This window comes from Streptomyces sp. NPDC057287 (genome assembly GCF_042667905.1).
Classification (GTDB): domain Bacteria; phylum Actinomycetota; class Actinomycetes; order Streptomycetales; family Streptomycetaceae; genus Streptomyces.
This window is the reverse complement of the sequence record NZ_JBHUYV010000002.1, coordinates 1-57,671: the sequence shown is the minus strand read 5'-3', so window position 1 is coordinate 57,671 and position 57,671 is coordinate 1. Positions and strand designations below refer to the sequence as shown.

Here is a 57,671-nt window from a genome sequence, read left to right as displayed (position 1 = left end):
CATCGACGGCGGCAACGCGCACTTCGCGGACACGCGCCGCCGTGAGCACGAGCTGCGCGAGCAGGGCATCCACTTCGTCGGCGCCGGCATCTCCGGGGGCGAGGAAGGAGCGCTCAACGGGCCGAGCATCATGCCGGGCGGCAGCACGGAGTCCTACGACTCGCTCGGGCCGATGCTGGAGAAGATCTCGGCGAAGGCCAAGGACGGCGCTCCGTGCGTCACGCACATCGGCCCGGACGGTGCCGGGCACTTCGTGAAAATGGCCCATAACGGCATCGAGTACGCGGACATGCAGCTCATCGGCGAGGCGTACCAGCTGCTCCGCGACGTGGGCGGGTACTCCCCCGCGCAGATCGCGGACATCTTCCGCACGTGGAACACCGGACGTCTGGACTCGTACCTCATCGAGATCACCGCGGAGGTCCTCTCGCAGGTCGACGCCGCGACCGGCAAACCCTTCGTGGACGTGGTGCTCGACCAGGCGGAGCAGAAGGGTACCGGGCGCTGGACGGTGCAGATCGCCCTCGATCTGGGCGTCCCCGTCTCCGGTATCGCCGAGGCGGTCTTCGCCCGCTCCGTCTCCGGTCACACCGCTCTCCGAGAGGCCTCACGCCACCTCGCCGGGCCGTCGGCCCGCAAGCTCGGCAAGGACGAGGCCGCGGTCTTCGCCGACCAGGTCGAACAGGCCCTGTACGCCTCGAAGATCGTCTCCTACACCCAGGGCTTCCACGAACTCGCGGCCGGCAGCGACGAGTACGACTGGGACATCGACCTCGGCAAGGTCGCCGCGATCTGGCGCGGCGGATGCATCATCCGGGCCGCGTTCCTCGACAGGATCACCAGCGCCTACGAGGCGCAGCCCCATCTGCCCAGCCTCCTCGCCGACAAGAGCTTCGCCGAAGAGATCGCCGCCGCACAGGACGACTGGCGCACCGTGATCGCCACCGCCGTCACCCAGGGCGTACCCACCCCGGCCTTCGCCGCCACCCTCGCCTACTACGACTCCCTGCGCGCCGAACGCCTCCCTGCCGCGCTGACCCAGGGTCAGCGCGACTACTTCGGCGCACACACCTACCGCCGCACCGACCGCGACGGCGTCTTCCACACGCTCTGGGGCGGCGACAAGACCGAGGTGGAAAGCTGACCGACGCCCGACGAGCACCGATGCCGGAAGGAATCGCCTCCGAGGCGATCGGAGGCTGAAGAGATCAGAGGAGATGGATGGGGCCACGCTCCCCTCCATCTCACCGCAGCGCACAAGGACGCAAGCGAGAGGAAGACCCCGACCACGACCGCCGCAACTGCTGCCCGCTTGCACGCGGAGTACAGGGAGCCGCTGTACGCGGCTCCCCCGCTGCTCCAGCGCACGGTCGACGCGGGCCGGCTCGGCCGCAAGACGGGCTCGGGCCTCTACCCGTACGACTGACCGCCCGCCCGGCGCGCCCCGTGCTCACGCCGCCGGGTACGTCACCCGCGGTCAGACCCATGTGCGGCCCGCAGCGCGCCTCGTCTCCTGCTGCCGGTCCGGTGCCGCGTCGGAGCGGTGCACAGCAGTGGCGTGGGTGGTCGTGGCCGAGATCTTGAACCTTTCAGCGCTGTCGCAGCCTTGCGTGCTCGCACCGCGGAAAGTCCCTCGGATATCCCTCCGCCAGAGCTGAAAAGTCTCTGGCAACTAAGCCCCGAACCTCGGAAGTCGTTGCTCCATCGATCATGGTATGCATCGGTTCGAGTGCGACTACCCCACAGGGTGATCTTTGGTCTGGCGCGCATGATCGATGCGATCCGGTACCTATGACCTGGTTCTGAGCGTGGACGCTCAGAACCAGACACCCGAAGCCACCCTCGCCATTGCGGTCGACGTCCTTTTCGCAGCCGCCCGTGACCGGCACGGCGATCAGGCCGTGCTACATGCGCTCGCCAGGCGTGAACGCGACGCCGACCAGTCTTTGCGCGTGCTGTAGGCAGAGGTCCACGAACGCACCGGCGTCCTCGACCGGTTGCACGCAGTCCTTCGCGATCTTCCTGCCCGGCGGAGCAGCCACCGGCCTGTCGGCCGACAATGGCGCCGCCGTGATGAAGGGCGTCCGACCGGTCACTGCCGCCGGGACATACCCCGTGACTTGCTGCAAGTCCCGGCGGCCGGGCAGAACAGCAGCAGGACAGCCCGGCAGCGCGTCGCTCAGACCCTGAGCCACGACCACCGGAACCCGCTACGGGTATATCACCTCAGACACGCTCGAACGGCTCCGCGTAGGTGAAGACGCCTCGCAGCGCGGGACTATGGGCAGTCAGGGTGCGGACCTGGAAGTACTCGCCCCATGAGGGGTCCGGTGCGGTGATGCCGTGGTCCGTGCTTGTGCGGAATCCGAAGCGGCCGTAGTACGCAGGGCTGCCGAGGAGAGCGACAAGGGGCTCGCCCAGGGCGTCCGCCGCGCCGAGCAGGGCGTGGACGAGGGCAAGGCCGACACCGCGGCTCTGGTGGTCGGGGTGCACGCTGAGCGGGCCGAGGCCCAGGACAGGGACGGTTCCGACATGGCCATGAGTGCAGACCACGTGGCCTACGACCTCATCCTTTTCACTGACTGCCACGAGAGACAGTTCCGGTAGCCAGCCCGCGCAGGTGCGCAGCTGGTCGAGGAGGGTCACCTCCACCGGAACCGGAGTCTCCGGCTTGGCGAAGGCCAACGCGGTGACGGCGGTCACGGCGAGGGTGTCATCGGGTGTTTCGCGTCGGATCAGCACCGGAGCAGTCTGAGTCCCGAGCTCGCGCGCCGCAAAGCATTTCTCGGGAACGACCGCCTGGCCGACGCGATCACCCGGTGCCCGGCTGATCTCTCTCGTGAGTGAGCGCGTTGGCGGCATGGACGAGTGCCGACGGGACAAGGTGCTGGGTGCCTGGTCCTGGGGTTGGTTGCGCGCAGGTGGGCCTGCCCCTGAGTGGCTGTCGTGTTCCGATCTTGAGGGGTGTGCGTCGAACGGGAGCCTCGTTCGGGTGATCGCGGTGGGTTCCGGGCGTGAGAACAGGGCCTCTTGTTGGCTGGGGAGGTGTCTACGCCAACGAGAGATCCGGGACGCCCTGTTGTCGCAGTTCTACGCCCACCGACTTGACCAACGCGCGCGGTGATCTCCACGGCGGGCAATGTGCTGCTCGCGTACCGAGGCGCTCGTCATCGCAAGAGGTCGGGCCGTAGACGGAGTCAGCCGTCGGAGACGCAGGTGGCCGGGTCGGGTCTCGCTTTGCCCTTGGGCGCGCACCTCGACGGAGTGCCGGAGTCCGCAGTGATCGATGTCAGCCTGGTCTCGACAGGGGTGCATTGAGCCTGGCTACGCACGTGGCCGACTTCAGCAGCAACGTGCCCGAAGGCCTGTCGAGCTCAGAAGGGATGCGCGCTGCCGCCCGGGGCCCCGGGGACGTCTTCGGCGGGTGGGGCGGTATCGCCGCGGCAAGTACCCTAGCCGCGGTGCTGGGCCGCTCCGTGGGGGCGGATGGTCTCCTACGGTAATCGCTGCTGTGACCGCGCCTGCCGCGGGTGCCATCCTGGCGATGATCGCCGACACCAGATCACGGAGGCGTTCGAGAACGCGCAACGTCAGCGGCTTTCTCGCTTATTCAGCCTCTCCCACCTGTAAGGATGGACGGAGAGGCCTACGGCGGCGTCTGCTGCGTCACCGGAACTAAGCCATGACTCGAATGCATGAGGGCCAGCGTCCTTTTACGCTCTTTCGCCGGCGCAGGTCAGCTCGATCTGAAGTAAGCCGGTGGCTGGGGCGCGCCCGTGGGGCTCACTCCGAAGGGGTCCTTCCTCGGATTTCAAATATTCGGCGTAGCGCAGCGCCTTCGTCGTCGATGAGGCCGCCTTCAGCCCGGGGGAACACCGAACTGCAGCGTGCGCACAGCTTCGCTGCTCCTGCGGGTGTACCACATGCTCTGCAGAACCATTGCTTACCGTCAGCTTCTGTTACGTCAGTCATCGTCTTCCTTCGGTGATTGTGTTCGTCTCGTACCCATATAAGGAGCGACAATTCAAGGCGGGATACTGGCGGGGGTATACGGGTCACCCAAGGTGTCGACTCACAAAGCCTCGTGCCCGAAAGCTGTGGCCAGTCGGACCTCGAGTTCGGTGAGCCGGGTGCGAGTGGGAGCCAGGGCCGTGTACCGCCAGTTCCGGCCGTCGAGGGGGCGGTCGGCATAGAGGAGGACGCCCTCGGAGTCGCCGGGCTGGAAGTCCAGGCCTGCTTCGGTCAGATGTCCGACCGCCTCGTCGAAGGACAGGGGCGCGGTGGCTGCGGCCGTGCCGGTCGACCAGACGGATGCGCCGGCCAGGCGGCGCACCATCGCGTGGGCTGTGGTGGTCGCGGTGCGTCGCACGTTGCACTCCAGTGCGTACAGCGTGCCGTCGTGTGTGCACACCAGGTCGAGGCTGTACGGCCCGCGGTAGCCTTCGGCGGCCAGCTGACCGCCCAGTGCCCGGGTCCAGTTGGTCAGCTCCCGGCGCGCTCTCGCGGACAGGTCGTTCAGGGGGGAGCAGTATCCGGCGAAGGACCCGCTGACCATGCGCATCTCGCCGTCGTACGCCACCTCCACCGTGGTGGCCGTGGCGTGTCCCTGGGCGCTTACGGCCCGGGTGTGTTCCACGTATTCCTCCACCACCCAACGGCTGTCAGGAGGCGGCGGCTTTGGCGGCTGGTCTCCGCGGCTGACGAAGTGCAGGCCGTGGCCGCCGGCGGACCTATCTGGCTTGACGACCACTCGAGGGTGCGAGGCCAGTAACGCGGTGGTCACGTGGCCGAGCTCCGCGCCGGTACAGGTCCGGCCGTGTGGCATCCGCAGCCCGAGGGTCCGGGCGGCCGCGCGGAACCCCGACTTCGTGTTCATGTCGGCAACCGCCCGTAGAGTGCCGGGATTCGGGACGCCCGTTTCGTAGGGGACGATGGGAATACGGAGGTGTGCGGCCAGTTCGGCGGCGGCTTCGTCCAGCGCGGTCGGGAGCAGTCGCGCGGTCGGCCGCTCGGCGATGAGTGTGCGCAGAGGTTCCAGCAGACCGTGCTCGGCCAGCGCGTGAGCCATCGGCAGGTGCGGGGTGTCGGGCACGGTGATGACCTGCACCGAGTTCTCCGGTACGCCGAGGCGGTGGAAGGCATAGCGTCGGAAGGGTGCGCTGAGAGGGAGCGGGGTGATCAGCACGTCACCGGGCCGGGTGAGCCACAGCTTGCGGGGCGCCTGCTCCGCCCATCGGCGCAGGACCGATTCCTCAGCGAGGTCGACTGCCAGCGGGGACACGAAGTTCGCGAGGATGACGAGGGTGCCCGGGCCTTCGTGCTCGCTGATCATGGTGTATCACCTTCCGTGTCGTGGTCCATGGCTGCGTTCCCTTTCGGCCCCTGCAGGGGCCGAAAGGGAACGGGATCAGACAGCTGGGGTGAAACGGTCCCAGGCTCGGTGGTGGGCCAGCATCCCGGTCAGTCCCTCCAGGACTGCGCTCGAATCGTCGGCGGTCACCACGCCGGGAGCGTCGGTGGCGATGCCGGCGGTCTCCAAGGCGTCGCGGCCATCGGCCCAGGCGCCGATGGCCTTGCCGTGGCGGAATGCTTCGGTGATCAGCAACAGGACCCGTGGGTCGATCCCGGCGGTCACGGCCGCGTCGTCGTCGACTTTGGCGTCGCGGGCGCCGCGCGCATCGGGGCCGGGTGCCGGTGCACCGGCGAGCACGAGGGCGTCGAACTCGACGGACCGTGCGGTGGTGAAGGTGCGCTGCACGGTGACGGGCTCACCGTCCTGGTCGAGCTGCCCCCCGGTAGGAGCGATGACCAGCGGGACCATGCCGGCGTCAAGCACCGCTTGGCGGGTCGCCCGGACGCCGGAAAGCTCTTGGTCGCCCGCGGTCACGATGCCGATGATCCGGCCGTCCCCCGGCCACCTGCCACCCAGCTGTGACAGTGCGGGGCTGGGCTGCGGCTCGGCCTGGGGCACGCTTGCCTGCGGTGCGGGCAGTCCGAGCCCGGAAGCGACCTGTGTGCACAGCTCGCTGTCGATGTTGGCCAGGACGAGCAGGGCACGTTCCTTGATCGCCTGTTCGTAGCACTTGCCGAGCTCGAAGGTGTAGGCGGCGATGATGTGCTCGCGCTCGGTGGGGGTCATGCTGAGCCAGAACAGGCGGGGCTGGCTGAAGTGGTCATCGAACGAAGAGGCCGCCTCGCGGACCTTGCGGGTCGCGGAGATCTTTGCAGGAACCTCGATGTAGGCACCGGTGTCTTCGCCTGCGAGGAACGGGCAGCCGCCGTCGAGGCTGTTGGGCCGGTAGGGGGCGACGCCGCGGTGGACTGCGGTCTGGTGCATGCCGTCGCGCAGCATGTCGTTGACCGGGGCGTGGGTGCGGTTGATCGGCAGCTGACCGAAATTGGGGCCGCCGAGCCGGGTGAGCTGGGTGTCGAGGTAGGAGAACAGGCGGCCCTGGAGCAGCGGGTCGTCCGTGACGTCGATACCGGGGACGAGGTGGCCCAGGTGGAAGGCGACCTGCTCGGTCTCGGCGAAGTAGTTCGACGGGTTGGCGTTCAGGGTCATCAGCCCGATCGGCTGGACCGGGGCCAGTTCCTCGGGAACGATCTTCGTCGGATCCAGCAGGTCGATGCCCTCGAACATTTGCTCCTCGGTGTCCGGGAAGGTCTGCACGCCCAGCTCCCACTGCGGGAAGGCACCCGCCTCGATCGCGTCCGCGAGATCCCGGCGGTGGAAGTCCGGATCGACGCCGGCAGTGATCTGCGCCTCCTCCCACACCAGGGAGTGCACGCCGAGTTTCGGCTTCCAGTGGAACTTCACCAGCGTCGTGTCACCCGCCGTGTTGACGAGTCGGAACGTGTGGACGCCGAAGCCCTCCATCATCCGATAGGAGCGCGGGATACCCCGGTCGGACATGTTCCACAGCGTGTGGTGGGTCGCCTCCGTGTGCAGGGTGACGAAGTCCCAGAACGTGTCGTGGGCACTCTGCGCCTGCGGGATCTCCCGGTCGGGGTGCGGCTTGCCTGCGTGGATGATGTCGGGGAACTTGATCGCGTCCTGGATGAAGAAGACCGGGATGTTGTTTCCGACCAGGTCGAAGACGCCTTCCTCGGTGTAGAACTTCGTCGCGAAGCCCCGGGTGTCGCGCACCGTGTCGGCCGATCCCCGTGAGCCGAGGACAGTGGAGAAGCGGACGAACACCGGTGTCTCGACGCCCTTGGCCAGGAATGCAGCCTTGCTGATCCGTCCGGCCGTGCCGTAGCCCTGGAAGACTCCGTGCGCGGCTGCGCCGCGGGCGTGCACGACGCGCTCGGGGATGCGCTCGTGGTCGAAATGGGTGATCTTCTCCCGCAGGTGATGGTCCTGCAGCAGCACTGGCCCGCGGGGGCCGGCCTTGAGCGAGTGGTCGGTGTCGTACAGCCGGGCGCCTTGTGCGGTCGTCAGGCGGTCCCCGCCCTGCGCCACTTTCTTCTGCGGGACCCCGGTCTTCTGGCCGGTCGGGCTGTATGTGTCCGGGCCCCGCTGATCAGGCTTGGGCGGCAGCGGACCGGTCGGCTCGGTCGGCTCGTCCACCGTAGGCGGGAGCGGCCCCGGCGCACCGGGGATCTCGTTCGCGGGCCCAGCGGCGTCCTGGACCTTCTCGACCACCTTGTCGGCGGCGGCCTTCACGGGATTCTTCTTCTCACTCATGAGTTTCCATCCTTGCGACGGGTGCCACGTGTCATCGAGGTTCGGACAGGCAGTGAGGAGACGGCTGAGGGAGCTGCTCCGGACCGGAGCGCGACGAGGAAGCGCTCCGGGAGAGAGCGATGTCTTGAGCGTCGGCATCCCGCTGTCCCTTCCGGTGCTTTCAGGGCATGCCGGCGTGCTGTGCAGTTGCCTCCAGGGGTATGCGCAGCGCGGAGCGGCCGGTTCGCCAGGCTGCGAGCAGGAACTCGCCGAGCCTGTCTTCGAGCAGGCCCGTGGCATGGATACCGAACGCCACATCAACGTCGAGTCCGGGTTGTGCGGCGAGAAGCGGCTCGATCACCTCATGCCGGACGAGCTGCTCATGCACGGCGTCGGCCTCGACGTGCTCCTCGTAGAAGCGTGCGGCAGCCGGCCCGGCGCCTGTGCGCCGCATCGCCTTCGCCAGTCGCCGGGAACCGGGAGGGGAGGTCACCTCGACCGCGGCGAAATGGCCGATGAGCGCACCGCGCAACGCTTGGTGAAGACCGAACAGGGACATCACGTTGACGGTGCACAGCACCTGTGCCGACGCCGCGTCGAGGTAGCGGCCGTATGTGTGGTCCAGGCCGAGCTCGTCCATCAGGTTCGCGAACAGCCGGGCATGGATCTCCTCGGCACGCCCCGCTCCGAATTCGTCGTACTCAACCGCCACCATCGCTGCCTTCGCACGACCGTGCAGCCGGGGAATGACCCAAGCATGCGGGTCCGCCTCCTTCAGGTGGTAGAGGGAACGCAGCACCGCGTACTCCCGGAGCTGCCACAGCTGACCCTCGCTCTGCAGGAAATGGCTCACGCCAGTGCCGTCGTCGCCAACCGGTTCGATCAGAATCTCCGCCAAGGCGTCATGCGCGCTGGCCCGCTGTGGCACATCCGCCCGCAGCGCGTGCAAAAAGATGTGCTCCAGCGTTCCGCGCAGCCGCAACAGATCGGCATCCCACTCACGGTCGTCTCCGACGCCTTCGAACCCCTGGTAGTGCAGTTCGTACAGCCGGTAGAGCGCCAGCTGAAGATCCTCGCCATACGGTTCCGCCTGGTCCACTGCCTCAGTACTCACCCGAGGCTCGTGGCAGTTGCGCAATGCGGCGATGACGGCGTCGGAGACGACACCTCTCGGAGCCGGTAGGACCGGGTGGGTGTCACGCGCTTCGCGGTAGGGATCTGCGGTCATGTCGCACCACCCTCATCCGCATCAGTGGCCGCGCCCCTCGAGGTAGCGGTCGGCAAGGCCGTGCGGCTGCGATGGCTGGTGTCGCACCAGGGATAAGTGCGACTGCGGCGACACGTGCACACCGCCACCATGAATCGCTGGGACGTCGCGGTGGTGCCGTCGTCCCCGGTCACTGTTACGGGGCCTTCCACGAGGAGCGGCCCGTTGCGTTCGAGGCGGATGCGGCGGATGTCAGCGTCGTCGCGCACGGAAGACCACCAGTTCCTCCTTGTCCTGCTGCCCGTCGTCCACCAGCCCCTGATCACGCAACCACGGCAACCGGGAGCGCATCACCGGGCCGAAGGGGATGAGCTCGCGGTCAGTGACCTGCGCGTCGAGACCCAGGCCGTCAAGAGCGTCAATCGTGCCAGCGACGCCGCATACTGCCGAATGCACCATGAGTAGCGTTCCGCCCGGCCTCAGAGCGGTTGCGGCGGTCCTGCAGACCCGGTCGACGACCGCCCGGCCGTCCAGCCCGCCGTCCCACGCACGTGCCCTGCCGCGCAGAGGCGGCAGAACAGCCGGGGCCGGCACGTAGGGCGGATTGCTGATCACCAGGTCGTACCCTCCGCTGTCGAGTGCTGACAGATCGCGATAGCGGACCGTGACGCGCTGGCGGTAGAGAGCAGCGTTCAGCCGAGCTCACAGCACGGCTCTGCGGGAAATGTCGACGGCCGTGACCGTGGCACCCAGCCGGGCCGCATGAACCGCCAACGCCCCACTGCCTGTTCCAAGCTCCAGCACACGCCGGTCAGGATCGACGAGTTCCCGGCTGACGGCACGCATCAGGAGATGTGTGTCGTGCTGGGGAGCGTAGACGCCCGGCACCGTAAGCATCCGTCGAGGCCTGCAGCGAAGTCTCTCGGTCATGTTTACGTCTCGCCCTCCCGGTGGCGAGGACGGCCCGCCGCTCGTCCAGAATGTGTCGCTCATAGGAGGGCCGCCACTCCACCGGCTACGGGCCGTATCGGCGGCTCACGCTTGCCTCTCGGTGCCCGGGCGGAGATACGGGCCGCGCGGCGGCCTGTCGGCTGGGAGACAATGGTCGGCGGTGGCACGATGCGTGCGTCCATTCGGATTACGGCCGGGTGCGTCCGTTCGAAGTACGGTGGTCTGACAATCAGCGCACTACCCCGTCTCCACCCGCGTTGACCGGATATAACGTTGGCAGCAACCGCTGGACGGATTCGTCGAAATCCGCCGGGTTGGGTCCGCAACTCGTGTGGGCCCGAGCCTTGAACATCAGCCAACCGCACAGCCATGAGCAGCCACTCGATACGGCAGGGATGTGCTGGCCGTCGAGGCGCTGTTCGAGCGCCGGAGTCCTGTCTGTGGTGGAGCAGTAGGCAAACCACTCTTCTCAGTCGCCTTTCTCTTGGATCATCACAGCCGATCCACCCGCGCTTTCGCCGTGTGCCGACCAGCCCCGACCGGAGCAATGTGCTGCGTGAGCCAGCTGGGCTTTTTCCGTCTGTCCAGAAGGTTCCGTCCCATCCCTCCAAGGCCGACTTATTCCGGCAGTGCCCCCTGCGAACGAACGTTTCTCCGGCCCGGGTGGGCAACACGGAATACTTCGACACCCAAGTCGGAGTCTGCGTCCAGGTGGCAGGGATAGTCTGCGACGCTCGCCTTCGTTAGCGGGTTCAACGATCGTGAATGAGTGAACCGGGCGCGGCAGGCCATAAAGAGTCCCGCATGCTGACCTGGTCCGTGAATCTGAATATGTGGAATCCCGTTAGTCGCTCGGGATCACGTAACCGGGCTGCATCGACCTCCAGGGGTGGACTGGCATGCGGATGTGCGCCCTCCTGCCTTCTCGCTCCTCGCTATCCGTCCGGGTGTACAGGCCTGTTCTGGGGGGCCGGGCCGGTCAGAAGAAGCACGCCAGCTGTGGGCGGCGTTCACCCGCTCCAGACCCTCGGATCAACCGTTCATGCCGAAGTGGGCGCCGGCATCACCCCTTGACCATGCAGACCCGTGCATGACTCCAGAACGCCAGGTCCGCCACCACGACGCATAGCCTCTCCGCTCGGGGGCACGAAGCCCAGAGGGCCGGCGAACGGTACGCGCAGGGGACGGGGCCGCACGACGAGAGGTGAACGGGTTGGCACGGGACGTGCGTTGGCCGGCCGCCGGGCGGTGGGCCGGACGGGAGTGGGCCGGGGTCCGGCGGTCCGTCCACAACGCGTTCGAGGAGCCCGGGCCCGAACGGGACACACTCGTCCAGTCACTCAAAGCGGCGGCAGCGGCAATCATCGCGTGGGCCCTGACCGGATGGTGGCTCCAGGCCCCCATGGCCCTCCTCGCACCCTGGACGGCAGTCGCCCTCGTCAGTAGCACCGTCTACCAGTCGCTGCGCATTGGGGCACAGCAGTTCGCCGTCATCGCCCTCGGCACTCTGTGGGGGTCGATAGCCATGACCATCACGTACGACCAGACCATGGCCGCCATGCTGCTCACCCTGCCGTTCATGACGCTGCTCGGAAACTACCGCCGATTCGGGAGCCAGGGCATCCTCGGGGCGACCACGGCCCTCTTCGTGATCACCTACGGATCATCCAGCACTTCGACCGTGGGCCATCGACTACTGGAAACACTGATCGGGGCAGTGGTGGGCATAGCGGTCAACGCCCTCATCCTGCCACCCGTGCATCTGCGCAGCGTCCGTGACCGTCTGCGCCGCCTCGCGCGGGAATCCGCGGACCTGCTCGACAGAATGGCGGACGGCCTGCGGGAGGACGACGCGTTGCAGAAGGCGGAGGACTGGCACGCCGAGGCATCCCGTCTCACCATGTCCCTCCAAGGCGTCGCCGATGCCAGGTACTGGGCCACGGAAGGGGCACGCTGGAACCCGGGCGGACGGTTACGGCGGACGGGGCCCCCTCCCCCACCCTTCGCGGAGGACATTCGGTGGAGCGGTGTATGCACCCGCATCCTCACAGTCGCGGGAACACTGAACGGCATCCATGGTGACGACGCGGGCCTTCCGGCGCCGCCCTCCCGATTTGTTGCCGAGCTGGCAGCCGTACTGGAGCAGGCCGCCCGCATCTGCGCCAAGGAGGCCGAGCGAACGACCGCATCGGTCGACGGACTCGACCGCAAGCTGGCCTTCGACGAGGCTTGGGCCGCACATCGCGCCCTCGCCGACAACGTCCAGCACCAGAAGGGGCCGGCGTCCGCCGCAGGAGATGCACTCGTACTGGAGGCACGGCAATTGCTCGTGGACCTGGGCCCACGTTCCTGAGCCACCGGCGAGCCGCGTCCCGACGACGAACCCGAAAGTTCTGCGCTGGTGATCCAGCCGACGCTGAACCGCCTACGGAGTATCCGTGGCGACCTTCACGCCGGTTGATGCGTGGCCATGCAGGCGGCTCAGCCACAAGTCGTGGTCAATCACGCTGCTGTCGTTCCTCCCGTGCGCCGGGTTCCGCGTCGGGCTCGGCAGCCCCTGCGGAGCGGCGGTCTTCTTCGGTCCACTTCCGGGTGTCACGTGGCTCTGCGTAGGGCTCCCTGTCGCTCGGGTGGCCGCTGATGATGGCTCGTTCACGGGCCATCTCGGCGTCGAAATCGAGGCCCAGGAGAGCCGCCAGGTTCGTGATCCAGAGCCAGACAAGGAAGATGATGACGCCGGCGAGGGCCCCGTACGTCTTGTTGTAGGAGCCGAAGTTCGCGACGTAGATCGCGAAGCCGGCCGAGGCGGCCATCCAGATCAGCAAGGCCAGCAGACTGCCCAGGGAGTTGAAATACTCCTCCCTGTATGGCATGCACCTGACAGGTGCCGAAGGAAATTCCCGTTCTCAGATTCCATCATGACGAGCAATCCAGGATGCGCCACCGCCGAGCGTTCTACAGGCATGCCATCCACACCAGTTGCGCATTGAACGAGCCGCCCACGCCCATCCTTGAGCTGGTGGCAGTGGGAGAATGTCATCATCGTCTATATCGCTGCGGCGGGGGAAGCTGGCCAGCATGAGAATTCTGACTTGCCTGCGCGCCCGCGAGAACCGGCTGACCCAGCGTATGGCGTCCTGGGAGTCGGCCTGGGCGCGCACTTTGCTGCCGTCGGTGGAGGACGCGGCCGAGCACACGAAGCTGTGGTGGGCGGCGGCCGCCTTGATGGCGTCGCGGGGTGGTTGGCGAGGCCGCAGGGCCGCGGCAGCGGGTATCGCCAGCATGGCGGTAGGGCAGGTGCTTGCCAATGGGATCGCCAAACAGCTCATCGAGCGCCGTCGGCCTCCGAAGGAGTGGTTCCCTCACGATGAGGTGGAGGAGCGGCCGGAGAGCTCCTCCTTCCCGTCCGGGCACACCGCGGCGGCCGTTGCGTTCACCGCGGGCATACTTCCGATCTGGCCGTGGGCAGGCGCCGCCTGTGCCGTACCGACGGTTCTAGTGGCGGTTGAGCGAGTCCACGACGGCGCCCACTACCCCTCCGACGTCACCGCCGGAGCCGCTATCGGGCTGGCCTCGGCCGCACTGATACGGGTCATCCCCCGCCTGCTTGCACACCCGTGAGGTAGGCGCGCGCGAGGTCTTCGGGGTCCGGGCCGGTGGCGGGGGGCTGCGGGAGGGGCCGGCCGTGGCCGCATCGTGAGGTTGGTGCGGCAACAAACGGCCACCAGGAGCTCCGGCACTCCACCCGCGGGACCGGGGACCGCGCCGCCGATCCCGTCGGCCTCCGCGCAACCGGCTTGCTGACCTCTCGTTACCAGGAAGCAGGCGAGCCAGGTCTACCCCCGTGCCCCGCACGTGTCCCGAACGCCCCGCGGTCCCCAATGCCGCGGGGGGTGTTCGCCGCGTCCCCCGCACCGCGGGAACGGGCTACCGAAATCAAGCACGCCGTACTGGTGCGACTGACAGTGACCTCCGCCCGCGACCACACCGGGCTGCCGGTTGAGGTAGAGAATCTGAAGACGCGCTCTGCCGGCGCACCGTACTGCAGACGGGGCAGCCTGAAACAGCACAGCCGTAGCTGAGGACGTTGCGCGGGAGCAACCAGTGAACGGATCCTGCGGATCGCGCTCCGTGGAGACGTCCGCCGCGCTGCCTCCGGTGGGCGTCGTCGCAGGTGATGGCGCCAAGGCATGGGCAATCCTTCAACGCGGCCACGCTCGCGTCAGGGTGTCGCGGGTTGCGCCACATTCGCGGGTCCCGGTCGGCTGCCGAGCGCGTCTTCCAGGTCACGAAGGGTTCCCGGCGCGACGTAACGGCGCGAGCTCTTTCAGACGTGTGTCAGTGAGGTAGTCGCATGCGAAGCGTGCAGGGACAGGCCGTCGTTCCCCCCGGCAGCGGAGCCGTGGGTTCGCGAACAGGTGCTGTGCCGGCCCGGCCCATGGATGCCGAGGCCCGGGGCCACTGAGCGCCATGGCCCAGCGTCCACCGGTCCAGTAGCTACGGGCCCTGAAGTGCCCTGATCCAGTGCGGGGTGGGCAAAACGCTCCAGAGGGCACAGGATGTGCCCTAAACACAGGACAAGGGTGGCGATGTGCTTCCAGCCGGACATAGTGATCAACCACTCAGCAGTCGGCCGGTCTTGTCGGCTCTCGCGTTCGCCGACGACCAACCGGTGTCCGAAGCCCGGCATGCCGCCCGGGACTTCGTGACCGATCTGCAGGCCGTTCACGGGATCCCGGTATCGGGCCGTGCCATGGGCGCCGTGCAGCTGGTGGTCACCGAGCTCGTCACCAACGCGCGCAAGTACGCCCCCGGCCCCTGCCTGCTCAACCTCGAGCTCGTCGACGGAACCGTGGAGATCAGCGTGTGGGACACCGAAGCGACACTCCCGGTCCCCCAGAGCCCCGACCCAGGACGCGTCGGACAACACGGCCTGGAAATCGTCATCGCCCTCTGCCAGAGCTTCGAAATGCGCCGCGAACCCGTCGGCAAACGCATCAAAGCCACCATCACACTCACCGACCACCCCACCGGAAACCCGGCAGGCCAGGTCCCCTGACCCCGCCAGCCACGTCGACACAACCTGTGGGGCGAGGAAGACCGGTGGCGTCGCGGAGGCCTGCGAAGCCGGGCGGCATGGCGCCCTGTGGTCTACCGGTCGCGACCCTGCCGGCGTGCGGGCGCGGGCTGCTGACGGCGCGCACTCAGCCCTCATGCCGCCCCCGGACTGGGCCCTCAGAGCACCGCGTGCCGGGCCCTACCCGCCTTGCGCTGCGGACGCCGGGACTGTCGGGGGGCAGGCTGCGGCCGCCAGGTCGCGACCAGAGCGACGGCCAGGAGCAGCTCGGCGATGTCGCCGCCGTAGTACATGATCTGAGCGCCGCCCTGGACCTGGTCGACGGGGGCGTGGATGTCGATGCCGAAGCCGCCGTACATGAGCTGTGAGATCACCGCGTGTGCGGTGATCGCCGCGCCCAGCACCACCAGCCGCACCGGGACACCAGGGCGGGCTGGGGCCGGGTCGGGGCCGGCGATGACGTAGGCGAACAGACACCCGGCGAGCAGGAAGTGGGCGTGCAGCAGCCAGTGCATCCCGGTGTTCACCGATATCGTGCTGTACAGCGGCGTGAAGTACAGCAGCCCCAGTGTGCCGACGCTGAGCACGAGCGCGGTGACCGGGTTGGCCAGCACGTGCACCGGCCTGCTCCGCACCAGGCCGGTCAAGCGGCGCCCCTTGTCGGCGGGCAGGTTGCGCAGCAGCAGCGTGACGGGCGCACCCAGCACCAGTCCCAGCGGCGCGTACATGCCGATCAGCAGGTGCTGGAGCATGTGGCCGCGGAAGTCGCCGTGTGCCCACGGAGCAATCGGAGGCAGGAGCCCTCCAGTCAGCAGCGCGCACCCGGCCAGGAACCATCCGGTGCGCCATCGGTTCCACCCGGCCTGCGGATTGCGCCGCCGCGTGCGGCCCGCCAGCAGCACATAACCGCCGGCCAGCAGCAACACGAGCACCGCCGGCAGCAGAACCTCCAGCGGCAGGCCGCCGGACTCCTGGCGGTGATGGGCGGGGTGGCCCGTCATGCACGCCGCGCTTCCCGTACCGGCCCGTCACCTTCCGGGTCGAAGGGCTTGGCCCGGCGCTGGATCATCCACCCCACCGCGACCAGGAGGGCGCCCAGCAGCAGGAACCCCAGGTCCCACCAGATCTGCTGGTCACCGGCGTAGACGTGGTGAATGCCCAGGATGTGATGGTCCAGGATGCCCTCGACGAGGTTGAACAGGCCCCAGCCGACCAGGATCCAGCCCCACAACGCCGCAGACGTCCACACCCGGCGCCGGTGGTGCGTCACTCGCGAGTACAAGGTGGCCAGACCGGCGAGAACCGCCACCCAGCAGATGGCGTGGAAGATCCCGTCCCACACCGTGTTCATCTCCAGCCCGGACACGGTGTTCGCCGGGTAGTACTTGACCCCGATCCGGTCCTCATTGGTGCTGGTCAGCATGTGATGCCACTGCAGCAACTGATGCAGCAGGATGCCGTCCACGAACCCGCCCAGACCCACGCCCAGGACGATCCCCGGCAGCCGCAGACTCTGCGGCAGATCTCTCGCCACGAGGCCGTTGTGCTCGGCGCTCACCCTGCTGGCCACATGCTTACCCTTCATCGGACCGGTGCCGTGATACCCGGGCGAGTACCCGCACTTCAGTCGTCCCACCGCCATCGATCCGAATCACCGATCGGCCCATCGACCATCCGTCTGCCCCATGCGGTCTCCGATCGGCCCACACCGCGGGGGTCCGCGAAGTCAGAACCCGCACGCCGCCCAGGGACACACCACCTTCGCCACGGTGCGCCGAGGCGCTCGCTGCCCCCCGCCGAGGATGGGCCATCGGAATGGCCGCCAGGCGGGTGCCGACTCCCCGCCCTGTCGGCAAGGAATGGCACCCTCAGGTGATTGACGCACCACCCACGGACGATGGGTGACGGAACTGCAGGCGCCCGTGACCCGGGCCTGGTCAATCGCGCCCGGGCCTGACCGGTGATCACGTTCGGGCGGTGGGAGACCGTTGCGGTCTCCCACCGCCCGACCTCAGTCTCGAAGTCTTCTTGTAGCAGGTCAGGCCGGCAGCGAGGCCGAAAAGAGCGAGGAAGGGTGAGCCCTTTTCGCTCGTAACGGACGGGGGGCGGCGGCAGCCGAACTACCGGACGATCGACCGCTCGTTCTTCCAGCGGTGCCGCCCGAGCCGCTCGCCGGAGGAGTAGGACGACTTGTCAGCGCGGACCTTGGCCGGTCGCCGCCGGCGCCGTCCACGCCTGGAGTGGACGGCTGGTATCTCCAGGATCAGCGGCTTGAACGTCTGGCTTTCGTGCAGGGTCGCCCCGGACAGCCAACGGCCAACGGGATGCCTGTACTCGGTGAGCGAATTCCACTGGCATTCCCCGGGGGGAGCCTGTGCGGCATCCTCATCCCCGGCGAGTCAGTGCCAAATGCGATGGGATGGTACGGATCCATCAGTGAGCCCGGCGCGTGATCCATGACTCACATAAAAACGTAGGGTAGTTGCTTGTTCTCCATCGCATTTGAACGAGCTCCTGGATAAGTTCAGGCAAGCAACTTGACCCGCCCCGGGCCTCTGGTACTCCGCCTGCAGTTCGCGGTGACGAAATGAGAGGCGCGGCGAGGGTCCGCCGCTGAGTTATCGGCTCTTCTCGCCGAAGAGGCAACCCGCGGTGGGGCCCCGGATGCGCCGCTCCACGAACGGCGGGACAGTGGAAGTGTTTGTAGACCGTCGTGCAGTGTGGGGAACAAGGTTGAGGGAGCGTGCGGGTCGTGGCGAAAGGAAAGAAGCTTGGGAAGAATGATCAGGTCTCGTGGAGCAGCCACGGGCAGAGCGTTCCTGGAAGGGTGAAGAAGAAGATCACAGGGCGCACCGAGGCGGCAGGACGCACCGTCGATGCCTCGAAGGAAGAACCACAGTACGAGGTCGAGAGCGAAAAATCTGGGCGCAGTGCCGTGCACAAGCCGGAGTCTCTGCACAGAAAGGGATCCGGCTCATGAGCGGTACGAGCGAAAAGAGCCGCCATGACATCGTTGAGGAATTCAGTGAAGCCGTCAATATGACGCCTGATAGTCTCGAAAAATGGCTGACCACGGATGAGTCGAAAAAAGTGGGCCAGTCGAACAAGGGTGGCGAAAGTACGGGTCATGCGTCCGGGCGACGCATTGTCGAACTTCTGGAAAAGCGGAAAGCCGATCTTACTAATAACGATGTCGCCCATATGCGGAAGGTCGTCGGATACGTTCACCGGCACCTCGCACAGCGGCCTTCCGGCGACGTGAAAGACACTTCATGGCGATTCTCGCTCATGAACTGGGGGCACGATCCTCTGGCGTGAGGAGGCCGTGTGGTACTGGTGCACCTGAACGTGCCTGCGGCTGGGGTTCCGCAGACGAGCGGGGCCGCGCGCGGAAGTATGCATACGAGGTAATCGACGTCAAGTGGCGGGGCGTAGAAAACGGGGCGTAGAAAACTTTTGGTACCGCGGGTACGACGGACGCCTCCATCGGAGCTGGCCTCCGCGTCTCCGAGGGCTCGCCCAAGCCAACGGACGGATGTCAGTCCGCCGGAACGCAGGTGCGCCTCCGACGGAAATGACTTGGAGGCCCTCTCGAAAGGATGCATGTTATGCGCGCTCTGACCTGGCAAGGCAAGAGGGATGTCCGGGTGGAGACCGTGCCCGATCCGCGGATCGAGGAGCCGACGGACGTCATCGTCAGAATCACGTCCACCGGCATCTGCGGCTCGGACCTGCACCTCTACGAGGTCCTCGGCCCCTTTCTCGACCCCGGGGACATTCTCGGCCACGAGCCCATGGGTGTCGTGGAAGAGATCGGCTCCCAAGTGACGTCCCTCGCCGTCGGGGACCGGGTGGTCATCCCCTTCAACATCTCGTGCGGGCACTGCTACATGTGTGACCGTGGGCTGCACTCCCAGTGCGAGACGACGCAGGTGCGTGAGCGTGGCATGGGCGCGTCTCTCTTCGGCTTCAGCAAGCTGTACGGACAGGTGCCCGGGGGGCAGGCGGAGCTGCTGCGGGTTCCCTTCGGGGACAGTCTGCCGATCAAGGTTCCGCACGGTCCGGCGGACGACCGGTACGTCTACCTCTCCGACGTCCTGCCCACCGCCTGGCAGGCCGTGGAGTACGCGGCGGTCCCGCCCGGCGGCACGGTGACCGTCCTGGGTCTCGGACCGATCGGCGCGATGGCGGCACGGATCGCCCGGCACCGGGGTGCGGGCCTCGTGGTGGGGGTCGACCTCGTGCCCGAACGGCTCTCCCGCGCCGCCGCGGACGGGGTGACATGCCTCGACCTGCGTCGGCACGGCAAGGACCTGGGCGATGCCATCCGCGATCTCACCGACGGTCGCGGCACCGACGCGGTGATCGACGCGGTCGGCATGGAGGCACACGGCGCCCCCGTGGCCAAGGCCGCGCACACAGCCGTCGGGATGCTGCCCGACGCTCTCGGGGAGCGACTGATGGAGACTGCGGGACTGGACCGTCTGGCCGCCTTCCGGGCTGCGGTCGACGTGGTGCGCAGGGGCGGCACGATCTCCGTCGTCGGCGTGTACGGAGGCGCTGCCGACCCCCTGCCGATGCTCACGATGTTCGACAAGCAGATCCAGCTCAGGATGGGACAGGCGAACGTCAAACGCTGGGTCGACGACATCCTCCCGCTCCTCACCGACGACGACCCCCTGGGCGTCGATGCCTTCGCCACGCACAGGCTGCCGCTCGAAGAGGGCCCGCAGGCGTACAAGACCTTCCAGGACAAGCGGGACGGCATGATCAAAACACTGCTCGTTCCCTGAGCCAAGGGTCTACGCGGCCGAAGGGGAGACCTGCGTACCGCGGAGGGAGCGACCGCGGCACGTGCGTCCGCCACGGAGAAGGCGTACGTCCGTGGCGGACGCACGTGGGTTCAGCTTTCGGTTACGGAAGAGGGGTTCCTCCCGTGGCGTTGAGGATCTCGGCGGTGATGTAACTCGCCTGCGGCGAAGCGAGGAAGACGTAACAGGGGGCCATTTCCGCAGGCTGTGCGGGGCGGCCCAGAGGAGACTGCTTACCGAATTCGACCGTGTCGGGCAGGGTCGCGGGGATCAGTGGCGTCCAGACCGGACCGGGCGCCACTGCGTTGACCCGGATGCCGTCCTGCGCCAGCATCTGCGCGAGGCCCTGGGTGAAGGTCACGATCGCGCCCTTGGTCATCGCATAGTCCAGCAAATGCGGACTGGGCTTGTATGCCTGGACCGAAGCGGAGTTGATGATGCATCCGCCATGGGGGATGTGGGGCACCGACAACTTCGACAGCCAGAACATCCCGTACAGATTCGTGCGCACCACCCTGTCGAACTGCTCCGTGGAGATGGCGCCGATCCCGTCGGGCTGGGACATCTGGTAGGCGGCGTTGTTGACGAGGATGTCGATGCGCTCGAACTCGGCCACCGCTCGCTCGATGAGGCCCGCGCACTGCAGTTCTTCTCGGATGTCGCATACGACTGGTACAGCCCGTCGCCCAGCATCCTCGATCAATCGTACGGTTTCGCTCGCGTCCTCCTCTTCGGATTCCAAGTGGCTGAACAAGACGTCGGCGCCCTCTCGCGCGTAGGCGAGTGCGACTGCCCGCCCGATACCGGAGTCTCCTCCCGTCACCACGGCCTTCCGCCCCGTGAGAAGACCGTTGCCCTGGTAGGACTCTTCACCGTGGTCCGGCGGCGGGTCCATCGCCCCGGTCCAGCCGGGAACCGCCTGCTCCTGTTGGGGAAATTCCGGTTGCGGATGCTTGGTCACGGGGTCATGTGGCCCATGTTCGCTATGCGTCATTGTCCGTCTCCTACATCGGGAATGAGGCCCTACCTGTTCCCGAAACGGAGCGCCCGAATCCAGGTGGTTTCCTCTGCGTGGGCCATTTGGGAAACGCGGCAGGGCCGCCGCAGACCGCGCTCGGTTCAATCACGGTTACGCCGTGACCGTGCTGCGGCCACGGCGCCGAGCGCAGCGCCGACAGCCAGTACGAGGAGCCCCCTCAGCCAGACCTCCTGCTCGATCTGGGTCGCGAGCACGACGCATGACACAGCTCCGAGAACGGGTACGGCCCTCGGCGCCCGGAAGTGCTCGCGAGGGGCGGCATCGCGGCGCAGCACCAGGAGCGCGGTGTTGACGAGGAAGAAGACCACGAGGAGGAGCAGGACCAATGTGGAGGCGAGGGTGGAGACGTCGCCGGTCAGCGCCAGGAGCAGAGCGAGGCCGGTGGTCACGGCGATGGCGGCCCACGGCGTGCGCCGACCGGGCAGCACCTTCATCAGGAAACTGGGCAGAAGACCGTCTCGCGCCATGCCGTAGGCCAGTCGTGAGGACATGATGCCCGTCAGCAAGGCCCCGTTTGCGACGGCCACCAGGGCGATGGCGCTGAAGAGTTCCGTGGGGACCCCGCCGGCGGCCCGGACGACTTCGAGGAGCGGCCCGCTCGACCCGGCGAGCGTCCCGGTCGGCACGGCCGCCGCTGCTGCTGCTCCGACCAGGGCGTACACCGCGCCGGCTGTGACCAGCGCGCCGAACAGCGCTCGCGGATACGAGCGGCGGGGATCCCGGGTCTCCTCGGCCACGTTGACGGAGGTCTCGAACCCGACGAAGGAGTAGTAGGCGAGCACCGCTCCGCTCAGCAGGGCTGCCACGGGCCCTTCGCTCGCGGTGCCCAACTCCGTCAGCCTTCCCACGTCCCCGTCGCCGCGCAGCACGATCCAGGCGCCGAGGCCGATCACGAGCAGCAGCCCGCCGACCTCGATCACCGTGGCGACGACGTTGGCCCGGGTCGACTCGCTGATTCCTCGCGCGTTCAGCAGCGCCAGCGCGACCAGGAAGACGATCGTCACCAGCACGACGGGGAGGGAGACGAACTCGGACAGGTAGTCGCCGCCGAAGCCGCGTGCCAGGGCGGCCACCGACACGACTCCAGCGGCGAGCATGCAGAAACCGGCGAAGAACCCGACGAACGGACCGTAGGCCAAGGTGGCGTAATGCGAGGCACCGCCCGCACGCGGATATTTGGTGACCAGCTCCGCGTAGGAGGCCGCTGTCAGCAGGGCCAGGCACAACGCCACGAGCAAGGGAGCCCACACGGCGCCACCCGACTGGGCGGCGACCTGGCCCACCAGGACATACACCCCCGCCCCGAGGACGTCCCCGAGGATGAAGAAGTAGAGCAGCGGGGTGGTCAAGGACTTCTTGAGTGGCATCGGCGAGTCCGGTGCCGGGTGCGTTACGGGGCGAGGTTTCACACGGTTCCGTATACCCGGCCGGGTACCCGGCAGGCGGCGGAACCCCCGGATGCCCACTGCGCCTGGACCGAGATCACCGCAGGGCTTGGGCACAACCCGCAGAAAGTGTTTCGGAGTGCGGGTTCTCGGGGCACATCAGGCCGTCGCGGGGCCTGGTCAGTGCATTGCCGGCCATGGCGTCAAGGTCGCAGCACGCTGGAGCATCCCTTGCAGCTGCTCCGCGGGACGCTGCTGTTCGCCGTGCAGGGCGTTGAGGACGATCAGACCACCGGTGAGCACCGGAAGTACCCACTGCACCCGGGCCAGGTCGCGTTGGGCCTTGTCTGTGTCGATGGGGTGCCTCACGGCCTTTTCCAGAGCTTCGGGACTGTCCGACGAGGCAAGCTCGATCTTCTTGCCCAGCAGGCGGCTATAGGCGGTGGCAGCCAGGGCAGCACCAGTGAGGACCGTCTTGGCGATCGTGGACGCCGCCACGCCCTTCTGCGTAGCGACGCGCACAGCATTGACGCCCAGAAGCCCACTGCTACCGACCAGGTGCACAGTGATCGCCGCGGCATTCACCGGCGTCCACTTCGCCCACCCGACGCTCGCGATGCGCGCTGTGTTCCGCCATGTACCGCCCTCCGCCCCAGCCGCGCTGTTCAGACCAACTGCACCCATCAAGGAACCGCCGAACCAAGCGGCCAACCCCAGATCGTGCATGCTGCGCAGGGCGGTATTGCGTTCCGACATCTCGGGCTCCTCAGACTCAGTACCAGTGGCCCACGCTCGGCCGTCGGCTGTACCTGTACCGTCACCCGTGCCAGGCACATGCGCATGTCGAAGTAGTACGCGACATGGCATCTCACCAGCTTGGCTTCAGCACGCGGCTGCCCCGCGTCCCGACCTGAACCGGGCCGGTACCGTGGTAGCAAAACCAGCGCGCTCCTTCTGGCCCTTTCCGTCGCAGGTCAGGCGACACTGTCGCCCGGTGCAGACCAGCAACAGATCTTCAACCCAGCCCGCGCGACCCGTCGGTTGCCGGGGCACCCTGCTCATCGCCCTGGGCGGGAATGACGCCCAGCTCGTATCGCTGGTCACCTCTGGCCGCTGCGGCAGGCGAAGTCGAGGAAGCAGTCCTGCACGTCGCGTCGCCCTTCGGCAATGCCTGGCGTGCACATACCAAGTGCGGGGGCCCGGTCTGCGGCGCGGCGACCAGTTCTTGCTCCACAACACCGACGACATGCCGAAGCCGGGTGGCCACCTGTCGACCCGCCGGCGAACGAGCCGTACCCGTTGGTTCCCGCATTGTTGAGCGAAAACCCGATGTCACCCTGGCCCGCTCGCTCCACCACAGGCGCCAGCCCGCCGGGATCCGACAGGTACGCCGCCGACGTCTCCACCTCCGTTCCGGTCTCCTTTCGAAGCCGTACCGCCAGGTCGTCGAGCCGCTGTGTGCCCCTTGTGCCACCAGAACGGTGTCCCACCCCACGGCAGCCAGCCGTGCCACATATGCCGCTCCGATGCCCGAGAAAACTCCCGCGACCAGAGCCTTGCGGCGCTGTGCGCCCATTGCCTCTCCTGTCTCGAATATCGCGCTGCAAGTCACCGCCGAGCTGGCCTGCCGCCACGCGTGAGCAAGAGTGATGACAATCTGCCCGGGCCCACAGCGATTGTTTTCAAACTGTCCAGCCGAGCAATGCTTGACTGCATACCAGCCCCCCTCACAGTCGGGATGCATCGGCTGCGGCCACCCGGGCGATCCAAGCCCGGACTGCGTTTCGCCAGGAGGCCGGGGCGGGCAGTGCGAAGACCATGGGTGACTACGAAAAATCGATCAGTGTGGCAGTCGCTCCGGCGCGGCTCTTCTCCTACCTTGCCGACGTACAGAACCTGCCGTCCTACATGCCGCGGTTGACTTCTGCACAACCCCACGGCGGCGACCAGGTCACAGTTACTGCACACATCGATCCGCCCGACGCACCCGAGCAGGACGTCACCAGCGAAGCCTGGATCCGCGTCGTGGAGGACGGCAAGAGTCTCGAATGGGGCGCGCCCGGCGCTCACGACTACCACGGTCGACTACACGTCACGGCTGAGGATAGCCCGGGCACATCACAGCTCACGGTGCAGCTCCACACCGAGAGCACCGAAGGCCAACATATCCACGAGGGACTCCAGGAAGCCCTGCACGGAATCAAGAATGCCGTCGAAGCCGCAGAACGCTGACGCCAATCCATCAGGGCAGACGACGTATTACCGCGCGCCAACGCGTTGACGCAGCGTCCCTATCACACCCGCCTGGCGCGCCATGTGTGGCCTCCCCCACGCCTCCCTGCGATGGAGGGTCAGCAGCCCTGGGCCATTCGGGCCCAGCCGAAAGGTTAGTCGGCTTTTATGGATGAAATTCCTCGACTCAACAGTCGCGGCCGTGGCGTCGGCAGGGCGCTTACAGGGGTGAAGGCCTTGCTGCCATCGCCGCTGGGCCCCGGTCGGGTCCTTCGCGGCATGGACCGACTCGAGCGGGCCGCCGTGCTGGACCCGGTGGCCCAATTGGTCAGTGGCCGCGTACGGGCGCTTCCTCTGGGTCCTTGGCGAGATGTGCTGCACGGACGCTGGCTGGGCCATCCTGCCCACCCGGTGCTGGTGGAGGTGCCGATCGGAACGTGGCTGTCCGCAGCCGTCCTTGACTGCCTTCCCAAGCAGCGGCCGGCCGCGGCTGTCCTCATCAGCGTCGGGATCGGTGCCGCTGTGCCGACGGCCCTGTCCGGTTGGGTCGACTGGGCAGAGCAGGGGCCTCGCCAAAAGCGCGTAGGGCTCGTGCACGCGGCGGTGAACGGCGCGGCTGTGCTCCTTTACGGCGCGTCGCTGATTGCGCGTGTCCGCGGACGCTCCGGCAGGGGGAAGGTCTTGGGGTTCGCGGGGCTGGCCGTGGTCGGAATCGGCAGCGCGCTCGGCGGCCACTTGGCCTACCGGCAAGCGTCAGGAGCCAATCACGCAGAAGCGGTCACGTCGTTGGTGCGGGCCGGATGGCAACATATCGGCGACCTCACCGACTTCGAGGTCGGCCGACCAGTCCGGCGATACGTCGACGACGTGCCCGTCGTGATCGTACGTGAGGTCGGCGACGAGGTGCGTGTCCTCGCTGATTCGTGCAGTCACAGGGGAGGTCCGCTGTCTGAAGGCACTGTGCGCGACGGCTGCGTGCATTGCCCGTGGCATGGCAGCGTCTTTCGTCTCGCGGACGGATGGAATGTACGCGGGCCCGCCACCGCACCCCAGCCAGCCTTCGAGACGCGACTCGATGGAGCTCGTGTGGAAGCCAGACTGCGCAACTCGGAGCTCGCCCAGTGATGCGCGGGGAGGGCGCAAGCATGCCATCGGTCAGGTGGCCGCAGCGGGCATGCACCTAGAGCGTGTATCAAAGGCGCTGGTTGCAAGTCAGGGAGTGGCTGTGTTGTCAGCAATCGGCGACGTGAATGACAACGCCTATGTGGGCACCGCAGGCAGGATGAGGCGCTGGACCGCGGATGGCTCCTCGGTCACTTCCAGCACGTTGTCGGCCCCACGCCACGGTGAACCGTAGAGACCGAATGAGCGTCTACCCCCGCGCCGATGAGCGACCGCATGGGGTGAGGGCGAGGAACGCACGGCTCCTGGCCCTGACAACGGCCGCCTTCGCCTGGAACCTTCTGGCGGCCCACCCACCGGGCGCCGGACGGTCTCGCGTCCCCTCACCGTGACACACCCCACCCCACCTGGCTACCACCCGCCCCTGACCTGCGGTGGTGAGTCGACACGTCAGAGACGCACAGGTTGTTCGTCGTTGACGACCTGGGCCTCACGGTCGAATGCCGAGGCACGGGTTTCGGTGCGCTGATGTACTACCCGGACATCAGCCCGGTATCCGGCCGGCAGATGGCGTCGAAGCGGTGCAGGCATAGGCGGGCCCACCCGTGAAGGCCCCACTGGGCGCACCCCAACCACCACAGCAGCGCGGCGCCGGCAGGGCCAGCGCCTCCACGTTCAGTGCGACACCTCCCCAGTACGGCGATGACAACTGGTGCGCGCCCATGAGCACCACGGCACCCGAGGGCCCACGGCGGAGGCACCCGGCCCTCGCGACCCTGGCCGGGGTCGCCGTTGCGGCAGGAAGGCGGCCGCGATGAGCCCGAGAGCGAACAGCTCGATGGTGGTGAACTGTGCGGGTGGCGCCAGGAAATGCCTGCTGGGCTCGGCGTAGATGACCAGAGCGCCCAGCCCGCACAGGATGATCATTGCGGTGACGCCGACGCCCCAGCCACGGACGGTCCGCGATGCGCGGGGCACAGGACTCCACGACGCCGATGGGGGCACAGAGACTCCGGAGGATGTGGCCGCCGACAAAGCCCACCACGTAACGGCGCCTGCGTCCCTGCCTGCCGATGGCATGATCAGCTCCGTGAAGATAATCGTCGTAGGCGCAACAGGGACCATCGGCAAGGCTGTTGCCGACGCGCTGAGCGTGTCGCACCAGGTGATCGGTGCGTCGCGCAGCGGTCGGCTACGGGCGGATCTGGAGGACCCGTCCTCCTTGGATGCGCTGTTCGAAGCGGTGCAGGACGTCGACGCGGTGGTGTGCTGCGCCGCGAGCGGCCCACTGATCCCGCTGGAATCGGCCACGGTCGAGGAGATGGCCGCCGGGATGCGCGGCAAGCTGCTGGGCCAGGTGGCTCTGGCCCAGCGAGCCATGCAGTATGTGCGAAGTGGTGGTTCCATCACCCTGACCGGAGGCACCTTCGCCACGCCGCTGCCCGGTGGTTCGCTGGGCGCTCTGATCAACACCGGGCTGGAGGGCTTCGTCCGTAACGCGGCGGGCGAAGTCGGGCGCGGTCTGCGGATCAACCTGATCAGTCCCGGCTGGATCAAGGAGACCTTGCGGAGCATGGGCGCGGACGACTCCGGCGGCACGCCTGTCGCTGAGGTCGCCCAGGCCTATGTCTCGGCTGTCGAAGGCACCGCGCAAGGGCAGACGCTCCGCCCGTGAGCGCGGCTCCCGGATGAGTCCTGCCGTCTGTCGGCCGTGCGTCACGGGATGACGGCAGGGCCGCCGGGCGTATGGTGAGGCGGTCACGGAAAGTGGTGACCCCTCGGCTCTCGCAAGCTCTCGGACGGCTCTGCGGTCACTCGCCGGACCCGCTGCTCCTCAGGAGCGGGCGAATTGCCGAGCGCACCTCAAGGGCTTGCATATACGCAGGCTGTTGCGCCTATCGTCTTGCATATGCAAGAGAATGACGGCTATCTTGACCGGTATGCAGTTCTACACAATCGGCCAGGCCGCTCGACTGCTGGGCGTGAGCCCGGATACCGCCCGCCGATGGGCGGACGCGGGCAGGGTGGACACTCACCGTGACGAAGGCGGGCGACGGCTCATCGACGGCAAGGACCTTGCCGCCTTCTCGGTCGAGATCGCCGGCACCGCCGGAGAGACCGACGCCTCGTACACCTCGGTGCGCAACGCCTTTCCTGGCATCGTCACCGCGGTGAAGATGGGCGATGTCGCTGCGCAGGTGGAGATCCAGGCAGGACCCCACCGGCTGGTCTCGCTGCTCACTCGTGAGGCCGTGGAGGAGCTGGGGCTGGAGGTCGGCATGGAGGCCACGGCCCGCGTGAAGTCGACCAACGTGCACATCGACCGGGCCTGACGGAACACAGTCGCACGCCGGCGGCGACAACCGCGTGCCTCGGAGCCGCCCGTCACCGTGGAGCAGGGGCACCCGCCCGCACCGGTCGGCACGCCCGTTGCGTCAGGCGGACGACGCGCCTGGCCCGGCAGGCCTGTGAGGCGATCTGCGTCGGCCGGGCCTCGGTGCGGTCGCTCAGGTCCTCCACGAGTAGCCGCCGTCCAGCCGGATGGCGTTGATGCCGCTGATGTGCCTGGCGCCGCAACGGTCCTGGGGAAGGACGAGTTGAGGGCCGGCCCGGTCAAGGGCAGTGCTGTCGATGCTCACCGCGAGCAGGACGGGAGCCCGCCCGAAGTCCGGGTCGATCTCGGCCCAGGACAGGACGACGCGGTGACCGTCCGCCCCTGACAGTGCGATCAGGAACCGCAGCCGGTCCTTGCGTCGCGCGGGGTCGAATCCGGGGCCGGCATCGCTCAGCACATCGTGCAGCAGCGGACCCGTGAAGCGATGGCGCCGGGTGCCGCTGCTCGCGCACTCGAAGCTGACCAGGGCACGGTGCTGGGGCCATGCCAGCAGGTCCACCACCGTCAGCCGGGCAGGGCGTGCGATATCACCGGTCAGGGCGAGCTCCGCCACCGGATCGGCGGCCGTAACGGACTGACTCACGGGCTACCACCTCCCGTAGGACCGTACCCGCGGGGCCGGACCGTGCAAACGCACATGCCCACCCCAATGGCAGCAGCTCCCGCTCATGCGATGCCACAAGTGACTTACCCCTTGAATCTGCGGCAGTATGATCAGCACATGCCCACCTACCGGATCGGGGAGTCCGCCGCTTGACGGGCGTCAGCGCCGACAGGCTCGGGCGCGGGTCGGCAGCGGGTGACCGAAGCGGAGGTCCGGGGCCCGGCGACAGCCGTCGCGACCGTCGGCCGTCGAGGGCGCGCGGAGGGCCCCACCAGAGCCTCCCGAAGGGTCCGCCGGACCCTTCGGACAGACATGCAGACGGACTCTCCGGAAGAGTCAGAGGGAGTACACCCGTGATGACCCGTTCCGCCCGCCGGATCCTGCGGATGGCCGGCGCAAGCGCAGCCGCGCTGCTGGCGTTGAGTGCCTGCTCCTCCTCCGACGACTCCTCACCCGCGTCGGGATCCTCCGCGGACGCGTCGGAGAAGCTCTCGGGCACGGTGACCGTCTTCGCCGCCGCCTCGCTCAAGGAGAGCTTCACGACACTGGGCAAGGACTTCGAGAAGGCCCACCCGGGCACGAAGGTCACCTTCAGCTTCGGCGGCAGCGACAGCCTCGCCGCCGGCATCACGGGCGGCGCCCCGACCGACGTCTTCGCGGCCGCCAGCGCCAAGACGATGGCCATCGTCACGGACGCCGGCGACGCGTCCGGCACGCCCGCCACGTTCGCGCGCAACCGGCTGGAGATCGCCACCCTGCCCGGCAACCCGGACGACATCACCTCCCTTGAGGACCTCACCGAGCCGGGCCTCAAGGTCGTGCTCTGCGACAGGACGGTGCCGTGCGGCGCCGCCGCCCAGAAGGCCCTCGACGCCGGCAAGCTGAAGCTCACCCCGGTCTCCTACGAACAGGACGTCAAGAGCGCCCTCACGAAGGTCGAGTTGAAGGAGGCCGACGCCGCCGTCGTGTACAGGACCGACGTCAAGGCCGCGGGTGACAAGGTGGAGGGTGTGGAGTTCCCCGAGTCCGCCGACGCCGTCAACGACTACCCGATCACGCTCCTCAAGGACGCGCCCAATGCCCCGGCCGCCAAGGAGTTCATCGCGTACGTGCAGTCCGCCGAGGGACAGAAGGTCCTGACGGCGGCCGGATTCCTCAAGCCGTGACCGAGCTCGACAAGTCCGGCACCACGGCCGACGCCGTCACGGGTGGCAGCACCCGCGACGGCGGGCCGCGGCGCCGGCGTGCCCGGAGCGGGGTACCTCTGCCGCTTCTGGTGCCGGCCCTGGTCGGCCTGGCGTTCCTCCTCCTTCCGCTGGCCGCCCTCCTCGTACGAGCTCCCTGGCGCGACCTTCCCGACCAGCTGACCAGCCCGGAGGTCTGGGAGGCCCTTCGGCTCTCCCTGATCTGCGCGACCTCGGCCACGGCCGCGAGTCTGGTTCTCGGCGTGCCGCTGGCCTGGCTTCTCGCACGCACCGATTTCCCCGGCCGGGGGCTCGTACGAGCCCTGGTGACACTCCCCCTGGTCCTGCCTCCGGTGGTGGGCGGTGTGGCACTGCTGCTGGCGCTCGGCCGCAACGGGGTCGTGGGGCAGTGGCTGGACTCGTGGTTCGGGGTCACCCTGCCCTTCACCACCGCGGGTGTGGTGATCGCGGAGACGTTCGTGGCACTGCCGTTCCTCGTCATCAGCGTGGAGGGCACGCTGCGCGCCGCCGACCCGCGGTTCGAGGAGGCCGCCATGACACTGGGCGCCTCCCGCTTCACAGCGTTCCGCCGGGTCACCCTGCCGCTGATCATGCCCGGCATCGCCGCCGGTTCCGTCCTCGCCTGGGCGCGCGCGCTCGGCGAGTTCGGCGCGACGATCACCTTCGCGGGCAACTTCCCGGGCCGTACGCAGACCATGCCGCTGGCCGTCTACCTCGCGTTGCAGAGCGATCCGGCCGCCGCCATCGCACTGAGCCTGGTCCTGCTCGCCGTGTCCATCGCGGTCCTCGCGGGGCTGCGGGACCGCTGGATGACGGTGTCATGACCCGCATCGCCCCACCTTCCACGGTCCGTGCCGGATCGTCCTACCGCTGGATGGCCGCCTCGTGACCCGTATCGACCAGGCTCCCGGCTCCGACCGCGGCAGGGCGGACGGCCTGGACGCTCATCTCGTCGTGGACCGTGCAGCCTTCCGTCTCGACATGGAACTGACGGTTGCCCCTGGGGAGGTCGTCGCGCTCCTCGGGCCGAACGGAGCCGGCAAGACCACGGCCCTGCGAGCCCTCGCAGGACTCATCTCCCCGACCGGCGGTCACCTGCGGCTCGACGGCGTGCCGTTGGACGGCACACCGCCCGATGCCCGCCCGGTCGGTGTCGTCTTTCAGGACTATCTCCTCTTCCCCCACCTGACAGCGCTGGACAACGTCGCTTTCGGCCCCCGCTGCCAGGGCGCCTCCAAGGCGGAGGCCCGTACGCAGGCCACGGGGTGGCTGGTCCGGATGGGTCTGGCGGAGCACGCCGGCGTCAAGCCGCGGCGGCTCTCCGGCGGCCAGGCACAGCGGGTCGCTCTCGCTCGCGCCCTGGCGACGCACCCCCGGCTCCTCCTCCTGGACGAGCCGCTCGCCGCGCTCGACGCCCGCACCCGCCTCGACGTACGCACCCAGCTCCGCCGTCACCTGGCCGACTTCGAGGCGGTGGCCGTGCTGGTCACGCACGACCCTCTGGACGCCATGGTGCTGGCCGACCGGCTCGTCGTCATCGAGCACGGCCATGTCGTCCAGGAAGGCGCGCCCTCGGACATCGCCCGCCATCCGCGTACGGACTACATCGCCCAGCTGGTCGGCCTGAATCTCTACACGGGCCGGGCCGGGGGGCACGAGGTGCGGCTGGACGCGGGGCCACTGATCACGACCACGGAGGAACTCACCGGTCCCGCCTTCGTCGCCTTCCCTCCGAGCGCCGTCACCCTGTACCGCGATCGCCCCACCGGCTCCAGCGCGCGCAACCTCTGGCACTGCGAGGTCGCAGGGCTGGAAACGCACGGCGACCAGATTCGCGCCGACCTCACCGGTGAGCTCCCCCTCACCGCGGATCTGACGACCGTGGCCGCCGCCGAACTGGACCTCCATCCCGGAGCGCCGGTCTGGGCCACGGTCAAGGCCACGCAGACGCACGCCTACCCTGCCTGACGCTGCCTCGCCCTCGAGGTGGGGTTCATGCAGGCCCGAAGCCCGACATTCCACTCGCCGGTCCGACCTGTGCCGGACCGGCCCTCAGCGCCGTGCATGGCGGATCTTCAGCCGTCCGAAACCCATGGTGCCGGAGATCCGGATCCTCGGCCCGCTGCCGCGGGAACGCCTCCGAGCCCTGTAGCGCCAGTCCTTCCACCCGGTGTGCAGCTCTTCGACATCGACGATCGCGTCGCGAGGCACCGTGATCCTGGCCTTGCCGCTGCCGAGTTGCAGCTCGATGTCGACCTCCGAATGCTCGAACACGGCACGGGACAAGTCGAGGTGCACGTGTCCGAACGCGGAAGTGACGGTGAGCTTCCGCGGCACCCGCCATGTGCCGCGCCGCCGGATCCGTCCACCGGCGGCGGCGATCGTGGACGTGGTGCCCTCGTCCTTGGCCGGGAGCAGGCCGAGGATCGACACGAGTTCGCCGCGCGTCCTGGCACCGAGCGCCCGGCCGAGGCCTTCGTCCATCTCCTCGTGCGAGATGTGCCCGTCGGCATAGGCCTCTTGCAGGCGCCGCAGAGCCGTGTCACGGACGTTCTCGCTGATCGGCGACGACGGATCTTCCGGCAGTGAGGTCACCGTCTCACCCTAGCCCCGCGCCGGCACCGCGGGCATGCCAAGCTCCGCGATACGCACGGCATTTGACCGGCCTGACCATCCACAGCGCCGCGAGGACGGGCGGCCGGGCCGTCGTGCCGCAGCCCTCTGCCGATCGTTTCCGCTCTGCGCCGCAGAGGAGTCGTCCGCCGGGGTAGTCGGTGGTGCAGGAACGTGTGACACGGCGAGCAGGCCACCGTCGGGTGGCCGGTGAGGTGGGCACTGATGGCGAAGCTGTTGCTGTGGGGCGTGGACCACACCCTGATCGAGACCCGGGGAGTCGGGCGGGAGATCTTCGCCGACTGCTTCGAGCAGGCCACCGGGCAGGTGATGAAGGAGCGGGCGCCGGCTGACGGGATGACGGAATCCGGCGTCTTCCGCCGGACCGCGGAGCTCCACGGCGTCTCCGGCGACCGGCCCGTGTTCGAGACGTTCGCCCGGCTCTCCGCCGAGCAGTACGAGACCCGGGCCGCCGAGCTGCGCCGACGTGGGCGAGCCCTGCCCGGGGCGGCGGACGCCCTGGCGGTGGTCGCCGGCCTGGGCGATGTGGTGCAGAGCGTGGTCTCCGGGAACATCACGGCGGTGGCGCGGACCAAGCTCACCGTGTTCGGGCTCGGCAACCGTCTCCGCTTCCCGCTGGGCGGCTACGGGGAAGACCACGAGGAGCGCCACGAACTGGTCCGCGTGGCCATGCAGCGCACCCGGAGCGCCCTGGACATCCCCCTCACGGCGGAGAACGTGGTGCTGATCGGCGACTCACCCTCCGACGCCGCCGCGGGCCTCACCCACGGAGTGCGGGTCATCGCCGTGGCCACGGGGCGATCCACCACGGCGGAGCTCCGTGACGCGGGAGCCGATGACGTGCTGCCCGACCTGACCGACCCCGGCGCCCTCCTGGACGCGCTCACCGGTCGCTGAGCGCGTTCCGGCAGGGAAATGTGCCGCGGCGAACGATGATGACGTACCGGGGGGCTTGGGGATCGAATTAGCTTAGGCTAACCTTCTTTCGTGTCGAAAACCCCCAGGCTCATGCCCAAGCATCCCGGTCTGTTCCGTGGCGAAGTGGTCCGCAGCGAGCGCTTCTCCCCGTCGATACAGCGCGTGACGATCACCGGTGCCAACCTCAGCGACTTCCCGTGGCTGGGGTACGACCACTGGTTCCGCCTCTTCCTGCGTCTGCCGCACCAGGTGGAGTTTGTACTCCCGGAACTCTCCGGTTCGCGCTGGTGGGACCCCTATTACGCCATCCCCGAAGACGTACGGCCGCACTGCGCCAACTACACCGTCGCCGATTTCCGCCCCGAGGCGTCCCAGATGGACATCGACTTCGTCGTGCACTGCGGGCCGGAGGGTGAGGCCGAGGGCGCCGCGGCGATCTGGGCGTGCGCGGCCCGGGCCGGTGATCCGGTCGCCCTGCTGGACCAGGGCCTCATCTTCGACCGCCCGGGCGACGCCACCGAGGTGCTCGTCGTCGCCGACGAGAGCGGGCTGCCGTCCACCGCCGGCATCCTCCGCTCCCTCCCGCGCGACACCGTGGGACGGGTCATCCAGGAGGTCCCGCTCGCCGAGGACCGCCGCCCGCTGGACGCACCGGCCGGTGTCTCCGTGACCTGGGTGATCCGCGACGACGCGGCCGCGGTGCCCGGAGCCGCCGCCCTGGACGAACTCCGCCGCCACGACGCCGTCGACGCGGCGGGCTACGCGTTCGTCGTCGGCGAGTCCACGCTCGCCACCGAGGGCCGCCGCCACCTCGTCCGCGCGGGCCTCCCCAAGGACCGCATCACCTTCTCCGGCTTCTGGAAGAGCGAGAAGAAGGTGGCGCTCGCTCACGCCTGACAGGCGGGTGAAGCGAGTCCGGGGGCGGGGCGGGGCCCGGGCGCCGCACCACCGCCGGTGGCGCTCAGTGGAATTCCTGGGCACGGTGGAGGCATGAACCCGCCCGTCACCGTCCATCCACTCGGTGCCGACGGTGGCCGCCGCGTCTCCGTCCGCACCGCCGGTGAGACGCACATCCTCGGCATCGCCTACAACGACCGCGATGTCATCGAGTTCCTCCGCCGCGCCGGCCTCGACGACCCCGAGCAGCTCCTGGACGACTCGGGCTGGGTGCGATGGCGCGGCGGCCGCCCGCACGAGTGGCTCGCCGCCTGAGCGCCTCCACCTGCGGCACGACCGGGGGTACCGACCGGACCGCACGGAACCCTGTGACGGCGCCGGGCTCGTCGGCACTGCGAGTCTCCGTGCGACACGGGGCCGGCCTCGGCGACCTGCCCGGAGGCGGCGCGTCGCCCACCCGCTCTCCGGCCCGGCCCGGAGCAGGCGCGTCGCCCGGCCGGGCCGGGCCGGAGTGCGGGTGGGAGCGCGGTGTGGATAAGTGGCAGGGAGCCCTGTCCACCACCCACGGAGTGCACATGTCCGAGGCCGTACCGGATCCCGTCGTGGTCCAGCCCGTCGTAGCACCGCTGACCAGCGCCGCGGTGGTCCTGGTCGCGACGGTCGAGCCGGGCGGCGAGACCGCGGTACGTGAGGTGCTGCCCGACCTGGCGGCGTTCGCCCGGTCGATCGGCTTCCGGGTTCCGAGTGCCGGGCTGGCCTGCGTGACGGGCTTCGGCTCGGACGTCTGGGACCGGTTGTTCGCGGGCCCCAGGCCGGCGCACCTCCACCCGTTCCAGGAGTTGCGGGGCCCCGTCCACCGCGCTCCGGCCACACCGGGCGATCTCTTGTTCCACGTCCGCGCCGAGCAGATGGACGTCTGTTACGAGTGGGCCTCCCAATTGCTCGGACGGCTCGGCGGCGCGGTGAAGGTCGTCGACGAGGTCCACGGCTTCCGCTACTTCGACCACCGGGATCTGCTGGGCTTCGTCGACGGCACGGAGAACCCGGTGGGCGACGACGCCAGGGCCGCGGCCATGGTCGGCCCGGAGGATCTCTCCTTCGAAGGCGGCAGCTACGTCGTCGTGCAGAAGTATCTGCACGACCTCTCAGGCTGGAACGCGCTGAGCACCGAGCAGCAGGAACGGATCATCGGCCGCACCAAGTTCACCGACATCGAGCTCGCGGACGACGTCAAGCCCGCGGATTCGCACGTCGCCCTGAACACGATCACCGAGGACGACGGCACCGAACGGGACATCCTGCGCGCCAACATGCCGTTCGGAAGCTTCGAACAGGGCGAGTTCGGCACGTACTTCATCGGTTACGCGGCCGATCCGGGCGTCACCGAGCAGATGCTCCGCAACATGTTCCTGGGCAGCCCACCCGGCACCCACGACCGCATTCTCGACTTCTCCACCGCGGTCACCGGCACGCTCTTCCACACCCCGAGCGCCGACTTCCTCGACGATCCCCCACCACCGCCCTCCCCCGCCGGGACCACAGCCGTTCCGGAGGCGCAGTCCGCGGAAGCCCGGTCCCCCGGTCCAGCGGTGGTCCGCGACGGTTCGCTGCGCATCGGCAGCCTGCAAGAAAGCGCCCCGTGATGAACAATCTGCACCGTGAGCTCGCTCCCGTCACCGATTCGGCCTGGGAGCAGATCGAGGAAGAGGCCAGGCGCACCTTCAGCCGTCACGTGGCGGGCCGCCGGGTCGTCGACGTCAGTGACCCGCAGGGGCCGGGGCTCTCCGCGGTAGGCGACGGGCACCTGCGGGACATCGACCCGCCCACCCCCGATGTGATCGCGCGCGCCCGGACCGCGACGCCCGTCATCGAGTGGCGGGTGCCCTTCGCGGTGTCCAGGGCGGCCGTCGACGACGTGGAGCGCGGTTCCGAGGACAGCGACTGGCAGCCGGTCAAGGACGCGGCCCGCACCTGTGCGTTCGCCGAGGACATGGCCGTCATCGACGGGTACGCGGCGGCCGGCATCACGGGTCTTCGGGACGGTTCGTCGCACGCGCCGCTACCGCTGCCCGCCGACGCGCGGGACTATCCGGCCGCGGTGAGCCAGGCGCTGACCCGTCTGCGGCTGGCGGGGGTCGACGGGCCCTACCGCCTGCTGCTCGGCGCCGACGCGTTCACCGAGGCCACCGAGACCTCCGACCACGGCTATCCGGTGGCCACCCACCTGGCCAGGCAGCTGGACGAACCCATCCTGTGGGCGCCCGCCGTCGCCGGAGGGCTCCTGCTCTCGACCCGCGGCGGCGACTTCGAACTCTGCCTGGGCCAGGACCTGTCCATCGGGTACGTGGACCACGACGCGACGAGCATCCGGCTCTACTTCCACCAGGCGTTCACCTTCCGGATGCTCACACCCGAGGCCGTGGTCCCTCTCATCGCCTGAACGCACCGATCTGCGAGGCTCCCATCAACGACACCCGCCGCACGCCACCGCCGGACTCCGGGACGGCCGGGCGCTCCCCCCTCGCCCCGCGCTCCGCCCGATTCGCCGAGGCGTTGCGCCTCGCGGTGGCGGAAGGGCTGCTCGGCGAGAAGCGACCCCTCGCCGGCTTCCTGGACGCGGACGGGATACGCGACTCAACAGACGCACTGAGGGACGCCTTCGCCGCCGAGCCGGGCGTGCGGGTGCTGCACACCTTCGCCGCGAAGGCCGCCTCGCTGATCCCGGTGCTGCGACTGCTCGCCGCGAGCGGCATGGGCTGCGAAGTCGCCAGCCCGGGTGAGCTGAGGCTCGCGATCGAGGCCGGTTTCCTTCCGGCGCGGATCGTCCTGGACTCCCCCGCCAAGACCCGCGACGAGCTGCGGCTGGCCCTTGCTCTGGGTGTCGCGGTGAACGCGGACAGCTTCGGTGAGCTGCGCCGCATCGAGGAACTCCACTCCCCCGGCTCTGCGTCTCTCCTCGGACTGCGGGTGAATCCGCAGGTGGGGGGCGGTTCCATCGGCGCCATGAGCACAGCGACGGCCACTTCGAAATTCGGCGTGGCCCTGCGTGACCCCGGGGCACGTGAGCAGGTCGTCCGGGCGTTCGCGGAGCGCCCCTGGCTGACCCGGCTGCACGCCCATGTCGGCTCGCAGGGCTGCTCACTGGAGCTGATCGCCTCGGGCATCGCCGAGACGTACCGGCTCGCCGAGGAGATCAACGAACGGCTGGGCACGCGCCGGGTCACCGGGATCGACATCGGGGGCGGGCTGCCGGTGAACTTCGCCGACGACGAGGTGCGCCCCGCCTTCGCCGAGTACGTGGCGGCTCTCCGCGCCGCGGCTCCCGGGATCTTCGACGGGCACTACGACCTGGTCACCGAATTCGGCAGATCCCTCCTCGCCAAGAACGGCTTCATCGCTGCACGTGTCGAGTACACGAAGCAAGCGGGCGGGCGCCGCATCGCACTCACCCACGCCGGGGCGCAGATCGCCACCCGCACCGTCTTCATGCCCGATGCCTGGCCGCTCCGGGTCGGAGCGTTCGACGGGAACGGCAGCCCCCGGAGCGGGCCGCCGATGGTCCAGGACATCGCGGGGCCGTGCTGCTTCGCCGGGGACATCGTGGCCCATGCCAGGGAACTGCCCGAGCTGCGGGAGGGCGACTTCGTGACCCTGTACGACACGGGGGCGTACTACTTCTCCACCCCATGGGCCTACAACAGTCTGCCCCGGCCGGCCGTGTACGGATTCGCCGGCGAAACCGGCGGCATGCGCTTCGCCCCGGTGCGCGACCCGCAGTCACTGGACTCGGTGGCGGAGGAGAGCGGGCTGGCCCACGCCGACGCCCTGGCCCAGCTCCGGGGGCGGACCTGAGGGCTGTCCCGTAATCCCTGGTGGATCAGCGCGCGGCGTCAGATGCGGTGCATCGCAAGACGGAGGGGCGTCCGCATACTGGATGTATTCGGGCGTTCCGACAACGCGGCGAGGTGCCGTAGCTGTCGTCGTACGCCCGCCAGGGATTACGGGACAGCCCTTAGCGGGCTCGGGCTCACCCCGCCGGCTGGGGCGAGGGCTCCGGCTCGGGTACCGGTTCGGGGTTCGGGTTCGGCGGCTGCGGAATCGGATCGGGCGCCGGGCCGGGAGGCACGGGGGTCGGCGGCCCCGGCACGGGCGGGGGCGAGGGCACGGGGGTCGGCGGCCCCGGCACGGGCGGCGGCGTCGGCGCGGGCGGTACGGGGTCGGGATACGGGTGCGTCATCTCGGGCCTCCAACTGCGACGGACGGGAGACGGTGGACCTCATGTCCACCGTCTCCCCGTGCGGCTGCCCGCGCCTGCCGAGTCCATACGTGCACACCGCGACACCGGTCGCCGGGGTCCCCCGGCCGGCCCCGCAACAGCGCGGGCTGTCCGCCGAGCCGCTGCTCTGCCGGGCGCACCCGTTCCCCCGGGCCCTCTGCCACCCGGCCCGGGTGGCAGAGGGCCTCGTGTCGACGCACGGACAGAGGGAGGGGGCCCTCTCCCAGTGAGGTGCGCGCGGCGGGGTCAGCTCCGCCCGGCTACGGCCTGCGGGCTGCGCTCGGTGCGTGTACCCGGCACGGGGGCGGACGCGTCCGACCCCAGGGCCACGATGCGGTTCCCCGCGTCGACGTGCACGACGCTCGGCACGAGGGCACGCGCCTCGACATCGTCGACCTGGGCGTAGCTGATGAGAATGACCAGGTCACCCGGGTGCACCAGGTGGGCGGCTGCGCCGTTGATGCCGATGACACCGGATCCGCGCTCACCTTCGATGACGTAGGTCTCGAGGCGGGCGCCGTTGTCGATATCCACGATGTGGACGAGCTCACCGGGCAGCAGATCCGCGGCGTCCATCAGATCGGCATCGACCGTCACGGAACCCACATAGTGCAGGTCGGCCTGGGTGACGGTGGCACGGTGAATCTTCGACTTGAACATGGTACGCATCATGAGGGCACTCCGTCTACTAGGCTCCCTGCCTGCGTACTTGCAGGTCAAGGGCGGTGCGTCCAGATTACAACGAGTCGCACGTCCGGGCAGGGGTCAGCAGGTTTTTCAGGACTGGTGCTGACCCAATGCTGACTCTCTTACAGGCGGCGGTTGTTCGCAGGACTGATCGCCAAGGCGCTGACTCCCGGCAAGAGCCCGGGGGCTGCCTCGTCACGATGGTCATCGGCATCGCGGGCGGGCTGCTCGGCGGCCGGCTCGGCAAGGTGATCTTCGGCGTGACTCGATCGACGGGATTCTCCCGCCTGTCGACGTGGATCGCCGCCGCCGTCGGTTCGATCCTCGCCCTGATGGTCTACCGGCTGGTCGCGGTACAGCGCTCCCGCTGACCCGGCCCGCGCCCTCAGGCGGTCCGCGCCTGCAACTTCTCGGCGAGTCGATTCGACCGTTTTTGCCTACATTGGTATAGGTCCAGTAGGGCAGCCGTAGCAGGAAGCATCGCCGACGGGTCTACAGAAGACAGACAAGAGGAAACGACGACATGACCGACACCTCGCGCAAGCCGACCACCTCCGACTCCGGCGCCCCGGCAGAGAGCGACGAACATTCCCTCACCGTCGGCCCGGGCGGACCGATCCTGCTCCAGGACTCCTACCTGATCGAGCAGATGGCCCAGTTCAACCGCGAACGCATCCCCGAACGCCAGCCGCATGCCAAGGGCAGCGGTGCCTTCGGGAAGTTCGAGGTGACCTCGGACGTGTCCGCGTACACGAAGGCCGCGCTCTTTCAGCCCGGCACCACGACCGACCTGGTCATCAGGTTCTCGACCGTCGCCGGGGAGCGGGGCAGCCCGGACACCTGGCGGGACCCGCGCGGTTTCGCGGTGAAGTTCTACACCAGCGAAGGCAACTACGACATGGTGGGCAACAACACCCCCGTGTTCTTCGTGAAGGACCCGATGAAGTTCCAGCACTTCATTCGGTCCCAGAAACGCCGGGCGGACAACAACCTGCGCGACCACGACATGCAGTGGGACTTCTGGACCCTCTCGCCCGAGTCGGCACACCAGGTCACCTGGCTGATGGGCGACCGCGGAATCCCGCGCACCTGGCGCCACATGAACGGCTACACCTCACACACGTACATGTGGATCAACGCGCAGGGCCAGCGGTTCTGGGTGAAGTACCACTTCAAGACCGACCAGGGCATCGAGACGTTCACCCAGCACGAGGCCGACCAGATGGCCTCCGCAGACACGGACTACCACACGCGTGATCTCTTCGAGCACATCCGCGACGGGGAGTACCCGAGCTGGACCCTCAAGGTTCAGGTCATGCCGTACGAGGACGCGAAGGACTACCGGTTCAACCCCTTCGACCTGACGAAGGTGTGGCCGCACGGCGACTACCCGCTGATCGAGGTCGGCCGGATGACGCTGGACCGCAACCCCACGGACAACCACGCCGAAATCGAGCAGGCGGCCTTCCAGCCGAACAACTTCGTGCCGGGCATCGGCCCGAGCCCGGACCGCATGCTCCTGGCACGGCTGTTCTCCTACGCCGACGCGCACCGCCACCGCATCGGCGGCAACTACCAGCAGCTCCCCGTCAACGCCCCCGTCGTCCCGGTGTACACGTACTCCAAGGACGGGGCGATGGCATACCGGAAGACCTCCGACCCGGTCTACGCCCCGAACTCCAAGGGCGGCCCGGAGGCGGACACGGAGCGCTACGGCTCGCCGCCGAGCTGGTACGCGGACGGCGACATCACCCGGGCGGCGTACGTCGACCACGCCCAGGACGACGACTGGGGCCAGGCGGGCACGATGGTCCGCGAGGTCCTGGACGACGCGGCGCGGGACCGGCTGGTGGACAACATCGTCGGCCACCTCCTCAACGGCGTCAGCGAACCGGTCCTCCAGCGGGCGTTCCAGTACTGGTCGAACGTCGACAGCACGCTCGGCAAGCGCGTCGAGCAGGGCGTCCGCGCGAAGGCCGGTGAGAAGGACCCGAAGGCGGGCGAGCAGGGCAACCCGGCCCGCTCGTCAATGCAGCACAAGGCCTGATGCCTGGCCGCCGGCCGCCCGGAAGGGGGTCGGCGGCCCCTCCCTTTCAGTGCAGAACCAGACCACCGACCGGGACGGAATCCACCCGGCCGGAAGCGGGCAGGGGCCGCGCCAGGTCGAGCCGATTCCACCAGCGAGGCCCTGGTGGATCAGCGCGCGGCGTCAGATGCGGTGCATCGCAAGGCGGAGGGGCGTCCGCATACTGGATGTACTCGGGCGTTCCCACAACGCAGCGAGGTGCCGTAGCTGTCGTCGTGCGCCCGCCAGGGATTACGGGACAGCCTTTAGACTTCCTGCCTGCGTTTTTGCAGGTCAAGTGCTGTTTCCCTACAGTGCAACGAGTCGCGTGGCAGGTCAGCTCCCGCCCCCGCCGGGACCCCGACGAATGATGCCAGTCACCCACAACGTGGCCTGCGCACCGGCATGCGGTTCCGAGATCACCCACCGGCCTGCAGCCGCCCCACCGCGACGTCGACCCCCTCCGAGCCGCCCGCAGGCCTTCGAACGCGGACGGCGGCCACCCAGGAGCCCCTCCCCCGAAGCACGGGGGGCACGGACCGAGGGCCCGTACAGCCACCCACCAGGGCGATCTCGCAAGCCGGACTTGCGGCAGCCAGCCGGTCGATCGCCGTGGCCGAGGCCGGTGGTCCGGTCAGACAAAAATCGACTCTTAATAAAAGATGAAAGATAAGTGCTACACGCTTCTTGACCACGCGGGTGGGCCGGGCCAAAGTTTCGGAGAGCGCTCTCCCGTCAGATCGTTTCTCAAGGAGCCCCCAGATGCCCGCAGTTGGCATACACCTCATAGCGGCACCGCCGCCCGGAGCTGCCCGCAAGGGACTCGTCGGAGCGGTCGTCACCGCACTGGCTGCCGCTCTGCTCGCTCTGACTCCGGCCACGGAGGCTGAGGCGGCGCCCGTGCTGCTGTCGCAGGGCAAGCAGGCGACGGCCTCCAGCCAGGAGCACTACGGAACGCCGGCCGCCGGCGCTGTCGACGGTGACCCCGGCACCCGCTGGTCGAGCGCCGCCTCCGACCCCCAGTGGCTGAGCGTCGACCTCGGTGCCCCCGCCGCCCTCGACCGGGTCGAGCTGAGCTGGGAGGCGGCATACGCGAAGACCTACCGCATCGAGGTGTCCGGCAACGGCACGGACTGGTCGACCGCCTACTCCACGACCACGGGGGCCGGCGGCACCGAGACCGTCGACGTCTCGGGGACCGCGCGCTTCGTCCGCATGCTCGGAACCGCGCGCGCCACCGGATACGGCTACTCCCTCTGGGAGTTCAAAGTCTTCGGCAGCGCGGACGGCGGCACGGGTCCGACCATTCCCGGCGGGGGCGATCTCGGCCCGAACGTACATGTTTTCGACCCCTCCACGCCTGGCATCCAGGCCAAGCTCGACCAGGTCTTCAGCGAGCAGGAGTCGGCGCAGTTCGGCAGCGGGCGGCATGCCTTCTTCTTCAAGCCCGGCACGTACGACAACATCAACGCGCAGATCGGCTTCTACACCCAGATCGCCGGCCTCGGTCTGAAGCCCGACGACACCACCTTCAACGGTGATGTCACCGTCGACGCCGGCTGGTTCAACGGCAACGCCACCCAGAACTTCTGGCGTTCGGCCGAGAACCTGGCACTGAAGCCGGTCAGCGGCACCAACCGCTGGGCCGTCTCCCAGGCGGCCTCGTTCCGCCGCATGCACGTCAAGGGGGATCTGAGCCTCGCACCCGACGGCTACGGCTGGGCCAGCGGCGGCTACATCGCCGACAGCAAGATCGACGGCCAGGTCGGCCCCTACTCGCAGCAGCAGTGGTACACCCGCGACAGCACCATCGGCGGCTGGACCAACGGCGTCTGGAACATGACCTTCTCGGGCGTCGAGGGTGCTCCCGCGAACAGCTTCCCCGAGCCCCGGTACACCACGCTCGACACCACGCCGACCTCGCGCGAGAAGCCCTTCCTCTACATGGACGGCAACGAGTTCAAGGTCTTCGCGCCGGCCAAGCGCACCAACGCGCGGGGCACCAGCTGGGCCGACGGCACCCCGCAGGGCACGTCCATCCCGCTCAGCAAGTTCTACGTCGTCAAGCCCGGGGCCACGGCGGCGACGATCAACGCGGCCCTGGAGCAGGGGCTGAACCTGCTCTTCACTCCCGGCATCTACCACGTCGACCGGACCATCGACGTGAAGCGGGCCGACACCGTCGTGCTGGGTCTCGGTCTCGCCACGATCATCCCCGACAACGGTGTGACCGCCATGAAGGTCGCCGACGTCGACGGGGTGAAGCTCGCCGGCTTCCTCATCGACGCCGGACCGGTCAACTCCCCGACTCTGCTGGAGATCGGTGGACAGGGAGCCTCCGCCGACCACGCCGCCAACCCCACCACCGTCCAGGACGTCTACGTCCGCGTCGGTGGCGCGGGCCCCGGCAAGGCGACGACCAGCATCCTCGTCAACAGCGACGACGTGATCATCGATCACACCTGGGTGTGGCGCGCCGACCACGGCGAAGGTGTGGGCTGGGAGACCAACCGCGCCGACTACGGGCTGCGGGTCAATGGCGACGACGTACTGGCGACCGGCCTGTTCGTCGAGCACTTCAACAAGTACGACGTCGAGTGGTACGGCGAGCGGGGCAAGACGATCTTCTACCAGAACGAGAAGGCGTACGACGCACCCAGCCAGGCCGCCATCCAGAACGGCGCCACCAAGGGCTACGCCGCCTACCGCGTCGACGACTCCGTGAACGTCCACGAGGGCTGGGGCATGGGCAGCTACTCCAACTACAACGTCGACCCGACGATCCGTCAGGACCACGGCTTCAAGGCGCCTGTGAAGCCCGGAGTCAGGTTCCACAGCCTGCTCGTGGTCTCCCTCGGCGGCAACGGCCACTACGACCACGTCATCAACGACACCGGGTCGCCCACCTCGGGCACCTCGACGGTCCCGTCGACCGTGGTGTCCTACCCCTGATGATCCTCCGGTCCGGCCCGCCGGGCCGGACCGGGAACAACGCCCTCCGGGCGGGGTTCATCCCCGCGCCCCCGCCCGGAGGGGCAGCACCGGACACGCGCGAGAACAGGGGCACCCCGCTCCGTCGAACGGACGGGCCGCCCTCCCCACACGCCGGACGGCTCCAGGAACCCCCTGCGCATGACCCGCCGCCCGGAACTCCGAGACCTGCCAGGAGCAGATATGTCACCACTCCTCCCACACCCGTCACCGGCACGGCGCCGCGTCGGCGTGCCCCTCCTAGCCCTCGGCGCCCTCATCGCGTCGTCACTCACCGTCACGGCCTCCCCTCCCGCCCAGGCCGCCGAGACCCTGCTGTCCCAGGGCAGACCTGCTACGGCCTCCTCCCACGAGGGCGAGGCGTTCGGGGCGGCCGCAGCGGTGGACGGCAATCTCACCGGGACCCGCTGGGCCAGCCAGTGGAGCGACCCCCAGTGGATCCAGGTCGACCTCGGCAGCAAGCAGAACCTGAGCCGTGTCGTGCTCACCTGGGAGGCGGCGCACGCCAAGAACTACGAGCTCCAGGCCTCCGACAACGGCACCGACTGGCGCTCCCTGAAGACCGTCACCGGAAGTGACGGCGGCACCGACGACGTCGCCGTGTCCGGCGCCGGCCGCTACGTCCGGATGCTCGGTACGGCCCGCTCCGGTGGCTACGGCTACTCGCTGTGGGAGTTCCAGGTCTACGGCAACGGTGACGGCCCGCCTCCCGCGACCGGAGGCGCGGTCGCCGTGACCGGCTCGCAGGGCAACTGGCAGCTCACCGTCGGCGGCAAGCCCTACCAGGTCAAGGGGCTCACGTGGGGGCCGTCCGTCGGCGACGCGGCCCGCTACATGCCGGACCTCAAGTCGATGGGTGTGAACACCATCCGGACCTGGGGCACCGACGGCTCCAGCAAGCCCCTGCTCGACGAGGCAGCCGCCAACGGCATCCGGGTCGTCAGCGGCTTCTGGCTCCAGCCCGGCGGTGGCCCCGGCAGCGGTGGCTGCGTCAACTACGTCACCGACTCCGCGTACAAGAGCAGTTCGCTCACCGAGTTCGCCAAGTGGGTCGACGTCTACAAGAGCCACCCCGGTGTCCTGATGTGGAACGTCGGCAACGAGTCGGTGCTCGGCCTCCAGAACTGCTACAGCGGCACCGAGCTGGAGAACCAGCGCAACGCGTACACGTCCTTCGTCAACGACGTCGCCAAGAAGATCCACTCGATCGACCCGGACCACCCGGTCACCTCCACCGACGCGTGGACGGGCGCCTGGCCGTACTACAAGCGCAACGCCCCTGACCTCGACCTCTACTCGATGAACTCCTACGGCGACATCTGCAACGTCCGCGGTGCCTGGGAGCAGGGCGGCTACACCAAGCCCTACATCATCACCGAGGGCGGACCGGCGGGCGAATGGGAGGTCCCGGACGACGCCAACGGCGTACCCGACGAGCCCACCGACGTACAGAAGGCCGAGGGCTACACCAAGGCGTGGGGCTGTGTCACCGGACACCAGGGGGTGGCGCTCGGTGCCACGCTGTTCCACTACGGGCTGGAGCACGACTTCGGCGGCGTCTGGTTCAACCTGCTGCCCGACGGTCTGAAGCGCCTGTCCTACTACGCGGTGAAGAAGGCGTACGCGGGGTCGACGAGCGGGGACAACACACCGCCCGTCATCACGAACATGGGCGTCACTCCGGCGTCCTCGGCGCCGGCCGGCAAGGAGTTCACGGTCCGTGCGGACGTGCGGGACCCGGACGGCGACCCGGTGAAGTACAAGATCTTCCTGAGCGGCAACTACGCCAGCGGCGACAAGGGGCTCGTCGAGGCCCAGTGGCGGTCCACCGGCAACGGCACGTTCGCCGTCACCGCGCCCGAGAAGCTCGGTGTGTGGAAGGTGTACATCCAGGCCGAGGACGGCCGTGGCAACGCCGGGATCGACACGAAGTCGGTCAAGGTCGTCGCGCCGCCCGTGGACGGCACCAACGTCGCGCTGAACAAGCCCGCCACCGCCTCCTCCTTCCAGGCCTCCTACGGTGACTGCCCGTGCCCGGCCGGCCTTGCCACGGACGGGAAGACGGAGACACGGTGGGCCAGCGACTGGAGCGACCCCCAGTGGATCCAGGTCGACCTCGGAAGGCCGACCGCGTTCCGGAAGATCCAGCTGGTCTGGGACCCCGCCTACGCCAAGTCCTACGACGTGCAGGTCTCCGACGACGGCACCAACTGGCGCACGGTCCACACGACCACGTCGGGCAACGGGGACATCGACACGATCGACGCCTCCACCACCGCCCGGCACGTGCGGCTCCAGCTGAAGGCCCGAGGCACGGCCTGGGGCTACTCGTTGCACGAATTCGGCATCTACAGCTGATCAGGGCGGAGCGTGCCGTATGACCGGCAGGGCCCGGCCGTCGCCGTAACGGGGCGGCCGGGCTCTCCCCTCACGCGGGAGCGCCCGGAATCCGGCGATGATCAGGACCGCGGCCGTGCGCAGGTGCGGCGGCACCCACGCACGGTCCGCGATCCGGCGCCCCTCAACGGCGCACCCGGAGATCCGAAACGCGCCTCATGTCGCCCCGCCCGCCCGCCCGGCCGGGCGGGCGGGCGGGGGCCCGGCACGCATGCTCCCATGCGCGCGTACCGGTCCGCGTCCGGCCGGGCGGGGTCGATCAGCCCAGGCTCCACTGCTGGTTGGCGCCGCCATTGCAGGTCCACAACTCCAGCGGGGCGCCGTTGACGTTCCCCGCCGGCTTGTCACCACCTGTGACATCCAGGCACAGTCCCGACTGGATACCGGTGATGGTCCCGTCGGCGTTGAGCCTCCACTGCTGGTTGGCCCCGCCGTTGCACGTCCACAGCTGCACCGCTGTGCCCCGCGTGGTCCCGTTCTCGTGGACGTCGACGCACTGCGTGCCGTTGTAGAGGCGCAGCTCACCGGCGGCGGTGAGCGTCACGGCCTGGTTGGGGCGGCCGTTGCAGTCCCAGATCTCGATCTTGGTCCCGGGCGCCGTCTCGGCGCCTTCCGCGTCCAGGCAGCGCTGGGAGGAGGCGCTGATCAGCGGACGGGTCGTACCGACGCTGCTGCCGGTGCCGGGCGAGACCCTGTACATCACCGTGCCGTGCGCGGGTACGGACGCGCTGATCGTGCCGCTGGTCGACGACACCACCTTGGACCACAGGTTGGAGAGCTTGTACGAGGCCGCGCCCGGCAGTCCGACCGCGGCGGCCGTGGTGCTGACGGTGGCGGTGGAGCTGCTCTCATTGGTGAGGGTGACCGAGCGGTCACCGTTGGCCAACTGCTTGGTCATCACGACGAGTCCGCCGGAGGAGGAGACGACGGTGCCCTGCTTGCCCAGGGGATCCTGGTCGACGGCGATGACGTCGCGGTTCTCCAGGATGCTCAGCGTCGCCGCGCTCGCGGTGCGTATGTCGCTGCCGATGAGCAGAGGTGCGGCCATCTGCGCCCACAGGCTGAAGTGGGTGCGGTACTCGGTGTCGGTCATGCCGCCGTTGCCGACCTCCAGCATGTCCGGGTCATTCCAGGCACCGGGTTTGGCGTACTGCGCCCGCGGCTGGTTCTCATGGGTGTTCTCGAGCATCTTCGACCAGGTGTCGTTGATGTCACCGGTGGTGCGCCAGGCGTTGCCGATGGCCGGTGCCCAGTTCCAGGGGGAGTTGGAGCCCCACTCGCAGATGCTGTAGAGAATCGGGCGGCCGGTGGCCGCGAGGGCGTCGCCCATCGTCTTGTACCGGGTCCGCGCGTCGGCGCCGGTGTTGTTGCAGTTGTCGTACTTCAGGTAGTCCACACCCCAGGAGGCCCACTGGGTGGCGTCCTGCTTCTCGTAACCGAGGCCACCGGGAAAGCCCTCGTCCGCGCAGGTCTTGGTGCCCGCACTGGAGTACAGACCGAATTTCAGCCCCTTGGAATGCACGTAGTCGGCTACGGCCTTGATGCCGTTCGGGAAGCGCACCGGGTCGGGGACCAGGTTGCCGGCGGCATTCCGCGAGGGCAGCGCCCAGCAGTCGTCGAGATTGACGTAGGTGTAACCCGCGGCTTTGAGGCCCTTCGCGACGAAGGTGTCGGCGATGCCCTTGATCATCGCTTCGTCGAACTGCGATCCGCAGCCCGTGGTGTTCCAGTTGTTGAAGCCCATCGGAGGGGTCCGGGCCAGGCCGTTCTCCACCGCTGCGGCCTCCGGCGCGGCGGCGATCTGCGTACCGGCCGTGACTCCTGCGGTCACCACGGCCGCCCCGGTCAGACCGCTGAGGGCCAGCGTGAGCGAGGCGACCGAGGCCCCTAAGCGCTGTCTGAAACTGTGTTGTTCGCTGGACATATGCGACTCCTGAGGAGAGGTTTGACGCACAATTCACCAAGGTCGAACGAAAGCAACCACATTTGACCGTCGTAACAGACAGGTGTCAAGGGGGTGCGCACGGTGTTCCGCGGCCTCCCGGCGCGCATGAGCACCCCTTCGCCCCCGAACCGCAGGACGCACCTGGACCCGTGCGACGACGCCACCAGGAACGGCACCCGGGCGAGCGGCCGGCCGCGTGACGACGCCACCGACCGGATGAAGTCCACGCCGCCGGCGGAAGTCGGGGGGCACCCATCGACTGCCCAGGTCCCCACCCGGCCGCTTTGTCTCCCTGCGGGAAAAAGTTCCAGCCCTGTACGTCAAAAGGCTTTCTGACGGAAGGAAAAGCCATTACCTTCCTGACCTGAACCGGACAACAAGGACCGGGTGCTCTCCTCCCCCTGGGGCATCCGGCTCCCGGCGCGACGGCACGCGCCTGTGCTCCACCCCCGACCCCGTCTTCACACGGAGGATTCGCGTGCACAGGAAACTGATCAGACCTCTCGCGGCCCTGGCGTGCACCTTAGCCGTCACCGCGGGCGCCCTCACCGCCCAGCAGAGACCTGTCGAGGCCGCACCCATGGCGGCCGAGGAGTTCCAGCAGGTCACCCTGGCCAAGGGAGTGGCGGAGACCGGTGAGCCGATGACGCTCGCCGTCCTGCCCGACCGGTCCGTCCTTCACACCTCGCGGGACGGCACCCTGCGCCTCACCGACGCGGCCGGCACCACCAAGGTCGCCGGGCGGCTCAACGTCTACTCGCACGACGAGGAGGGGCTGCAGGGCGTCGGTGTCGACCCCGGCTTCACCACCAACCGCTTCGTCTACCTGTACTACGCCCCGGTGCTCTCGACTCCCTCGGGGGACGCCCCGGCCAACGGTTCGGCGGCCGACTTCACACCGTTCGACGGCGTCAACCGGCTCTCACGCTTCGTCCTGAAGACCGACGGCACGCTCGACACGGCTTCCGAGAAGAAGGTCCTGGACGTCCCGGCCAGCCGCGGTCTCTGCTGTCACGTCGGTGGAGACATCGACTTCGACGCCCAGGGCAACCTGTACCTCTCGACGGGCGACGACAGCAATCCCTTCGCCTCCGACGGGTTCACCCCCATCGACGAGCGTTCCGGCCGCAACCCCGCCTACGACGCCCAGCGTTCGGCGGGCAACACCAACGACCTCCGCGGCAAGGTCCTGCGCATCAAGGTGAACGCGGCGGGCGACTACTCCATCCCGTCGGGCAACCTGTTCGCGCCGGGAACCGCGAGGACCAGGCCCGAGATCTACGCCATGGGGTTCCGCAACCCCTTCCGGATGAGCGTCGACAAGCCGACCGGCACCGTCTACCTCGGTGACTACGGCCCCGACGCCGGCACGGCGAGTGCGAGTCGCGGGCCTGCCGGGCAGGTCGAGTTCAACCGCATCACCAAGGCGGGCAACTACGGCTGGCCCTACTGCACCGGCAAGAACAACGCCTACGTCGACTACAACTTCGCCACCTCGACGTCCGGAGCCGCCTTCTCCTGCTCCGCCCCCAAGAACACCTCGCCCAACAACACCGGCCTGACCGATCTGCCTGCCGCCCAGCCCGCCTGGATCCCCTACGACGGGGGGTCGGTTCCCGAATTCGGCAGCGGTTCCGAGTCACCCATGGGCGGGCCCGTCTACCGCTACGACGCGGCCTCGACCTCGGACGTCAAGTTCCCCCAGAGCTACGACGGCGACTTCTTCGCCGGCGAGTTCGGCCGCAAGTGGATCAAGCGCATCGAGCAGGGCACCGACGGCACCGTGCAGTCGATCAACGCCTTTCCCTGGCAGGGCACCCAGGTCATGGACTCGGCCTTCGGGCCGGACGGCGCCCTCTACGTACTCGACTACGGCACGGGCTACTTCAACGGGGACGCGAACAGCGCCGTCTACCGCATCGAGCACATCACCGGCGGGCGGTCCCCGCTCGCCAAGGCGGCAGCCGACCGCACCTCCGGGGGCGCCCCCCTCGCGGTGAAGTTCTCCTCGGCGGGCAGCTCCGACCCCGACGGTGACCCTCTCTCCTACGCCTGGAAGTTCGGTGACGGCACCACTTCCACCAGCGCTTCCCCCTCCCACACGTACTCCTCCAACGGGCGTTACACCGCGGAGCTGACGGTCTCCGACGGCACCGGGAAGACCGCGACCGCGTCGGTGATCATCACCGTCGGCAACACGGCGCCGAGCGTCACCCTCGAACTGCCCGTCGACGGCTCCGTCATCGACCCGGGTGCCGCCGTGCCCTTCAAGGTCACCGTCACCGACCCCGAGGACGGAACGGTCGACTGCTCCAAGGTGAAGGTCACCTTCATCATCGGCCACGACAGCCACGGCCACCCGCAGACCTCCGCCACCGGCTGCTCCGGAACCGTGCAGACCATCGCCGACGGTGAACACGACCCCAACGCCAACATCTTCGGCGTCTGGGACGCCGAGTACACCGACAAGGGGGCGAACGGACAGCCGGCGCTGACCACCCATGACCAGAACCTCAGCCAGGGCAGCCAGCGCCAGGCCGAGCACTTCGGGGACTCCGCCGGTGTCACGATCGTCGACAAGGCCGAGGCGCACGGCGGGAAGGCCGTCGGCTACATCGACAACGGCGACTGGATCTCCTTCAAGCCGTACCTCCTCGCCGACGTCACCAAGCTGACGGCCCGCGTCGCCTCCGGTGGCGCAGGAGGGACCCTGGAGGTCCGGGCGGGCTCGCCCACCGGCACTCTGCTCGGGTCGGCGGCCGTCCCCGCCACCGGAGGGTGGGAGTCCTTCCAGGACGTGTCCACGAACCTCACCGCCCGTCCGGCCGGCACCACCACGCTTCACCTCGTCTTCAAGGGAGGCAGTGGATCCCTCTTCGACGTCGACGACTTCACCGTCACCACGAGTGCGCAGCCCGCCCGGACCGGAAAGATCACGGGGATCGGCGGCAAGTGTGTCGACGTCGCTGCCGGAGCCACGGCCGACGGAACGCAGATCCAGCTCTACGGCTGCAACGGGACGACCGCCCAGAGCTGGACGGTCGGGACGGACCAGACGCTGCGCGCGCTCGGCAAGTGCCTGGACATCAGCGGCGGCGGCACGGCCGACGGCACGAAGATCCAGCTCTACGGCTGCAACAACACCGGGGCCCAGAAATGGGCGCCCCAGTCCGACGGCACTCTGAAGAACCCGGTGTCCGGCAAGTGCCTGGACGCTGCCGGTGGGTCTTCGGCCGACCAGACCAAGCTCCACCTGTGGACCTGCAACTCCGGTGCCAACCAGAAGTGGATCCTGCCATGAGCCGACTCCACGGGCGCCTTGCCGCCTGGGCCGCGTGCGCCCTGCTCGCCACGGCCGCCCTCCCCACGGCTGTTTCCACCGCCGCACCCGAGGCCGGGGCACCCACCCCGGCCGGCGTCTCCGCGGCGGCCGCCGCCGACCCGCGGTACGACGTCCTGGTCTTCTCCAAGACCGCCGGATTCCGCCACTCCTCCATCGACGAGGGCATCACCGCCCTGCGCGAGCTGGGCGCCGCCAACAACTTCGCCGTGACCGCGACCGAGGACGCGGCCGCCTTCACCACCGCCAACCTGGCCGGCTACGAGGCCGTCGTCTTCCTCTCCACCACCGGCGACGTGCTCAACAGCGCGCAGCAGACCGCCTTCGAGAGCTACATCACGGGTGGCGGAGGCTATGTCGGCATTCACGCGGCTGCCGACACCGAATACGACTGGGCCTGGTACAGCGGCCTCGCCGGGGCGCTGTTCAAGTCCCACCCGCAGATCCAGCCGGCCACGGTCAGGGTCGAGGACCGCGCCCACGACGCCACCGCCCACCTCGGCCCTACCTGGCAGCGGACCGACGAGTGGTACGACTACCGCACCACCCCCCGGACCACCGCGCACGTCCTGGCCTCGCTCGACGAGTCCACGTACAGCGGAGGCACGATGGGCGGCGATCACCCGATCGCCTGGTGCAAGGACTACCAGGGCGGGCGTGCCTTCTACACGGGCGGCGGCCACACCGAGGACTCGTACGCCGATGCCGCCTTCCGCCGCCACCTGCTCGGGGGCCTACGGTGGGCCGCACGCCTGACGGAGGCCGACTGCGGTCCGGAGACGGGCTACACCTCTCTGTACGGAACCACGGGCACCGGCGGATGGAAGCAGGCCGGACCTGGTTCCTTCACCGATTCCGACGCCACTCTCACCTCACAGGGCGGCCTCGGCCTGCTCTGGTACCAGGCCAAGGAGTACAAGGCATACTCCCTGAAACTCGACTGGCGGCAGGCCGGCGACGACAACTCCGGTGTGTTCGTGGGCTTCCCGGCCTCGGACGACCCGTGGTCGGCCGTCGACAAGGGATACGAGATCCAGATCGACGCGACGGACTCCGCCGACCGTACGACAGGGTCCGTCTACGGCTTCAAGTCGGCCGACCTGTCCGCCCGCGACGCGGCGCTCAACCCGCCGGGAGAGTGGAACACCTACGAGATCCGGGTCGAGGGCGAACGCCTCCAGCTCTTCCTCAACGGCCGCAGGATCAACGACTTCACCAACACCGATCCCGTCCGTAGCCTCCAGCAGGGCCACATCGGCCTGCAGAACCACGGCACGGGTGACGACGTCTCGTTCCGCAACGTCCGCATCAAGGAGCTCGGCGGCACGACCGGGCCCAAGGAGGGCGCCGTCACGGGCATCGGCGGCAAGTGCCTCGACGTCGCGAGCGGCGCGAGCGCCGACGGTACGCAGATCCAGCTGTGGACCTGTAACGGCTCGGCGGCCCAGAAGTGGACGGCCGGAACGGACCAGACGCTGCGGGCCCTGAGCAAGTGCCTGGACATCAGCGGCGGCGGCACGGCCGACGGCACGAAGATCCAGCTCTACGGCTGCAACGGCTCGGGCGCCCAGAAGTGGGTGCCGCAGTCCGACAGCACGCTGAGGAACCCGCAGTCGGGCAAGTGCCTGGACGCGTCGGGCGCCTCCTCGGCGGACGGCACCAAGATCCATCTCTGGGCGTGCCACACCGGCGCCAACCAGAAGTGGGCGCTGCCCGGCTGAAGAACACCTTGACTCCGGGGTCACCGCGGGAGGCGGTGACCCCGGAACCGGCCGCACCACCGGGCCGGTGACGGCGGCGGGGCGTGAAGCCGAGCGCCCTGCCGCCGTTCCTGCCGCTCCTGCCGCTCCTGCCGCTCCTGCCGCTCCTGCCGGAATGCCACGCCCCCGGACGTCGAGCCACGGACATCCCCGGACCCGCCCGCCCCTCGGCCGTGTCCCGTCACGGCGCACCACAGGACGGTGCTCCGGCCACTGGACGCGACCGGAGCACCGCCGTGCTTCACCTCATTCGATGGCCTGGTTCAGCGACCGGCCCACGTCCACGTCTGACCGTCGGTGCCGTTGCAGGTCCAGAGCTGCAGCTCCGTACCGTTCGCGGTCTTCCCGCCCTTCACGTCCAGGCACAGGCCGGACTTCTGGGCGACGACGGTGCCGTCGCTCTTCACCGTCCACTTCTGCGACGTACCGCCGTGGCAGTTCCACTGCGAGACCCTGGTTCCGGGAGTGGTCCCGTTCTCGAAGACGTCGAGGCATTCCGTGGCGCCCATGGTGCGCAGTTCACCGCTGGAGGTCGGCGTGATCAGCTGGTTGAGGCCGCCGTTGCAGTCCCAGATCTGCGTCTTGGTGCCGGGCAGGTAGACGTTGCCGTCGATGTCGATGCACTTACCGGTCCCGGCGCTGACCAGAGTGCCGGTGCCGCCCGTCCCCGAGGTGGGGACCGCCGAGACGAGGGCGACCCCGCCGGGGGCCACGCTCGTGGTGTAGGTGCTGACGGTGCCCAGCGGCTTGTCGTTGTTGATCATGTCGGTGATCTTCGCCGAACCGCTGAGCCCGAGCTGGGCCAGCGGGACACTGAAGGTGTGGCTGGAGGTGGTGTCGGTGTTGAACACACCGATGTACCAGGTGCCGTTCTTCTCACGCTTGGTGAATACCTGCTGGTCACCGTTCTTGATCACCCGGGCGGCGGGAATTCCGTCCTGGTCGATCGAGATGAGCCTCTTGTTTGCCAGCAGCGCTTTGTCGGCCGGGTCGAGATTCGTCAGGTCGGCACCCAGCATGTACTGGGAGCTGGCCAGCGCCCACAGCGCCATGTTCGTCTGCCGCTGCGGCGGGGTGATGCCGTCGTTGTCACCGTTGCCGACACCGAAGGAGTCCAGGTCGTTCCATCCTCCCTTCCGTGCGTACGGCTGGTACTTGGCGGCGTCGTCGAACCGCTTGTAGACGTTCTCCCAGCTGGTGAGCGGGAAGCTGTAGCCCTTCGGACTGGCACCTATGTCACCGTCGATACGCCAGGAGTTGGACAGCTCCGACCAGGTGGAGGAGGCTGACAGGCTGGCGGACAGGTTCAGTGCGACGGGACGGCCGGTCTTCTCCAGCGCCTCGGACCACGCCCTGACGTCGGCGGTCTTCGACGGACCGACCCCGTCCAGCTTCAGGTAGTCCACCCCCCAGTCGGCGAACTGCTGGGCCCAGGAGTCGATGAACTCCTGGGCACCGGGCTTGCTGAAGTCGATGTTCCGCATGCCCTTGCAGTTGAAGTTGCTCGCACTGCTCGTCATGGCGATCTGGTCCGCGGTGTACGAGGTGCCCGCGATCTTCGTCTTCTTCGCCACCGCCTGGGCGGAGATGCCCGGTGTCACGTACAGGCCGTACTTCAGCCCCTTGCCGTGCACGTAGTCCCCGAGGACGTGCATGCCGTCCTTCGAACCACTGCCCGGGAACAGCGATCCGTCCGTAACCCAGCGGCCGTTGGAGTCCACGTCAGGGCCCTGACTCCCCGGGCACTTGTACCAGAAGTCGTCCATGTTGGCGTAGTTGTAGCCGAGGTCCTTCAGCCCGCTCGACACGAGGGCGTCGACCTGCGCCTTGAACTTGGCTGCTGTGGGGTCACGCTGCAGGTAACCCCAGCCGCTCCAGCCCATCAGCGGTGCGTCGACCGCCAGACCGTTGTCCAGCATGGGGGCCGCGGCGCCAGCCGGCGCCTCGGCCTGCACGGCCGTCGAGGCCACCTGCCTGGTCGACCCCACGGCCTGTGGCGCCGCCAGTGCGGCGCCGACGGTGACGGTCAGCGCCAGCACCATCCATCGAGATCTCATCTGTCCTCAACTTTCCTTCGTAGGAGCGCGCAGCCGGAGACGGCGCGCAGTGGTCGCGAGAGGAGCTCTCGTCTTCGCTGGGGTGCAGTGGAACGGTCCCCTTCCCGGACGTGTCCGGTCGGCCGACCACGTCCGGACGTGCAGCAGCAGACAGGCGCACCGTGGACACACCCCCTTGGCCACCCCTGGAAGCCATCCACCGGGCCACAGCGTCAGGCAGCCCCGAGGCCACCACGCCGGCACACATCGGCTGACACGGCGGGCGGCCGGGCGGAGCCGGGGAAGGCCGTTCCCGGCCGCGACTCATGTACGGCAACCGAGCTGCTGGAAGGGGGAGTCGATCGCACGCTGGTCGTACTCGTCCGAGCGGGCAGTCGACCCGCACCCAGCGAAGGCGATGGTGGACAGTGTGCTGTCTCGTTTCTTTTTCCGTCAAGCCTCAAGACAACCCAACAGTTCACAACACGACAGCCGAGCCCTAAGCTGCAGACCGAAGCGTCGAACTTCGCCGACCTCCCGCCGGGCCCCGCCCACAACGGCAGCGATCTTCAGGTAGTTCGACCACTTTGGTTCACTCACATGAACGGCTACCCCGCCCGCCGACGCTTCAACTCGTATACAGCGCAGCGGGGTTGACCCTGCGGTCGCACCCGGCCTAGCCTCACCATTTATCGAGGTTCAAGTGAGAGATCGACGTTCACATACATAAACCTCAGGCTCGATGCCTCAGAGAAGGCGAACAGGAGCCAGGAGGGCATCCCTACACCCCCAGGGAGGGCACGCCGTGAAGAACCTCTCCAGCAGGCGGCAGATTCTGGGCGCCATGGCAGGCGGCGTCATCGCCACCTTCGTCTCAGGCGGCACAGCTTCCGCCGCTCAGACCTACACACCGCCCGCCTTACGTACCCGGCTGAACCTCAACTCCGGCTGGCGCTTCCACAAGGGCGATGCCGCCGGAGCCGAGGCAGCCGACTTCGACGACGGGGCGTGGAGCGCGATCAGCGTGCCGCACACCTGGAACGCCCTGGACGGCGCTGACGGTGGCAACAACTACTACCGAGGCGCCGGTTGGTACCGCAAGCACGTCACCGTGCCCGCGAGCCTGGCGGGAAAGATGTTGTTCCTCCAGTTCGCCGGGGCCAACCAGGTGGCTGACGTCTGGGTCGACGGAGTTCACCTCGGCCGGCACCGCGGCGGGTACTCCCGTTTCCGATTCGGCGCCACCGGGACACTCAAGCCCGGCAAGGACTGTGTGCTGGCGGTCAAGGTGACCAACTCCCCCGACCCCGACGTCGCTCCTCTGGACGCGGACTACACCTTCCAGGGCGGCATCTACCGCAACGTCAGCCTCCACGCCGTCGACAGGCTCGCGGTGCGGATGCTCGACTACGCCGGCCCCGGCGTGTACCTGCGCCAGCGGAGCGTGACAGCCGCCTCGGCCACCGTCGACGTCACGACGAAACTCTTCAACAACAACACCACCAGTCGCTCCGTAGTAGTACGTGCCGTTGTCACGGACACCGACGGCACGATCGTGGCCGACCGGAGCAGCGCCGAACAGTCGGTCAGGGCCGGCAGCGGCCTCGACGTCGCGCAGACACTGACAATCACCGAACCGCGCCTGTGGAACGGCCTGGCCGACCCCCACCAGTACAGCGCCCACATCGAGATCAGGGACGCGGCCGACGGGACCGTCAGAGATGTGGTCACCGAACCGCTCGGCCTGCGAAGCTTCAGCCTCGACGCGACGAACGGGTTCTCGCTCAACGGCAAGCACCTGAGCCTGCACGGAGTCAACCTGCACCAGGACCGCGGCGGGGGCGGGCGGGGGCGGGGCCGCCCCCCCCCCAACCCCGCCCAAGCCCCCCCCCAACAAGAACGGGGCCCCCCCCCCCCGGGGGGCCCCCGCCCCCCGGCGCCCCCCCTGAGTGCCCCCCCCGGCGGCCCGGGGGCCCGGTTCCCCGTACACCCGGGCCACCGGCGGTCCGGGAGAGCCGGTCCAGTCAGTCC

General features: G+C 68.6%; 43 protein-coding genes and 4 pseudogenes (1 of these 47 running past the window's edge). 30 read left to right on the top strand and 17 right to left on the bottom strand.

What is annotated here, in order from left to right; genetic code table 11:
• The 3 genes from gndA to ACFUNE_RS03545 form a co-directional block, all read left to right on the top strand.
• On the top strand, positions 1 to 1,144 hold the 3' portion of the coding sequence (gene gndA / locus ACFUNE_RS03555) for an NADP-dependent phosphogluconate dehydrogenase (RefSeq protein ID WP_383561778.1). It extends 296 nt beyond the left edge of the window; 1,144 of the gene's 1,440 nt are visible here — the last part of the coding sequence; the start codon falls outside the window, past its left edge; the stop codon is at positions 1,142 to 1,144.
• Positions 1,145 to 1,207: 63 nt separating this feature from the next.
• Complete coding sequence (locus ACFUNE_RS03550; RefSeq protein ID WP_383563001.1) at positions 1,208 to 1,426, top strand: 3-hydroxyacyl-CoA dehydrogenase family protein; 219 nt, start codon at positions 1,208 to 1,210, stop codon at positions 1,424 to 1,426.
• A 382-nt stretch (positions 1,427 to 1,808) separates the two neighbouring features.
• Positions 1,809 to 1,961 carry a hypothetical protein gene (locus ACFUNE_RS03545; protein ID WP_383561776.1) on the top strand — a complete coding sequence of 51 codons (153 nt, stop codon included), beginning with the start codon at positions 1,809 to 1,811 and terminating at the stop codon, positions 1,959 to 1,961.
• A 265-nt stretch (positions 1,962 to 2,226) separates the two neighbouring features.
• Here ACFUNE_RS03545 and ACFUNE_RS03540 read toward each other — a convergent pair whose 3' ends face one another.
• Positions 2,227 to 2,742, bottom strand: coding sequence for a GNAT family N-acetyltransferase (locus ACFUNE_RS03540; protein WP_383561774.1), 516 nt, complete (start codon positions 2,740 to 2,742; stop codon positions 2,227 to 2,229).
• Positions 2,743 to 3,117: 375 nt separating this feature from the next.
• On the opposite strand from ACFUNE_RS03540, the pseudogene ACFUNE_RS03535 reads away from it, so the two are divergent.
• A pseudogene (locus ACFUNE_RS03535) lies at positions 3,118 to 3,585 on the top strand (ZIP family zinc transporter); the annotation flags it as partial.
• A 487-nt stretch (positions 3,586 to 4,072) separates the two neighbouring features.
• On the opposite strand, the gene ACFUNE_RS03530 reads toward ACFUNE_RS03535, so the two are convergent.
• The 5 genes and pseudogenes from ACFUNE_RS03530 to ACFUNE_RS03510 form a co-directional block, all read right to left on the bottom strand.
• Positions 4,073 to 5,332, bottom strand: a complete 1,260-nt coding sequence (locus ACFUNE_RS03530; protein ID WP_383561772.1) for a hypothetical protein — start codon at positions 5,330 to 5,332, stop codon at positions 4,073 to 4,075.
• A gap of 75 nt (positions 5,333 to 5,407) precedes the next feature.
• Positions 5,408 to 7,687 carry a catalase gene (locus ACFUNE_RS03525; protein WP_383561770.1) on the bottom strand — a complete coding sequence of 760 codons (2,280 nt, stop codon included), beginning with the start codon at positions 7,685 to 7,687 and terminating at the stop codon, positions 5,408 to 5,410.
• Between the two features lie 160 nt (positions 7,688 to 7,847).
• The gene (locus tag ACFUNE_RS03520) at positions 7,848 to 8,894 is read right to left on the bottom strand and encodes an iron-containing redox enzyme family protein (RefSeq protein WP_383561768.1); all 1,047 of its coding nucleotides are present in this window, start codon (positions 8,892 to 8,894) and stop codon (positions 7,848 to 7,850) included.
• On the bottom strand, positions 8,891 to 9,142 hold the full coding sequence (locus ACFUNE_RS03515; RefSeq protein ID WP_383561766.1) for a CDGSH iron-sulfur domain-containing protein: 252 nt from the start codon (positions 9,140 to 9,142) through the stop codon (positions 8,891 to 8,893). The genes ACFUNE_RS03520 and ACFUNE_RS03515 overlap by 4 nt, the downstream gene beginning before the upstream one ends.
• Positions 9,126 to 9,803 (bottom strand): annotated as a pseudogene (locus ACFUNE_RS03510) (HemK2/MTQ2 family protein methyltransferase). Before ACFUNE_RS03510 ends, ACFUNE_RS03515 begins: the two are co-directional and overlap by 17 nt.
• A gap of 1,234 nt (positions 9,804 to 11,037) precedes the next feature.
• Between ACFUNE_RS03510 and ACFUNE_RS03505 the strand changes: the two are divergent.
• Positions 11,038 to 12,177, top strand: coding sequence for an FUSC family protein (locus ACFUNE_RS03505; protein ID WP_383561764.1), 1,140 nt, complete (start codon positions 11,038 to 11,040; stop codon positions 12,175 to 12,177).
• Positions 12,178 to 12,322: 145 nt separating this feature from the next.
• Here the strand turns inward: ACFUNE_RS03505 and ACFUNE_RS03500 are convergent.
• Positions 12,323 to 12,664: pseudogene (locus ACFUNE_RS03500) on the bottom strand (YihY/virulence factor BrkB family protein); the annotation flags it as partial.
• A 238-nt stretch (positions 12,665 to 12,902) separates the two neighbouring features.
• Here ACFUNE_RS03500 and ACFUNE_RS03495 point away from each other — a divergent pair.
• Both ACFUNE_RS03495 and ACFUNE_RS03490 read left to right on the top strand, forming a co-directional pair.
• A complete protein-coding gene (locus ACFUNE_RS03495) occupies positions 12,903 to 13,445 on the top strand; it encodes a phosphatase PAP2 family protein (RefSeq protein WP_383561762.1) in 543 nt (180 codons plus the stop codon).
• A gap of 1,018 nt (positions 13,446 to 14,463) precedes the next feature.
• A complete protein-coding gene (locus ACFUNE_RS03490) occupies positions 14,464 to 14,883 on the top strand; it encodes an ATP-binding protein (protein WP_383561760.1) in 420 nt (139 codons plus the stop codon).
• A gap of 176 nt (positions 14,884 to 15,059) precedes the next feature.
• On the opposite strand, the gene ACFUNE_RS03485 is transcribed toward ACFUNE_RS03490, so the two are convergent.
• Together ACFUNE_RS03485 and ACFUNE_RS03480 are read right to left on the bottom strand one after the other, a co-directional pair.
• Positions 15,060 to 15,902: a cytochrome c oxidase assembly protein gene (locus tag ACFUNE_RS03485; RefSeq protein WP_383561758.1), complete on the bottom strand. Its 843-nt coding sequence runs from the start codon at positions 15,900 to 15,902 to the stop codon at positions 15,060 to 15,062.
• Positions 15,899 to 16,471: a DUF2243 domain-containing protein gene (locus tag ACFUNE_RS03480; protein ID WP_383561756.1), complete on the bottom strand. Its 573-nt coding sequence runs from the start codon at positions 16,469 to 16,471 to the stop codon at positions 15,899 to 15,901. Before ACFUNE_RS03480 ends, ACFUNE_RS03485 begins: the two co-directional genes overlap by 4 nt.
• Positions 16,472 to 17,653: 1,182 nt before the next feature.
• On the opposite strand from ACFUNE_RS03480, the gene ACFUNE_RS03475 reads away from it, so the two are divergent.
• The 3 genes from ACFUNE_RS03475 to ACFUNE_RS03465 all read left to right on the top strand — a co-directional run bounded on the left by ACFUNE_RS03475 (position 17,654) and on the right by ACFUNE_RS03465 (position 19,694).
• Entirely contained in the window at positions 17,654 to 17,881 is a 228-nt protein-coding gene (locus tag ACFUNE_RS03475) for a DUF2945 domain-containing protein (protein ID WP_383561754.1), read from the top strand.
• A complete protein-coding gene (locus ACFUNE_RS03470; protein ID WP_383561752.1) occupies positions 17,878 to 18,219 on the top strand; it encodes a DUF3140 domain-containing protein in 342 nt (113 codons plus the stop codon). Before ACFUNE_RS03475 ends, ACFUNE_RS03470 begins: the two co-directional genes overlap by 4 nt.
• 290 nt (positions 18,220 to 18,509) lie before the next feature.
• Positions 18,510 to 19,694 carry a zinc-dependent alcohol dehydrogenase gene (locus tag ACFUNE_RS03465; RefSeq protein WP_383561750.1) on the top strand — a complete coding sequence of 395 codons (1,185 nt, stop codon included), beginning with the start codon at positions 18,510 to 18,512 and terminating at the stop codon, positions 19,692 to 19,694.
• 121 nt (positions 19,695 to 19,815) lie between these two features.
• Here the strand turns inward: ACFUNE_RS03465 and ACFUNE_RS03460 are convergent, their stop codons facing one another.
• From ACFUNE_RS03460 to ACFUNE_RS03450, 3 genes are all read right to left on the bottom strand, one after another.
• Positions 19,816 to 20,706 (bottom strand): SDR family oxidoreductase, encoded by an 891-nt coding sequence (locus ACFUNE_RS03460; protein WP_383561748.1) that lies wholly within the window; start codon positions 20,704 to 20,706, stop codon positions 19,816 to 19,818.
• Positions 20,707 to 20,831: 125 nt separating this feature from the next.
• Positions 20,832 to 22,118 carry an APC family permease gene (locus ACFUNE_RS03455; protein ID WP_383561746.1) on the bottom strand — a complete coding sequence of 429 codons (1,287 nt, stop codon included), beginning with the start codon at positions 22,116 to 22,118 and terminating at the stop codon, positions 20,832 to 20,834.
• Between the two features lie 198 nt (positions 22,119 to 22,316).
• A complete protein-coding gene (locus tag ACFUNE_RS03450) occupies positions 22,317 to 22,892 on the bottom strand; it encodes a hypothetical protein (protein ID WP_383561744.1) in 576 nt (191 codons plus the stop codon).
• A gap of 1,062 nt (positions 22,893 to 23,954) precedes the next feature.
• Between ACFUNE_RS03450 and ACFUNE_RS03445 the strand changes: the two genes are divergently transcribed.
• The 4 genes from ACFUNE_RS03445 to ACFUNE_RS03430 all read left to right on the top strand — a co-directional run bounded on the left by ACFUNE_RS03445 (position 23,955) and on the right by ACFUNE_RS03430 (position 27,823).
• Positions 23,955 to 24,368 carry an SRPBCC family protein gene (locus tag ACFUNE_RS03445; RefSeq protein ID WP_383561742.1) on the top strand — a complete coding sequence of 138 codons (414 nt, stop codon included), beginning with the start codon at positions 23,955 to 23,957 and terminating at the stop codon, positions 24,366 to 24,368.
• 279 nt (positions 24,369 to 24,647) lie between these two features.
• Positions 24,648 to 25,493: a Rieske 2Fe-2S domain-containing protein gene (locus ACFUNE_RS03440; protein ID WP_383561739.1), complete on the top strand. Its 846-nt coding sequence runs from the start codon at positions 24,648 to 24,650 to the stop codon at positions 25,491 to 25,493.
• A gap of 1,087 nt (positions 25,494 to 26,580) precedes the next feature.
• The gene (locus ACFUNE_RS03435; RefSeq protein WP_383561737.1) at positions 26,581 to 27,165 is read left to right on the top strand and encodes a short chain dehydrogenase; all 585 of its coding nucleotides are present in this window, start codon (positions 26,581 to 26,583) and stop codon (positions 27,163 to 27,165) included.
• A gap of 265 nt (positions 27,166 to 27,430) precedes the next feature.
• Positions 27,431 to 27,823, top strand: a complete 393-nt coding sequence (locus tag ACFUNE_RS03430; protein ID WP_383561735.1) for a molybdopterin-binding protein — start codon at positions 27,431 to 27,433, stop codon at positions 27,821 to 27,823.
• Positions 27,824 to 27,997: 174 nt separating this feature from the next.
• Here the strand turns inward: ACFUNE_RS03430 and ACFUNE_RS03425 are convergent, their stop codons facing one another.
• Positions 27,998 to 28,468: a molybdopterin-dependent oxidoreductase gene (locus ACFUNE_RS03425; RefSeq protein WP_383561733.1), complete on the bottom strand. Its 471-nt coding sequence runs from the start codon at positions 28,466 to 28,468 to the stop codon at positions 27,998 to 28,000.
• Positions 28,469 to 28,845: 377 nt separating this feature from the next.
• Between ACFUNE_RS03425 and modA the strand changes: the two genes are divergently transcribed.
• The 3 genes from modA (at position 28,846) to ACFUNE_RS03410 (ending at position 31,662) form a co-directional block, all read left to right on the top strand.
• Positions 28,846 to 29,655, top strand: a complete 810-nt coding sequence (gene modA, locus ACFUNE_RS03420; protein WP_383561731.1) for a molybdate ABC transporter substrate-binding protein — start codon at positions 28,846 to 28,848, stop codon at positions 29,653 to 29,655.
• The gene (gene modB / locus ACFUNE_RS03415) at positions 29,652 to 30,518 is read left to right on the top strand and encodes a molybdate ABC transporter permease subunit (RefSeq protein WP_383561729.1); all 867 of its coding nucleotides are present in this window, start codon (positions 29,652 to 29,654) and stop codon (positions 30,516 to 30,518) included. The genes modA and modB overlap by 4 nt, the downstream gene beginning before the upstream one ends.
• A 61-nt stretch (positions 30,519 to 30,579) precedes the next feature.
• Positions 30,580 to 31,662, top strand: a complete 1,083-nt coding sequence (locus ACFUNE_RS03410; protein WP_383561727.1) for an ABC transporter ATP-binding protein — start codon at positions 30,580 to 30,582, stop codon at positions 31,660 to 31,662.
• A gap of 84 nt (positions 31,663 to 31,746) precedes the next feature.
• On the opposite strand, the gene ACFUNE_RS03405 is transcribed toward ACFUNE_RS03410, so the two are convergent.
• Positions 31,747 to 32,289, bottom strand: a complete 543-nt coding sequence (locus tag ACFUNE_RS03405; RefSeq protein ID WP_383561725.1) for a DUF1707 domain-containing protein — start codon at positions 32,287 to 32,289, stop codon at positions 31,747 to 31,749.
• Positions 32,290 to 32,532: 243 nt separating this feature from the next.
• Here ACFUNE_RS03405 and ACFUNE_RS03400 point away from each other — a divergent pair, with 243 nt between their 5' ends.
• The 6 genes from ACFUNE_RS03400 (at position 32,533) to ACFUNE_RS03375 (ending at position 37,995) form a co-directional block, all read left to right on the top strand.
• Entirely contained in the window at positions 32,533 to 33,225 is a 693-nt protein-coding gene (locus tag ACFUNE_RS03400; RefSeq protein ID WP_383561723.1) for an HAD family hydrolase, read from the top strand.
• Between the two features lie 90 nt (positions 33,226 to 33,315).
• Complete coding sequence (locus ACFUNE_RS03395; protein ID WP_383561721.1) at positions 33,316 to 34,143, top strand: siderophore-interacting protein; 828 nt, start codon at positions 33,316 to 33,318, stop codon at positions 34,141 to 34,143.
• A 93-nt stretch (positions 34,144 to 34,236) separates the two neighbouring features.
• Positions 34,237 to 34,458, top strand: coding sequence for a hypothetical protein (locus ACFUNE_RS03390; RefSeq protein WP_383561719.1), 222 nt, complete (start codon positions 34,237 to 34,239; stop codon positions 34,456 to 34,458).
• Positions 34,459 to 34,718: 260 nt separating this feature from the next.
• Complete coding sequence (locus tag ACFUNE_RS03385; RefSeq protein WP_383562997.1) at positions 34,719 to 35,786, top strand: Dyp-type peroxidase; 1,068 nt, start codon at positions 34,719 to 34,721, stop codon at positions 35,784 to 35,786.
• Positions 35,786 to 36,583, top strand: a complete 798-nt coding sequence (locus tag ACFUNE_RS03380; RefSeq protein WP_383561718.1) for a family 1 encapsulin nanocompartment shell protein — start codon at positions 35,786 to 35,788, stop codon at positions 36,581 to 36,583. Before ACFUNE_RS03385 ends, ACFUNE_RS03380 begins: the two co-directional genes overlap by 1 nt.
• Before the next feature lie 125 nt (positions 36,584 to 36,708).
• Positions 36,709 to 37,995 (top strand): diaminopimelate decarboxylase, encoded by a 1,287-nt coding sequence (locus tag ACFUNE_RS03375; RefSeq protein ID WP_383562995.1) that lies wholly within the window; start codon positions 36,709 to 36,711, stop codon positions 37,993 to 37,995.
• Positions 37,996 to 38,665: 670 nt separating this feature from the next.
• Here ACFUNE_RS03375 and panD read toward each other — a convergent pair.
• Entirely contained in the window at positions 38,666 to 39,091 is a 426-nt protein-coding gene (gene panD / locus ACFUNE_RS03370) for an aspartate 1-decarboxylase (protein WP_383561716.1), read from the bottom strand.
• 150 nt (positions 39,092 to 39,241) lie between these two features.
• Between panD and ACFUNE_RS03365 the strand changes: the two are divergent.
• The 4 genes and pseudogenes from ACFUNE_RS03365 (at position 39,242) to ACFUNE_RS03350 (ending at position 46,520) form a co-directional block, all read left to right on the top strand.
• Positions 39,242 to 39,477 (top strand): annotated as a pseudogene (locus ACFUNE_RS03365) (GlsB/YeaQ/YmgE family stress response membrane protein).
• 152 nt (positions 39,478 to 39,629) lie between these two features.
• Positions 39,630 to 41,153: a catalase gene (locus ACFUNE_RS03360; RefSeq protein WP_383561714.1), complete on the top strand. Its 1,524-nt coding sequence runs from the start codon at positions 39,630 to 39,632 to the stop codon at positions 41,151 to 41,153.
• Positions 41,154 to 41,933: 780 nt separating this feature from the next.
• Complete coding sequence (locus ACFUNE_RS03355) at positions 41,934 to 44,123, top strand: discoidin domain-containing protein (RefSeq protein WP_383561712.1); 2,190 nt, start codon at positions 41,934 to 41,936, stop codon at positions 44,121 to 44,123.
• A 222-nt stretch (positions 44,124 to 44,345) separates the two neighbouring features.
• Entirely contained in the window at positions 44,346 to 46,520 is a 2,175-nt protein-coding gene (locus ACFUNE_RS03350) for a discoidin domain-containing protein (protein ID WP_383561710.1), read from the top strand.
• A 298-nt stretch (positions 46,521 to 46,818) separates the two neighbouring features.
• On the opposite strand, the gene ACFUNE_RS03345 is transcribed toward ACFUNE_RS03350, so the two are convergent.
• Positions 46,819 to 48,483 carry a glycoside hydrolase family 27 protein gene (locus ACFUNE_RS03345; protein WP_383561708.1) on the bottom strand — a complete coding sequence of 555 codons (1,665 nt, stop codon included), beginning with the start codon at positions 48,481 to 48,483 and terminating at the stop codon, positions 46,819 to 46,821.
• Positions 48,484 to 48,982: 499 nt separating this feature from the next.
• Here ACFUNE_RS03345 and ACFUNE_RS03340 point away from each other — a divergent pair, with 499 nt between their 5' ends.
• Positions 48,983 to 51,805 carry a PQQ-dependent sugar dehydrogenase gene (locus ACFUNE_RS03340; RefSeq protein WP_383561706.1) on the top strand — a complete coding sequence of 941 codons (2,823 nt, stop codon included), beginning with the start codon at positions 48,983 to 48,985 and terminating at the stop codon, positions 51,803 to 51,805.
• Entirely contained in the window at positions 51,802 to 53,565 is a 1,764-nt protein-coding gene (locus ACFUNE_RS03335) for a ThuA domain-containing protein (RefSeq protein ID WP_383561704.1), read from the top strand. Before ACFUNE_RS03340 ends, ACFUNE_RS03335 begins: the two co-directional genes overlap by 4 nt.
• 302 nt (positions 53,566 to 53,867) lie before the next feature.
• Here the strand turns inward: ACFUNE_RS03335 and ACFUNE_RS03330 are convergent, their stop codons facing one another.
• Positions 53,868 to 55,661: a glycoside hydrolase family 27 protein gene (locus ACFUNE_RS03330; RefSeq protein WP_383561702.1), complete on the bottom strand. Its 1,794-nt coding sequence runs from the start codon at positions 55,659 to 55,661 to the stop codon at positions 53,868 to 53,870.
• Between the two features lie 784 nt (positions 55,662 to 56,445).
• On the opposite strand from ACFUNE_RS03330, the gene ACFUNE_RS03325 reads away from it, so the two are divergent.
• The coding region (locus tag ACFUNE_RS03325; protein WP_383561700.1) for a glycoside hydrolase family 2 protein at positions 56,446 to 57,671 on the top strand (1,226 nt) is incomplete at its 3' end.

Coding starts and splice junctions, on each gene's coding strand:
- ACFUNE_RS03530 (WP_383561772.1), bottom strand. CDS start 5,332: ATGATCAGCGAGCACGAAGGCCCGGGCACCCTCGTCATCCTCGCGAAC.
- ACFUNE_RS03525 (WP_383561770.1), bottom strand. CDS start 7,687: ATGAGTGAGAAGAAGAATCCCGTGAAGGCCGCCGCCGACAAGGTGGTC.
- ACFUNE_RS03520 (WP_383561768.1), bottom strand. CDS start 8,894: ATGACCGCAGATCCCTACCGCGAAGCGCGTGACACCCACCCGGTCCTA.
- ACFUNE_RS03495 (WP_383561762.1), top strand. CDS start 12,903: ATGAGAATTCTGACTTGCCTGCGCGCCCGCGAGAACCGGCTGACCCAG.
- ACFUNE_RS03485 (WP_383561758.1), bottom strand. CDS start 15,902: ATGACGGGCCACCCCGCCCATCACCGCCAGGAGTCCGGCGGCCTGCCG.
- ACFUNE_RS03470 (WP_383561752.1), top strand. CDS start 17,878: ATGAGCGGTACGAGCGAAAAGAGCCGCCATGACATCGTTGAGGAATTC.
- ACFUNE_RS03465 (WP_383561750.1), top strand. CDS start 18,510: ATGCGCGCTCTGACCTGGCAAGGCAAGAGGGATGTCCGGGTGGAGACC.
- ACFUNE_RS03460 (WP_383561748.1), bottom strand. CDS start 20,706: ATGACGCATAGCGAACATGGGCCACATGACCCCGTGACCAAGCATCCG.
- ACFUNE_RS03455 (WP_383561746.1), bottom strand. CDS start 22,118: ATGCCACTCAAGAAGTCCTTGACCACCCCGCTGCTCTACTTCTTCATC.
- ACFUNE_RS03450 (WP_383561744.1), bottom strand. CDS start 22,892: ATGTCGGAACGCAATACCGCCCTGCGCAGCATGCACGATCTGGGGTTG.
- ACFUNE_RS03445 (WP_383561742.1), top strand. CDS start 23,955: ATGGGTGACTACGAAAAATCGATCAGTGTGGCAGTCGCTCCGGCGCGG.
- ACFUNE_RS03440 (WP_383561739.1), top strand. CDS start 24,648: ATGGACCGACTCGAGCGGGCCGCCGTGCTGGACCCGGTGGCCCAATTG.
- ACFUNE_RS03430 (WP_383561735.1), top strand. CDS start 27,431: ATGCAGTTCTACACAATCGGCCAGGCCGCTCGACTGCTGGGCGTGAGC.
- modA (WP_383561731.1), top strand. CDS start 28,846: ATGACCCGTTCCGCCCGCCGGATCCTGCGGATGGCCGGCGCAAGCGCA.
- ACFUNE_RS03400 (WP_383561723.1), top strand. CDS start 32,533: ATGGCGAAGCTGTTGCTGTGGGGCGTGGACCACACCCTGATCGAGACC.
- ACFUNE_RS03390 (WP_383561719.1), top strand. CDS start 34,237: ATGAACCCGCCCGTCACCGTCCATCCACTCGGTGCCGACGGTGGCCGC.
- ACFUNE_RS03385 (WP_383562997.1), top strand. CDS start 34,719: ATGTCCGAGGCCGTACCGGATCCCGTCGTGGTCCAGCCCGTCGTAGCA.
- ACFUNE_RS03380 (WP_383561718.1), top strand. CDS start 35,786: ATGAACAATCTGCACCGTGAGCTCGCTCCCGTCACCGATTCGGCCTGG.
- panD (WP_383561716.1), bottom strand. CDS start 39,091: ATGATGCGTACCATGTTCAAGTCGAAGATTCACCGTGCCACCGTCACC.
- ACFUNE_RS03360 (WP_383561714.1), top strand. CDS start 39,630: ATGACCGACACCTCGCGCAAGCCGACCACCTCCGACTCCGGCGCCCCG.
- ACFUNE_RS03355 (WP_383561712.1), top strand. CDS start 41,934: ATGCCCGCAGTTGGCATACACCTCATAGCGGCACCGCCGCCCGGAGCT.
- ACFUNE_RS03350 (WP_383561710.1), top strand. CDS start 44,346: ATGTCACCACTCCTCCCACACCCGTCACCGGCACGGCGCCGCGTCGGC.
- ACFUNE_RS03345 (WP_383561708.1), bottom strand. CDS start 48,483: ATGTCCAGCGAACAACACAGTTTCAGACAGCGCTTAGGGGCCTCGGTC.
- ACFUNE_RS03335 (WP_383561704.1), top strand. CDS start 51,802: ATGAGCCGACTCCACGGGCGCCTTGCCGCCTGGGCCGCGTGCGCCCTG.
- ACFUNE_RS03330 (WP_383561702.1), bottom strand. CDS start 55,661: ATGAGATCTCGATGGATGGTGCTGGCGCTGACCGTCACCGTCGGCGCC.